General features: G+C 52.0%; 57 protein-coding genes, 1 pseudogene and 2 other annotated features (2 of these 60 only partly in view). Of the genes and pseudogenes, 19 read left to right on the forward strand and 39 right to left on the reverse strand.

What is annotated here, in order from left to right; all coding sequences use genetic code 11:
* The 5 genes and pseudogenes from KNP72_RS01785 to tpx all read right to left on the reverse strand — a co-directional run.
* A pseudogene (locus tag KNP72_RS01785) lies at positions 1–386 on the reverse strand (serine hydrolase domain-containing protein) (it extends 664 nt beyond the left edge of the window).
* Between the two features lie 129 nt (positions 387–515).
* The gene (locus KNP72_RS01790; protein ID WP_214717535.1) at positions 516–1,124 is read right to left on the reverse strand and encodes a 3D domain-containing protein; all 609 of its coding nucleotides are present in this window, start codon (positions 1,122–1,124) and stop codon (positions 516–518) included.
* A 432-nt stretch (positions 1,125–1,556) separates the two neighbouring features.
* Complete coding sequence (locus tag KNP72_RS01795; RefSeq protein WP_214717537.1) at positions 1,557–2,768, reverse strand: acetate kinase; 1,212 nt, start codon at positions 2,766–2,768, stop codon at positions 1,557–1,559.
* A 126-nt stretch (positions 2,769–2,894) separates the two neighbouring features.
* Complete coding sequence (locus KNP72_RS01800; protein ID WP_058764001.1) at positions 2,895–3,782, reverse strand: class I SAM-dependent methyltransferase; 888 nt, start codon at positions 3,780–3,782, stop codon at positions 2,895–2,897.
* Between the two features lie 99 nt (positions 3,783–3,881).
* Positions 3,882–4,370, reverse strand: a complete 489-nt coding sequence (gene tpx / locus KNP72_RS01805) for a thiol peroxidase (protein ID WP_021065603.1) — start codon at positions 4,368–4,370, stop codon at positions 3,882–3,884.
* Positions 4,371–4,525: 155 nt separating this feature from the next.
* Between tpx and KNP72_RS01810 the strand changes: the two genes are divergently transcribed.
* On the forward strand, positions 4,526–5,344 hold the full coding sequence (locus tag KNP72_RS01810) for an NAD kinase (protein ID WP_031199840.1): 819 nt from the start codon (positions 4,526–4,528) through the stop codon (positions 5,342–5,344).
* A gap of 43 nt (positions 5,345–5,387) precedes the next feature.
* Here the strand turns inward: KNP72_RS01810 and KNP72_RS01815 are convergent, their stop codons facing one another.
* Positions 5,388–6,959: an amidohydrolase gene (locus KNP72_RS01815; RefSeq protein ID WP_214831908.1), complete on the reverse strand. Its 1,572-nt coding sequence runs from the start codon at positions 6,957–6,959 to the stop codon at positions 5,388–5,390.
* A gap of 74 nt (positions 6,960–7,033) precedes the next feature.
* Positions 7,034–8,764: a septation ring formation regulator EzrA gene (ezrA, locus tag KNP72_RS01820; RefSeq protein WP_214831909.1), complete on the reverse strand. Its 1,731-nt coding sequence runs from the start codon at positions 8,762–8,764 to the stop codon at positions 7,034–7,036.
* A gap of 236 nt (positions 8,765–9,000) precedes the next feature.
* Between ezrA and KNP72_RS01825 the strand changes: the two genes are divergently transcribed.
* Together KNP72_RS01825 and rpsD are read left to right on the forward strand one after the other, a co-directional pair.
* Complete coding sequence (locus KNP72_RS01825) at positions 9,001–9,483, forward strand: GAF domain-containing protein (protein ID WP_131437138.1); 483 nt, start codon at positions 9,001–9,003, stop codon at positions 9,481–9,483.
* Positions 9,484–9,705: 222 nt separating this feature from the next.
* Positions 9,706–10,305 (forward strand): 30S ribosomal protein S4, encoded by a 600-nt coding sequence (gene rpsD, locus KNP72_RS01830; protein ID WP_029595169.1) that lies wholly within the window; start codon positions 9,706–9,708, stop codon positions 10,303–10,305.
* Between the two features lie 43 nt (positions 10,306–10,348).
* Here rpsD and KNP72_RS01835 read toward each other — a convergent pair whose 3' ends face one another.
* Together KNP72_RS01835 and tyrS are read right to left on the reverse strand one after the other, a co-directional pair.
* Positions 10,349–10,975 (reverse strand): GTP pyrophosphokinase, encoded by a 627-nt coding sequence (locus KNP72_RS01835; RefSeq protein ID WP_214831912.1) that lies wholly within the window; start codon positions 10,973–10,975, stop codon positions 10,349–10,351.
* A 107-nt stretch (positions 10,976–11,082) separates the two neighbouring features.
* Complete coding sequence (gene tyrS / locus KNP72_RS01840; RefSeq protein ID WP_214831913.1) at positions 11,083–12,330, reverse strand: tyrosine--tRNA ligase; 1,248 nt, start codon at positions 12,328–12,330, stop codon at positions 11,083–11,085.
* A gap of 47 nt (positions 12,331–12,377) precedes the next feature.
* Positions 12,378–12,575: a binding site (T-box leader), on the reverse strand.
* Positions 12,576–12,742: 167 nt separating this feature from the next.
* On the opposite strand from tyrS, the gene KNP72_RS01845 reads away from it, so the two are divergent.
* Positions 12,743–15,265 carry a transglycosylase domain-containing protein gene (locus KNP72_RS01845; RefSeq protein WP_214831914.1) on the forward strand — a complete coding sequence of 841 codons (2,523 nt, stop codon included), beginning with the start codon at positions 12,743–12,745 and terminating at the stop codon, positions 15,263–15,265.
* Between the two features lie 44 nt (positions 15,266–15,309).
* Here KNP72_RS01845 and acsA read toward each other — a convergent pair whose 3' ends face one another.
* Complete coding sequence (gene acsA / locus KNP72_RS01850) at positions 15,310–17,016, reverse strand: acetate--CoA ligase (protein WP_214717554.1); 1,707 nt, start codon at positions 17,014–17,016, stop codon at positions 15,310–15,312.
* 155 nt (positions 17,017–17,171) lie between these two features.
* On the opposite strand from acsA, the gene KNP72_RS01855 reads away from it, so the two are divergent.
* Genes KNP72_RS01855 through KNP72_RS01865 form a run of 3 tightly spaced genes read left to right on the forward strand, consistent with a single transcriptional unit; the run spans position 17,172 to position 19,612 of the window.
* Positions 17,172–17,801 (forward strand): GNAT family N-acetyltransferase, encoded by a 630-nt coding sequence (locus KNP72_RS01855; protein ID WP_029595165.1) that lies wholly within the window; start codon positions 17,172–17,174, stop codon positions 17,799–17,801.
* A 12-nt stretch (positions 17,802–17,813) separates the two neighbouring features.
* Positions 17,814–18,446: an acetoin utilization AcuB family protein gene (locus KNP72_RS01860; protein ID WP_214831915.1), complete on the forward strand. Its 633-nt coding sequence runs from the start codon at positions 17,814–17,816 to the stop codon at positions 18,444–18,446.
* Positions 18,443–19,612 carry an acetoin utilization protein AcuC gene (locus KNP72_RS01865; RefSeq protein WP_214831916.1) on the forward strand — a complete coding sequence of 390 codons (1,170 nt, stop codon included), beginning with the start codon at positions 18,443–18,445 and terminating at the stop codon, positions 19,610–19,612. Before KNP72_RS01860 ends, KNP72_RS01865 begins: the two co-directional genes overlap by 4 nt.
* 50 nt (positions 19,613–19,662) lie before the next feature.
* Here KNP72_RS01865 and ccpA read toward each other — a convergent pair whose 3' ends face one another.
* From ccpA to KNP72_RS01885, 4 genes are all read right to left on the reverse strand, one after another.
* Positions 19,663–20,676 (reverse strand): catabolite control protein A, encoded by a 1,014-nt coding sequence (gene ccpA / locus KNP72_RS01870; RefSeq protein WP_021065590.1) that lies wholly within the window; start codon positions 20,674–20,676, stop codon positions 19,663–19,665.
* A 126-nt stretch (positions 20,677–20,802) separates the two neighbouring features.
* On the reverse strand, positions 20,803–21,894 hold the full coding sequence (locus KNP72_RS01875) for a bifunctional 3-deoxy-7-phosphoheptulonate synthase/chorismate mutase (protein ID WP_214717562.1): 1,092 nt from the start codon (positions 21,892–21,894) through the stop codon (positions 20,803–20,805).
* Positions 21,895–22,031: 137 nt separating this feature from the next.
* On the reverse strand, positions 22,032–22,748 hold the full coding sequence (locus tag KNP72_RS01880) for a YtxH domain-containing protein (protein WP_214831917.1): 717 nt from the start codon (positions 22,746–22,748) through the stop codon (positions 22,032–22,034).
* A 22-nt stretch (positions 22,749–22,770) separates the two neighbouring features.
* Positions 22,771–23,289: a DUF948 domain-containing protein gene (locus tag KNP72_RS01885; RefSeq protein ID WP_021065587.1), complete on the reverse strand. Its 519-nt coding sequence runs from the start codon at positions 23,287–23,289 to the stop codon at positions 22,771–22,773.
* A 173-nt stretch (positions 23,290–23,462) separates the two neighbouring features.
* Between KNP72_RS01885 and KNP72_RS01890 the strand changes: the two genes are divergently transcribed.
* The gene (locus KNP72_RS01890; protein WP_214831918.1) at positions 23,463–24,575 is read left to right on the forward strand and encodes an aminopeptidase; all 1,113 of its coding nucleotides are present in this window, start codon (positions 23,463–23,465) and stop codon (positions 24,573–24,575) included.
* Positions 24,576–24,615: 40 nt separating this feature from the next.
* On the opposite strand, the gene KNP72_RS01895 is transcribed toward KNP72_RS01890, so the two are convergent.
* The 6 genes from KNP72_RS01895 to KNP72_RS01920 all read right to left on the reverse strand — a co-directional run bounded on the left by KNP72_RS01895 (position 24,616) and on the right by KNP72_RS01920 (position 29,368).
* Positions 24,616–25,068: a Dps family protein gene (locus tag KNP72_RS01895; RefSeq protein WP_021065585.1), complete on the reverse strand. Its 453-nt coding sequence runs from the start codon at positions 25,066–25,068 to the stop codon at positions 24,616–24,618.
* 101 nt (positions 25,069–25,169) lie between these two features.
* Positions 25,170–26,477, reverse strand: coding sequence for a UDP-N-acetylmuramate--L-alanine ligase (gene murC / locus KNP72_RS01900; protein WP_214717568.1), 1,308 nt, complete (start codon positions 26,475–26,477; stop codon positions 25,170–25,172).
* Positions 26,478–26,565: 88 nt separating this feature from the next.
* Complete coding sequence (locus tag KNP72_RS01905) at positions 26,566–27,537, reverse strand: hypothetical protein (protein WP_214831920.1); 972 nt, start codon at positions 27,535–27,537, stop codon at positions 26,566–26,568.
* Positions 27,538–27,590: 53 nt separating this feature from the next.
* A complete protein-coding gene (gene ytpR, locus KNP72_RS01910; protein ID WP_214717573.1) occupies positions 27,591–28,211 on the reverse strand; it encodes a YtpR family tRNA-binding protein in 621 nt (206 codons plus the stop codon).
* 48 nt (positions 28,212–28,259) lie between these two features.
* Positions 28,260–29,051 (reverse strand): DUF1444 family protein, encoded by a 792-nt coding sequence (locus KNP72_RS01915; RefSeq protein ID WP_214717575.1) that lies wholly within the window; start codon positions 29,049–29,051, stop codon positions 28,260–28,262.
* A 5-nt stretch (positions 29,052–29,056) separates the two neighbouring features.
* Entirely contained in the window at positions 29,057–29,368 is a 312-nt protein-coding gene (locus tag KNP72_RS01920) for a thioredoxin family protein (protein ID WP_021065580.1), read from the reverse strand.
* A 114-nt stretch (positions 29,369–29,482) separates the two neighbouring features.
* On the opposite strand from KNP72_RS01920, the gene KNP72_RS01925 reads away from it, so the two are divergent.
* Positions 29,483–29,815, forward strand: a complete 333-nt coding sequence (locus KNP72_RS01925) for a hypothetical protein (protein ID WP_021065579.1) — start codon at positions 29,483–29,485, stop codon at positions 29,813–29,815.
* Between the two features lie 49 nt (positions 29,816–29,864).
* On the opposite strand, the gene KNP72_RS01930 is transcribed toward KNP72_RS01925, so the two are convergent.
* Together KNP72_RS01930 and KNP72_RS01935 are read right to left on the reverse strand one after the other, a co-directional pair.
* Positions 29,865–30,881 (reverse strand): PTS sugar transporter subunit IIC, encoded by a 1,017-nt coding sequence (locus KNP72_RS01930; RefSeq protein WP_021065578.1) that lies wholly within the window; start codon positions 30,879–30,881, stop codon positions 29,865–29,867.
* Between the two features lie 127 nt (positions 30,882–31,008).
* On the reverse strand, positions 31,009–32,082 hold the full coding sequence (locus tag KNP72_RS01935; RefSeq protein ID WP_214717579.1) for a M42 family metallopeptidase: 1,074 nt from the start codon (positions 32,080–32,082) through the stop codon (positions 31,009–31,011).
* A gap of 136 nt (positions 32,083–32,218) precedes the next feature.
* Between KNP72_RS01935 and KNP72_RS01940 the strand changes: the two genes are divergently transcribed.
* From KNP72_RS01940 to dhaM, 4 genes are all read left to right on the forward strand, one after another.
* Positions 32,219–32,521, forward strand: a complete 303-nt coding sequence (locus KNP72_RS01940; protein WP_021065576.1) for a PepSY domain-containing protein — start codon at positions 32,219–32,221, stop codon at positions 32,519–32,521.
* A gap of 104 nt (positions 32,522–32,625) precedes the next feature.
* Positions 32,626–33,603, forward strand: a complete 978-nt coding sequence (gene dhaK, locus KNP72_RS01945) for a dihydroxyacetone kinase subunit DhaK (RefSeq protein ID WP_131471307.1) — start codon at positions 32,626–32,628, stop codon at positions 33,601–33,603.
* A 23-nt stretch (positions 33,604–33,626) separates the two neighbouring features.
* The gene (gene dhaL / locus KNP72_RS01950) at positions 33,627–34,217 is read left to right on the forward strand and encodes a dihydroxyacetone kinase subunit DhaL (protein ID WP_214717581.1); all 591 of its coding nucleotides are present in this window, start codon (positions 33,627–33,629) and stop codon (positions 34,215–34,217) included.
* On the forward strand, positions 34,210–34,578 hold the full coding sequence (dhaM, locus tag KNP72_RS01955) for a dihydroxyacetone kinase phosphoryl donor subunit DhaM (RefSeq protein ID WP_251128809.1): 369 nt from the start codon (positions 34,210–34,212) through the stop codon (positions 34,576–34,578). The genes dhaL and dhaM overlap by 8 nt, the downstream gene beginning before the upstream one ends.
* 24 nt (positions 34,579–34,602) lie before the next feature.
* Here dhaM and KNP72_RS01960 read toward each other — a convergent pair whose 3' ends face one another.
* Complete coding sequence (locus tag KNP72_RS01960; RefSeq protein ID WP_251128810.1) at positions 34,603–35,112, reverse strand: hypothetical protein; 510 nt, start codon at positions 35,110–35,112, stop codon at positions 34,603–34,605.
* A 105-nt stretch (positions 35,113–35,217) separates the two neighbouring features.
* Positions 35,218–35,865, reverse strand: a complete 648-nt coding sequence (trmB, locus tag KNP72_RS01965; protein ID WP_214717585.1) for a tRNA (guanosine(46)-N7)-methyltransferase TrmB — start codon at positions 35,863–35,865, stop codon at positions 35,218–35,220.
* Between the two features lie 135 nt (positions 35,866–36,000).
* Between trmB and cydS the strand changes: the two genes are divergently transcribed.
* Positions 36,001–36,111, forward strand: coding sequence for a cytochrome bd oxidase small subunit CydS family protein (gene cydS / locus KNP72_RS16095; RefSeq protein ID WP_021065570.1), 111 nt, complete (start codon positions 36,001–36,003; stop codon positions 36,109–36,111).
* Positions 36,112–36,156: 45 nt separating this feature from the next.
* On the opposite strand, the gene KNP72_RS01970 is transcribed toward cydS, so the two are convergent.
* Genes KNP72_RS01970 through pepV form a run of 6 tightly spaced genes read right to left on the reverse strand, consistent with a single transcriptional unit; the run spans position 36,157 to position 43,175 of the window.
* Complete coding sequence (locus KNP72_RS01970; RefSeq protein WP_029595153.1) at positions 36,157–36,951, reverse strand: phosphotransferase family protein; 795 nt, start codon at positions 36,949–36,951, stop codon at positions 36,157–36,159.
* Between the two features lie 50 nt (positions 36,952–37,001).
* Positions 37,002–39,167, reverse strand: coding sequence for a type I pullulanase (pulA, locus tag KNP72_RS01975; RefSeq protein WP_214831922.1), 2,166 nt, complete (start codon positions 39,165–39,167; stop codon positions 37,002–37,004).
* A 21-nt stretch (positions 39,168–39,188) separates the two neighbouring features.
* On the reverse strand, positions 39,189–40,028 hold the full coding sequence (locus tag KNP72_RS01980; RefSeq protein ID WP_058764022.1) for an NERD domain-containing protein: 840 nt from the start codon (positions 40,026–40,028) through the stop codon (positions 39,189–39,191).
* Positions 39,998–40,573 (reverse strand): RNA 2',3'-cyclic phosphodiesterase, encoded by a 576-nt coding sequence (gene thpR, locus KNP72_RS01985; RefSeq protein WP_029595150.1) that lies wholly within the window; start codon positions 40,571–40,573, stop codon positions 39,998–40,000. Before thpR ends, KNP72_RS01980 begins: the two co-directional genes overlap by 31 nt.
* A gap of 5 nt (positions 40,574–40,578) precedes the next feature.
* Entirely contained in the window at positions 40,579–41,730 is a 1,152-nt protein-coding gene (locus tag KNP72_RS01990) for an MFS transporter (RefSeq protein WP_214831924.1), read from the reverse strand.
* A gap of 59 nt (positions 41,731–41,789) precedes the next feature.
* Positions 41,790–43,175 (reverse strand): dipeptidase PepV, encoded by a 1,386-nt coding sequence (gene pepV / locus KNP72_RS01995; RefSeq protein ID WP_214831925.1) that lies wholly within the window; start codon positions 43,173–43,175, stop codon positions 41,790–41,792.
* A gap of 306 nt (positions 43,176–43,481) precedes the next feature.
* On the opposite strand from pepV, the gene KNP72_RS02000 reads away from it, so the two are divergent.
* Entirely contained in the window at positions 43,482–43,703 is a 222-nt protein-coding gene (locus KNP72_RS02000; protein ID WP_081637897.1) for a DeoR family transcriptional regulator, read from the forward strand.
* An 85-nt stretch (positions 43,704–43,788) separates the two neighbouring features.
* Here KNP72_RS02000 and KNP72_RS02005 read toward each other — a convergent pair whose 3' ends face one another.
* Positions 43,789–44,499, reverse strand: a complete 711-nt coding sequence (locus KNP72_RS02005) for a pseudouridine synthase (protein ID WP_214831926.1) — start codon at positions 44,497–44,499, stop codon at positions 43,789–43,791.
* Entirely contained in the window at positions 44,499–46,196 is a 1,698-nt protein-coding gene (locus tag KNP72_RS02010; protein WP_214717592.1) for a putative polysaccharide biosynthesis protein, read from the reverse strand. Before KNP72_RS02010 ends, KNP72_RS02005 begins: the two co-directional genes overlap by 1 nt.
* 128 nt (positions 46,197–46,324) lie before the next feature.
* On the opposite strand from KNP72_RS02010, the gene KNP72_RS02015 reads away from it, so the two are divergent.
* The gene (locus KNP72_RS02015) at positions 46,325–47,599 is read left to right on the forward strand and encodes a BaiN/RdsA family NAD(P)/FAD-dependent oxidoreductase (RefSeq protein WP_418508281.1); all 1,275 of its coding nucleotides are present in this window, start codon (positions 46,325–46,327) and stop codon (positions 47,597–47,599) included.
* Positions 47,600–47,643: 44 nt separating this feature from the next.
* Here KNP72_RS02015 and KNP72_RS02020 read toward each other — a convergent pair whose 3' ends face one another.
* The 4 genes from KNP72_RS02020 to KNP72_RS02035 form a co-directional block, all read right to left on the reverse strand.
* A complete protein-coding gene (locus KNP72_RS02020) occupies positions 47,644–48,156 on the reverse strand; it encodes a pyrophosphohydrolase domain-containing protein (RefSeq protein ID WP_214831927.1) in 513 nt (170 codons plus the stop codon).
* Positions 48,157–48,170: 14 nt separating this feature from the next.
* Positions 48,171–49,211, reverse strand: a complete 1,041-nt coding sequence (locus KNP72_RS02025) for a hypothetical protein (protein WP_214831928.1) — start codon at positions 49,209–49,211, stop codon at positions 48,171–48,173.
* A 117-nt stretch (positions 49,212–49,328) separates the two neighbouring features.
* Positions 49,329–51,734 carry a leucine--tRNA ligase gene (gene leuS / locus KNP72_RS02030; RefSeq protein WP_029595145.1) on the reverse strand — a complete coding sequence of 802 codons (2,406 nt, stop codon included), beginning with the start codon at positions 51,732–51,734 and terminating at the stop codon, positions 49,329–49,331.
* 38 nt (positions 51,735–51,772) lie between these two features.
* Positions 51,773–51,990: a binding site (T-box leader), on the reverse strand.
* A gap of 42 nt (positions 51,991–52,032) precedes the next feature.
* Positions 52,033–53,223: an MDR family MFS transporter gene (locus KNP72_RS02035; RefSeq protein WP_214831929.1), complete on the reverse strand. Its 1,191-nt coding sequence runs from the start codon at positions 53,221–53,223 to the stop codon at positions 52,033–52,035.
* 176 nt (positions 53,224–53,399) lie between these two features.
* On the opposite strand from KNP72_RS02035, the gene mnmL reads away from it, so the two are divergent.
* Positions 53,400–54,377: a TIGR01212 family radical SAM protein gene (gene mnmL, locus KNP72_RS02040; protein ID WP_214717598.1), complete on the forward strand. Its 978-nt coding sequence runs from the start codon at positions 53,400–53,402 to the stop codon at positions 54,375–54,377.
* Positions 54,331–54,903: a tRNA 5-(aminomethyl)-2-thiouridylate-methyltransferase MnmM gene (gene mnmM, locus KNP72_RS02045; RefSeq protein WP_214831932.1), complete on the forward strand. Its 573-nt coding sequence runs from the start codon at positions 54,331–54,333 to the stop codon at positions 54,901–54,903. The genes mnmL and mnmM overlap by 47 nt, the downstream gene beginning before the upstream one ends.
* A 32-nt stretch (positions 54,904–54,935) precedes the next feature.
* On the opposite strand, the gene KNP72_RS02050 is transcribed toward mnmM, so the two are convergent.
* Positions 54,936–55,652: an alpha/beta fold hydrolase gene (locus tag KNP72_RS02050; RefSeq protein WP_214831934.1), complete on the reverse strand. Its 717-nt coding sequence runs from the start codon at positions 55,650–55,652 to the stop codon at positions 54,936–54,938.
* A gap of 89 nt (positions 55,653–55,741) precedes the next feature.
* On the reverse strand, positions 55,742–56,212 hold the full coding sequence (locus KNP72_RS02055; protein ID WP_029595141.1) for a GNAT family N-acetyltransferase: 471 nt from the start codon (positions 56,210–56,212) through the stop codon (positions 55,742–55,744).
* Positions 56,213–56,376: 164 nt separating this feature from the next.
* Here KNP72_RS02055 and KNP72_RS02060 point away from each other — a divergent pair, with 164 nt between their 5' ends.
* Positions 56,377–56,874: a hypothetical protein gene (locus KNP72_RS02060; RefSeq protein WP_029595140.1), complete on the forward strand. Its 498-nt coding sequence runs from the start codon at positions 56,377–56,379 to the stop codon at positions 56,872–56,874.
* Positions 56,875–56,912: 38 nt separating this feature from the next.
* On the opposite strand, the gene metK is transcribed toward KNP72_RS02060, so the two are convergent.
* Positions 56,913–57,025: the 3' portion of a methionine adenosyltransferase gene (metK, locus tag KNP72_RS02065; RefSeq protein ID WP_214831935.1), read on the reverse strand. It continues 1,096 nt past the right edge of the window; 113 of the gene's 1,209 nt are visible here — the last part of the coding sequence; the start codon falls outside the window, past its right edge — the gene reads right to left on this strand; its stop codon occupies positions 56,913–56,915.

Below are 57,025 nucleotides of genomic sequence, written 5' to 3' on the forward strand. Positions count from 1 at the left end.
CCCGTCTCATCCTAGTTCAATCCGTGCGAGTGCGTGACCAAATGCCGAATCGTCGTCCCTCGAAACGTGCCCACGTCATACTCGTCAAAATAATCAGAGACCAAATCATCGAGATGCCGAATCTTTCCTTCATACAACGCATAGGCAATCGCCAGTCCCAAATAGCTTTTACGGGCCGAAGCGACGTTGAACATCGAATTGACGTCAACCACTTTTGAATCATGATTCGAATGGAAGCCGTCATAATGTTCGAACACGATGCGATCGTCTTGCAGGACTAGCAGCGCGGCGGCACTGCTTTGATTGAGGTGCTGAATATCTTTTACATATGAGATCAATGCACTGTAAGTCGTCTCCACGTCACCTTCCCCCCTTTCAACCTGCATACGGTCTTCTCGACAACCATTCAATTTCCTTCTACTCAAGTTGCCACACCTCGATCTTCATCCGGTGCAATCCGTTTCAGCGAATCAAAAAAAGGGCCACCGCAAATGCGATAGCCCCTCGTTCACGTATTATAACACTTTGACAGTCACTGTTTTGCGACCGAATTTAAGAGCCGCACTTTGCGAGTACATCAAGATGTCGATTTTGTTACCTTTGATGGCGCCGCCTGCATCAGCCGCTGTATATGTGCCCATCAACTTTCCTGCGACATATACTTGTACTTTCTTACCAAGCGGGATGACGCGCGGATCGACAGCGATGACGTTACGTTTTTGCGCACGTACGTTCCAGCCTAGCGCCGTAACGCCTGAACATCCTTTGCAATATGGTGTGTAAGCTGAAGCATTCATTTTATACGTTTTAGACTTCATACTGGTTTTTGCTACCGACTTCGCAGATTTCTTTACTGCTTTTAAGTATTTAGCAGAGACCCAACCCGTTTTCCCTTTATAGTTGACGCGAATCCAAGCTCCTTTTGAGCCAGTACGCTGAAGTTGTTGTCCTTTATTGATCTTCCCAATCACTTTACCGCTGAGCGTCCCTGCCGAGCGGACGTTCAATCCGTTGACTTGGCTTTGTACGTATACTTTTGAAGACGCCTCAACTTGTTGTTGGGGTAAGAGCATAGCGAGTGTCATGACCGTCAGTAGTAAGACCGTTCCAATTTTTTTGAGCATGTGGTTTGTCCTCTCCTAGTCGGTTTGTTCGTAGTAAGTTCGTGTTGTCGAATCTGTGGTGCTGTTCCAGTTGAAACATGTCGTATCGATTACGGAATGTTTCGTCCAGATAACTATATGACGAATCGCATGACCGTGCGTTTACAACTAAAATTCATTTGAGTGTCAGCTAAGTTACGATTACATTACAAAACCGTCATCCTTTAAGCCTGGATGACGGTTTAAATAAAATTCTTTAGGTTTCGTCATATCAATTCCCAATTAAAGGAATAAATATATCTGCTTTGTTACGGAAACCATGTTTTCTTACGCCAAATGTTACAAACAATCACTTTCGATTCGGTCCATCGTCACAAAACCATCTCGTGCCGTATGCCAAAAGCACTAAAAAACGCCCGTGCCGGATGAATCCGGCACGGACGCTGTAACAGCTTAAACGTGTGATTCGACGAGGTTGGCGATGCGAACAGTATCGCGTGCGATGACCAATTCTTCGTTCGTCGGGATAATGATGACTTTGACCGGTGAGTGCGGGTAGTTGATGAACAACTCTTTGCCACGTGCTCCGTTGTTGAGTGATGGATCCCAGTAGACGCCCATGAACTCAAGGCCACGAAGGATGCGCTCACGGATGACGTCAGAGTTTTCTCCGACACCAGCTGTGAAGATGATCGCATCGACACCGTTCATCTCTGCCGCATATTGACCGATATAACCGTGGATGCGGTTCGAGAAGATTTTGAGCGAGACTTCGGCACGGTGGTTGCCTTCAGCCGCTGCTTGCTCGATGTCACGCAAGTCACTCGAGATACCCGAGAGACCGTAGACACCTGACTCTTTGTTCATGACGTTCAATACGTCTTCAGCCGACTTGCCAGTCTTCTGCATCAAGAACGGGATGAGGGCCGGGTCAAGTGATCCCGAGCGTGTTCCCATCGTGATTCCTTCGAGTGGCGTGAAGCCCATCGTCGTGTCGATCGAACGACCACCGGCAACCGCTGCGATTGAAGCACCGCTACCGAGGTGGCACGAGATTAAACGAAGGTCTTCAAGCGGACGACCGAGAAGCTCTGCCGCACGTTGCGTGACGTACTTGTGGCTCGTTCCGTGGAAACCGTACTTCCGGACGCCGTGCTCCGTGTAGTACTCATACGGAAGGCTGTACAAGAAGTTCTCTTCTGGCATCGACTGGTGGAACGCCGTGTCGAAGACCGCGACTTGCGGTACGTTCGGTAAAATCGTTTGAAACGCACGAATCCCCGTCAAGTTTGGCGGGATGTGGAGCGGTCCGAGTTCGACGAACGATTCGATGTTCTTCATGACTTCATCGTCGATAACGACCGAATCCGCGTACAACTCTTTTCCATGAAGGACACGGTGACCGACGCCTGCGATTTCGTCGAACGACTGAATAACATCAAGGTCAATCAATTTTTCGAGCGAGAGCTCGACCGCTTCTTTATGTGAATGAAGCGGTGTGACGATATGGAACTTTTGTCCTTCGCCATATTTAATCGTGAAGATCGCATCTTCTTTTCCGACACGCTCGACGAGCCCGACGGCGAGCATCTTCTCAGATGGCATTTCGAGAAGTTGGAACTTTAATGACGAACTACCTGCGTTGACTGCCATAATTTTTGTCATGTCATACACCTCTTACCTTTCGATTTAAACACGAGTCTTTATCTGTTCTCTTAAAAACCGATAACTGTATCATAATGAAGATACTTGATATGGCATATGTTTTTCAAGTCTTTTGCCCAATAAAAATTATGTTGTTTTAAACCAATCATCAATCTGTTTCACAATATTGGCAACAGCACGTACATCCGTGAACGATGGCAACTCGACGAGGAGTGCTTGTTTCGGGCGTTTGACGCCTTCCCCAAGCTTTTGTAACATCAATAGGCTTTTCGCATACCGCTCATCTTTGAACATCGTCGTCGGCAATTGAAGAACACCTTTGACGACGGCCTCACGGTCCATCCACTGTTTTAATTTCCCTTCGTCATCCTGTTCAAACAAATTGTTCGGGATGACAAAGATCCCGTGACCGCCTGGTTTCAAGTGACGCATCGCCTGCTCGATCAACAAGAAGTGCGAGTAAGAATGGCCTTCATCCCGTTTCAAGGCGTAGCCGGATGCCATGTCGTCGTTCGGATAATAGCCGATCGGCAAATCGACGAGCGCTAAGTCGCTCGGCTCGACGAATAGCGGTGCGAGTGCGTCTTGATGGAAGTACGAAACCGGCTTACCGAGCAAGTTGCTGATTGCGTACGACAGGCGAAGCATCGTCTCGTCGACTTCAACCGCCTGCGCGGTGGCATCTTTCAATTGTGTCAACACGGCGTGGACGAGCGTGCCCGTTCCGCTGCCGAGTTCCAGCACGTTCGCCCCGTCCTTGACGAGCTTCGTCGCCAAGTACCCGATGAACAGGCTGACGGCGTCCGGTGTCGGTTGATGGTTCGGCGGGAGTGTCGTCGTCTCCTCGAGGACGAGCAGACTGACGGCTTTGCGGACATCATCCGTTTTCTCCTGTTCGACATTGACTCGCTCAAACACTTCAATCAATGCCTCGAGCGGCAATAAGTCAAGGTCTGTCGTCAGCTTCTTCGCTTCTTTCTTCCAATCCCGATACAGTTGTTCAAATCGTTCCATCTTCGATCATCCTTTCCATACAAAACCGGCCCTCTTGTGGAGAGCCGGTCGGTTCACTTCTATTAGTGTAAGCGATTCGTGGTCGTTTCGCCAAGCGAATCAGTTCGCAGCGTCAAACGCCTCGAGCGCCGCATCGAAATCAACTTCCTCTGTCATCTCATCCATGTACTGGACATACTGGACCGTACCGGCCGAGTCGATGACGAATACCGAACGTGCGAGAAGACGGAGTTCTTCCATCAATACGCCGTACGATTTCGCGAACGATTGGTCGCGGTGATCCGATAACATGACGACATTATCAAGTCCTGACGCCGCACACCAGCGACGCTGTGCGAACGGTAAGTCGTTTGACACCGTCAAGACGGTACCGCCGAGCGATGACGCCTTCTCGTTGAATGCGCGTGTTTGCGTGTCACAGACACCTGTGTCGATCGATGGAACGACACTAATCAATTTCTTGCCTGGGTATGACGCGAGCGTCACCTCTTCAAGTGCCGTCGTGAGCGCTGTAAAGTCCGGTGCAGTATCTCCGACTTTGACCGGGTTCCCTTGCAGTGTAACGGTATTGCCTTTAAATGTTGGCATCGTTTCATCCCCTTTTGCATGATTTATACTTCTTCATCATAGCGATGGCGCCGTCTCGATGACAAGCATCCTGCCTCAGACGGCCTGATTGTGATTTTCCCTATATCGAGCGTCTAAAACGCTGTATAATGAAAGAGACTCAATTGACAAAGGGGATGACTAGGATGAGAAACAACGTTTTTTTGTACCATCGTAACGTCAACGACTTTACAAAAGAAGTAAAAAAATTAATCGAAATCGGTGAGAAATACGGCTTCAACGTCGTCAATCGCCCTGAAGACGCCAACATCATCGTCGCCATCGGGGGAGATGGCGCGTTCTTGCAGGCTGTCCGCTATACGGGATTCCGTCAAGATGCCATTTACGTCGGGTTTGGCCGCGGCTTGAACGAGTTTTATTGCGATTTCGATATACATAAACTCGACGAAGTCGATCGCTTGTTCTCGGACAACAGCGCCCGTATCGAAGCCGGTCTCGAGGTGCGGAAATACCCGCTCTTGTCGGCATCCATCAATGAATCGACTCCGATGCTTTGTTTGAACGAAGCCTCAATCAAGTCGAGTATCATCAAATCGCTCGCCATCGAAGTGTACATCGACGATCTCCATTTCGAGACGTTCCGCGGCGACGGCATGGTCGTCTCGACACCGACCGGCTCGACAGCGTACAACAAATCACTCGACGGCGCTATCGTCGATCCGCTCATCCCATGTATGCAAGTGAGCGAGATCGCCTCGGTGAACAACAATCGTTACCGCACGCTCGGCTCTTCGTTCATCGTGCACGACTCGCGCAAACTCTCGCTCCGCATCGTTGAGGATGGGAACGACTATCCGATTATCGGCATGGACAACGAGGCGCTCAGCTTGAAATATACAGACCGCATCGATATCGAACTTTCTGATCAGGTCATTAAGACCGTCAAACTGAAAAACAACTCGTTCTGGCACAAAGTCCAGCGTTCATTTTTCTAAACGACAAAAGGCTAGCCGTCCCTCGTGGATGGCTAGCCTTTCCTTATGCGTTGACGACATTGGCCTCGTATACCGGCGTCCCCTCGACGACCGTCATGACGAGTCGATTGTCGAGGATGTCGCGTCCACGCAGGTCGAAGAAGTCCTCTTCCCACACCGTGAACGTCGCGTTATAGCTCTGAATCAACAAGCCGTCGCGTCCGTGTGTGCCTGTCGCGACACGCGGTGCATACGTGAAGCTGCGGAGCGCCTCATACATCGATAGGCGTTCCGGCGGGTTGAGCGCCCCCGACTCCTCAAATGACTGACGGGTGACCGCCGCATATAAACCTTTCCGTACATCGACGGTAGAAATCGGGGCGTCACTGCCTCCGAGGACGAGCGCTCCGGTATCGAGCATCGATTTGAAGCGGTAGGCGTCATCGACGCGCTCGTTGCCGAGCCGGTCGAACAACAAGTTCATGTCGTCCGACAAGAAGATCGGTTGGGCATCAATCAACACCGGCAGCGCTTGAATCCGTTTTAAGAGCGCGTCGTTCAAGAGTGAGGCGTGAATGATTCGGTCTCGCGTCCCACGCTTGGCCGGATATTTCTCGAGCAGCGTGATGAACTGTTCGGCGGCGGCGTCCCCAATCACGTGGGCCGCTACGTTCATCCCGTAGGACCGCGCCTTTTTGACAAGCGCCTCGAGATGATCCGGACGATGAACCTCGATTCCCCGCTGTGCCGGATCATCCGTGTACGGTTCCGACAAGAGTGCCGTCCGTCCCCCGAACGATCCGTCGACGAATAATTTCATCGCCCCGAAATCAAAACGCGGGCGCTTGGCGAGCGCGTCGTGACGAATCAACGTATCAACGACTTGTTCATGGACGAGCAGATGCGCGTGGAACGGGAGGTCCGCCAAAACGTCTTCATACGCTTGAATCGTCTCGAGCGGATCACCGTGATAGAACAAGTCTTCCGTATGGGCATTGACGATGCCGTGGGCGAACAGAGAGTCGATGGCCCGGTGGAGCGAGGCGACATTTTTCTCGCGATTTCCGCCCAGCTCTTTGTGGAGCAGGTCGAGCGCCGCATCGTACAGCACCCCGTTCAACTTGCCATCCGCATCGCGTCCGAGCTTCCCGCCTTCGATGACAGTATGATGAATCAAGCCGAGCCGCTCCAATCCTTTCGAGTTGACGACGGCAACGTGACGACAGACCCGTTTCAAGACGACGGGCCGGTCCGGAATGACGGCATCAATCATCTCACGCGTCGGCATCTCGCCAAGCAGACGGTCATTGAACCCTTCCGCGACAATCCAATCGTCGTTACCATTCTTTTGCTTCATCGATTCGAGCAGAGCTTGCAAGTCCGTCGTCTCGGTCGCATCGATCCGGTCGAGCGCTTCCCCGTACCCGATCAAGTGGATGTGTGAGTCGGTGAACGCCGGATAGACGCTCTTCCCTTCAAGATTCACAATCTGCTTGATTCTTCCGGCGTATGTACGACGAAGGTGGCCTTCTTCCCCCATCTTCAAGATCCGGCCGTGCTCCACGTACATGGCACGAGCATGTTCATGCTCTTTGTTCATCGTATAAATCTTTCCGTTAACCCATAGCGTTCCCATCACAAAATTCCTCCTCGATTCAAAAAAGATTGACGTACACGTTAATTCCCGTTTACGTCAATCTTCATGCATCATTATTTTCGTAATAGCTCTTGCTGTTCCAATCCTTTTTCGACGCGTTGGCGAATCTCACGGGCCGCTCCTTCATCGAAACGTCCGAGGACACGCTCGCCAATCTCGACGGCCGTCCCATATTCCCCATGCAAGAACTTGTTCTCGGCGAGCGTCAAAGCGATATGCACCTCGTTGTCGCGACGGCGATAGCGGTTCGCATACTGCAGAAGTTGTTCGGCGTACGTGACTTGGCGCAAGAGTGCTTTGACCCGGTCCCGGAAGTTGTCCATCGTCTCTTCGACGTCGTGGCTGAGGCCGACGATATACGTCATATTAAACGGTGCTTTCTCGAACTGTTCATCCAACGATTGCACGCCTTTTTGCAACTGGCGCATATCGCTCGTCAAATCAGTCGGAACGACCGGCATGGCGCTCTTCGCGAGCAAACGGCGATGGGCCGACAGTTCGCGCTTCCATGACTCGAGTTTGTTGCGGACTTCGAGTTCTTCTTTGCGAAGGGAGTTCGTGTTCTCGATGAACCGTTCATGCATCGCACTGAACTGATCGAGCGAACGTTTCGCTTCTTGTACTTTTGATTTAATCATGCTGAACGGAATCATCTGGGCGACGAGCGCCTGTTCGATGTCGAGTACGTTCGCCGTGAGCGTCGCACGCTCCCGTTCGAGCTGTTCAAACTCTTCGCCGACACGGGCATTAATCTCGTAATTGCTGACGAGGCGGGTCATCTCTTGATGGAGACGAGCCATGACTTCACTCGTCTGGCGGTCACGTTCTTTCACGGTCGCGAATTCTTTTTTCACGTATTGGCGTGCATCGACTTCGGTCCGGAACGCTTCGAACAGCTGATCGATGTCCGAGCTGAGCTGTTGCATGTCCATCTCGAAATGAGCGAAGTCGAGTTGTTCAATCCGGTCCATGAGCGCGGCCCGGCGATCTTCCGCTTGCTCGATCTCTTCCATTAAACCGAGCGGCTCAAGCGCGTAGCCGTCCATTTGCATCTCTTTATGACCCGAGCGCAACTGGTTGAGCTGTTGTTTCAAATCGATTTGCACCGTGCGCACGAACTGCGGGATGACGCCGACGAGTTCACGAATCTTCGTCACTTTCTCAGACAAGACTTGGCCGGCGATATACGCCTCAGATACTTGTCCTTCTTGCTTCAACGTGATCATCTCGGTCCGCTTCGCTTCCGCTGCCGCGATTTCAGACTCGACGAGCTCGTATGTCGGGCCAAACGCACTGTTTTGGGCGACGAGTGTCTTCCGGAATTGATACAACTCTTTCTCGTCTTTTTTGACGATATCGAGAAGCGACGAATGGTGTTGATTGAACTCATCCATCTCATCGAGCATGGCGTGTACCATCGACTCGAGCTCTTCAATCAACTGTTCCGTCGCGTTCAAATCGGATTTCACTTTAAGGAAGCGATATTTGTCCAAATCTTCTTCGGCATGATAGAGCGCCTCATCGATTTGTCCCGTATGTACGCTGACGAGTTCGTCCCACGACTGATGCCATCGTTCGAACTTTTCTTTCGTCTCGCCTTCCATCGGCCATTGTTTGAACTTCTGCAGTTCAGCCGGCACACTGGCGCTGAGCACACTTTGTTTGCGCATGTCTAAATCATCAATTTTCTGGTAAAAATTCCTTCGTACGAGCATGCTTCCCAGCATGGCCCCTAATGCGATGACAATGATTCCAATTAAAATTCCGTAGATTCCGTAATCCATCTCTGTCACAACCTCCAAGCCGCTTTCATGGACTTATGTATCTAAATGAATAAATGAAGTATTTTATGAGTATAGATAATACTAATCATATTATAGAACCAATGATTTGCATAGGTTTTCCAACGGTTTAGGGAGAGAATGTTGTTTTTCACGCGAATCTTTTAAGAAGACAAACCGAAAAAATGCGTGTACCATAATGCTAATTCATCATGCATTCATTCATAGGAGGGAATCAAATGTTTCAAACAACGACTTACACTGGCGACTTGGCCGCCGGGTACGACCTACTCAATAAACAGCTGGCAGCACTTTTAGAAGGCGAGACGAACCGTGTCGCCAACCTATCGAACGCGAGCGCATTGCTTAACCAGTTCCTCGACCGCATCAACTGGGTCGGCTTCTATTTAACAGAGGGAGAAGATGCCCTCATCCTCGGACCGTTCCAAGGCCTTCCGGCTTGTGTCCATATCGCGTTCGGTAAAGGAGTTTGCGGCACTGCGGCCTCGACGCAAGAGACGCAACTCATTGCAGACGTTCATCAATTCCCTGGCCATATCGCTTGTGATGCGGCTTCTAACTCAGAAATCGTCGTCCCGCTCGTTCGCGACGGCAAGACGATCGGTGTCCTCGATATCGACAGCCCCGAGTTCGACCGCTTCTCAGATGTCGACCGCCAAGGGCTCGAGCAATTTTGCCAGACATTACTTCGCTTCATCTGATTGACAAGCGAATCGTTTCGTCGTATACTGATTTTTGTGCATGAAATGACGATAGCAGTCATTGACAGACGTATCCACCTTTCGGGCCTCGACTGAGTCGGAGGAGCATCTCGTAGCTTCGCTATCAAGTGAAGGTGCTTGAACCTAGAAAGGGGCGTCACCCGTCTTTGACATCGTTGTTCTTTTGTGCAAAATACATGAACAACAAGGAGGAGTCCAAACATGGCTCGTTACACAGGTCCAGCTTGGAAACTCTCGCGTCGCTTAGGCATCTCGCTTAGCGAAACGGGTAAAGAATTAGCAAAACGTCCTTACGCACCAGGTCAACACGGAAATGGTCGTCGTAAAATCTCTGAATACGGTCTTCAGCTTCAAGCGAAGCAAGCACTCCGTCACATGTACGGAATCAACGAGAAGCAATTCCGTCGCATCTTCAACGATGCTGGGAAAATGCAAGGTATCCACGGTGAGAACTTCATGTTCTTGCTCGAGTCACGCCTTGACAACCTCGTTTACCGTATGGGTCTCGCTCGCACACGTCGCGGAGCGCGCCAACTCGTCAACCACGGTCACATCCAAGTTGACGGTTCACGTGTAGACATCGCGTCTTACCGTGTAAAACCAGGTCAAGTCATCTCAGTTCGCGAGAAGTCTAAAAACTTCAAAGCGATCGCTGAAGCTCTCGAAGTAGCACCAGCTACAAAAGACTACGTCACATTCGATGCTGAGAAGCTCGAAGGTACATTCGTACGTCTTCCTGAGCGCGCTGAATTGAACGACCAAATCAAAGAGCAACTCATCGTTGAGTACTACTCACGTTAATGCTTTTATCTCCTTTCCTGCCTCGGCAGGAAAGGGGATTTTTTTATTTCTTTAAAATCTGTTCACGAATCCGGCCCATCTGGGTATCGAGGGCATCCGCCATCTTCGCCGCTTCAATCAACTCGAGTTTCGACGCCTCCGGGACAACGTTCTGGTATTTATAATGAAGCTTATGCTCCGTCGCCGCCCAAAAGTCCATGGCGAGCGTGCGAATTTGAATCTCGGCTGGCACCCAGATGACGCGTTCCGCCAAATACACTTTCGTTCGGACGATGAGATGCAAGCTCCGATAGCCGCTCGGTTTCGGATGTTGGATGTAATCCTTAATCTCATCAATTTCTAAATCGTCCCGTTTTTTCAAATGATCGAGGATGGCATAGATGTCATCACGAAAACTCGTGACGATCCGCACTCCGGCGACGTCAGATATATTCTCCCACAGCGCTTCCACTTCTAGGGGAAGTCCTTTTTGATTCATCTTCCGAATGATGGACGGCAGCGTCTTCATCCTCGTCTTCACGTGTTCAATCGGCGAATAGCCAAGCCGCGTCTGCCAATCGAGGTCGATGATGCCGAGATCGCTCTCGAGTTCAGTGATCGCCATCTCGTAGTACCGGAACCGCTCGCGCCATTGATGGAACTGCTCGCCAAAAAATTCTTCAATATCCATAATAAAGCCTCCTTGTCGTCTATACTTGCTATCGTAGCAGACCGAATCGATGTTGAGTCAGAAAAAAACGTCCATGTTCGCAACATTGGCGGACATGGACGCATGCATCAGACGTGACGGATCACGAAGTATTTTTTCTTACCGCGACGGATGATGGTGAACTCACCTAGCGTATCGGCGCGTGTCACCATTTTATCGAGCGACTGTTCCCGCTCCCCGTTCAAGTAAATCGCCCCGTTTTGAACGTCTTCACGGGCTTGACGTTTCGATGGTGCAATCTTCGCTTCGACGAGAATGTCGACAAGGTTGCGCTCGCCGTCGAGCTCGAACTGTGGCATGCCCTTGAATGCGGCATCCATGTCTTCTGGTTTGAGCGTTTTCAAGTCGCCACTAAAGAAGGCAGTCGTGATACGTTGCGCTTGATCAAGACCCGCTTCTCCATGGACGAGCTTCGTCATCTCTTCGGCGAGGCGACGTTGGGCGGCACGCTTCTCAGGTGCAGCGGCCACTTCTGCTTCGAGCGCCAAGATGTCTTCGTGCGACATGAACGTGAAGTATTTGATGAACTTGATGACGTCAGCGTCGTCGACGTTAATCCAGAACTGGTAAAACTCGTACGGTGTCGTCTTGTCGGCATCGAGCCAGACTGCACCACCCGCCGTCTTCCCGAACTTTTGACCGTCCGACTTCGTCACGAGTGGCACCGTCAACCCGAACGCCTTCTCCGAGTGACCGAAGCGGCGGATGAGTTCGAGACCGGCCGTGATGTTGCCCCACTGGTCGCTGCCCCCGACTTGAAGGCGGCAGTTCTCGTTTTCGTACAACTTCAAGAAGTCGAACGATTGTAACAGCATGTATGAGAATTCCGTGTACGAGATTCCGTTCTCCAAACGCGAGTCGACCGAATCTTTGGCGAGCATGTAGCTGATCGGGAAGTGTTTCCCGATATCACGCAAGAAGTCGATAATCGACAACTCTTCCGTCCACTCGTAGTTGTTGCGGATTGAGATCGGATTTTCACCTTCAAGCGGGAGGAAACGGCTCAATTGGTCTTTAATGCGATCCGAAAATTCTTTGACCGTGTCGAGCGTGTTGAGCGAACGCTCGTCCGAACGACCGGACGGGTCACCGATCATGCCGGTCGCCCCACCGACGAGAGCGATGACGTGATGTCCCGCCTCTTGGAAACGTTTGAGCGTCAAAATCGGGAGCAAGTGCCCGATATGGAGCGAGTCCGCCGTCGGGTCGAATCCCGTGTATAATGCCGTCGGTTTTTTTAGTTGTTCAGCTAACCCTGCTTCGTCCGTCAATTGGTTGACGAGACCTCGAAATTCTAAATCCTTCAATAATTCCATCTGTTCCACTCCTTCGATTGACATAAAAAAACGTCCCTTCTCATATGAGAAGGGACGGAGATTCCGCGGTACCACCCTAATTGCCACAGTTGTGGCCACTTGTAGCGAGAGATAACGGTCTCGACCCGGCCGAACGGCACGCTCCAAAAGTGTAATTCATCGATTGACATTGGCTAGTTCACAGCACCCACTAGCTTTCTGGACAAGCGGTCAGTCGACTACTTCGCTTTCTTCATAGCGTCTTTGTTTATGGACTATGCTTTACATTTTATAAGTTCCATTTCCAAATTGTCAACTGGAAGATGGAAACTTGCATCCGACAGTGGATTGGGAGGAAGGTCGGCAACGAGTTGTGCTATAATCGTATATATTACTGTCCAAAATAGTTTTACACCATATTAAGGAGGCTGTCATGCTGCAAAAGATTCGAGACATATGGAACCAACCTAAGTCCTTGAAAGCCCGCCGTTATGCCAATGTATTTTACGATGTGTCGTGGAACGTCCTGCTCCTAACGATTATATCGGTCGTTCTCATTGGATTTTTAGGCGCCGGGATCGGAGCGGGGTATTTCGCTTCTCTCGTCAAGGATATGCCGGCACCTGCATATAAGACGATGACGTCACAAATCAACACCTACTCATCGACTTCTGACATTTATTTTGGAAGCGGTGAACGAATCGGAAACTATACGACGGATGAAGTACGGGTTCCGGTTGCCGTCGATAAAGTCTCTCCGTTCGTCGTCGACGCGTTGCTCGCCACAGAGGACGTCGAGTTTTACGAACACGTTGGTGTCGTCCCGAAAGCGACGCTCCGCGCCATCTTACAAGAAGCGACCGGGTCTGAAGACCGGACCGGTGGCTCAACGCTCACCCAACAGCTCATCAAGAACCAAATGCTGACGAACGAGGTGTCGTTCGAACGAAAAGCGAAAGAGATTTTACTCGCCCTTCGCCTCGAGAAAGCAATGAACAAAGATGAGATCTTGAACGCGTACTTGAACGTCGTCTCATTCGGGCGAAACTCGATGGGACGCAACATCTCAGGGATTGAAGCGGCCGCTCGCGGTGTCTTCAACACATCGGCTGAGAAGTTGACGTTGCCACAAGCTGCTTTCCTCGCCGGGATTCCGAAAAACCCGTTCTTGTACACACCGTACTACCAAGGCGGTGTCATTAAAGAGGACGTGGCACCGGCTATCAATCGTATGAAGACGGTACTCAACCGGATGTATGTGGCCAAGAAAATCACAAAAGAAGAATATGATGCCGCATACAACTACGACATCACAAAAGACTTCATGAAGACGCAATCGAAGCCGCGTGACCGCTATCCATATGTCGTGCAATGGGCTGAAGAAGATGCCCTCATTATCGTTCGGGACCACATGCTTAAACAAGACGGCGTGAACGTGAACGAATTGAGCGCAGAAGAGCGCAAAGAAATTACGAGCACGTACGGACGTCGCGCTCACAACGCACTCCGCCAAGGTGGATACAAGATTCATTTGTCGCTTGATAAACAAGTCCACGAATCGATGCAACAGCCGGCCCGAAACGTCAATAACTTCGGACCTAACAACTCACCGAAAGTCGACCCTGACCAAGGTCCGGAGCAAACGGCAGCCATTATGCTCGAGAACAAGACCGGTCGCATCCTCGGATTTGTCGGTGGTCGCTACGTAAACGGCAAGGCCGATGACTTTAATCGCGCCCGTCAAATGGAACGTCAAATTGGATCGACGGCGAAACCGCTACTCGTTTATGCGAATGCAATCGAGAAAGGATTCATCACGACGGACACCGTCATCATTGATGAAAAGTACAAATATCAAAATGGTTCAAATCCGAACACCGTTGAAATTAACAATGAAGACTTGACGTTCCGAGGACCGATGACAGCTCGTGATGCGCTGAAACAATCTCGAAACGTTCCTGCCGTTAAAATTTACGAAGAACAAGGCGATTTCAGAGGGGCCACGGAGAAACTGCTCCAAATGGGCATGAATGTTCCTGAAGATACGCGTGATGCCCCATCAATGGCACTCGGTGTTAGTTCAGTTAAGTTAGCCTCCCTTGCTTCGGGTTATGCGATGCTCGCCAACGGCGGTGAACACGTCGAACCGTATATCATCGACCGTGTCGAGTACCAAGGCGAAGTCATTTACGAGAAAAATCCGAAGAAGACACGCATCTATTCGGATCGTACAGCCTACTTGATTGTCGATATGCTCCGTGACGTCTACACGTCAGGAACAGCGACGTATGCCAACTCGCTCTTGAACGTCCCAGGTGACTGGATGGGCAAAACCGGAACCACCCAAGATCGTCGCGACTCCTACTTGGTCGGTTCGACGCCAGGTGTCACTCTTGCCGTCTGGACCGGTTATGATAAAGAAAATGGTTTGACAGACGGAGGTGTCTATGGCCGTTACTACCAACGGACACAAGGTATGTGGTCTAAGATTGCCAACAACGTCTATCTCGATCGTCCAGAAGTGTTCAATTCGAACGCTCGCTTCGTACAACCGGCTAGCGTAAGAGCTGGCGACTTCGGTGACTCTGGTTCATTCTCTGAGAAGAAAAAAGTCGAAGAGAAGAAGAAGAAGGAAGAGGAAGCGAAGAAGAAAGCCGAAGAAGAGGCGAAGAAGAAGGAAGAGGAAGCGAAGAAGAAAGCCGAAGAAGAGGCGAAGAAGAAAGAAGAAGCCGAAGAGAAGAAACAAGAGGCTGAAGAACAGAAACAGGAAGCTGACGCTGCTGCGAAGGAAAAGGCAGCGGCTGACGCAAAAGCGAAAGCAGAAGCCGACGCAAAGAAAAAAGCGGAAGCTGATAAGAAGAAAGCTGAAGAAGAAGCAAAGAAGAAAGCCGAAGCTGAGAAAAAGGCTGAGGAAGACAAGAAGAAAGAAGACGCCGAAGCTGCAGACGGCGCCTAATCCGACAAGAAAGGTCGACACGTCGCGTGTCGACCTTTTGTCGATCAATCTTCCATTGTCGATAAGTCACCCGTCTCGAGGTTCAACTCCCATGCTTTCAAGACGCGACGCATGATTTTCCCGCTTCGCGTTTTCGGCAATTTGTCTTTGAACTCGATCTCACGCGGAGCCGCGTGAGCCGCGAGACCTTCTTTGACGAATTTTTGAATCTCCGCCTTCAACTCGTCCGACGGCTCATAGCCTTTACGGAGCGCGATGAACGCCTTGATGATCTCCCCGCGTACCGGGTCCGGTTTCCCGATGACACCGGCCTCGGCGACAGCTGGGTGCTCGACGAGACGGCTCTCGACTTCGAACGGACCGACCCGCTCCCCTGCCGTCATGATGACGTCATCGACGCGGCCTTGGAACCAGAAGTAACCGTCCTCGTCCATATACGCCGAGTCACCCGAGACGTACCAGTCACCCCAGAAGTAGCTCTCATACTTGGCGTCATTCTTCCAAATTTTCCGCATCATCGACGGCCATGGCGTCTTGAGTGCCAAGTTGCCCATCCGGTGCGGCGGGAGTGGTTGACCTCGGTCGTCTAAGATGGCCGCTTCACAACCCGGGATAGCTTTGCCCATCGACCCCGGTTTGATATCCATCGTCGGATAATTGCAAATCATCATCGCACCGGTCTCTGTCATCCACCACGTGTCATGAATCCGCAATCCGAACGATTCGTTCCCCCAACGAATGACTTCCGGATTGAGCGGTTCTCCGACCGACAGGATATGGCGGAGTGACGACAAATCATATTTTTCAAACGCCTCTTCTCCGGCACCCATGAGCATCCGGAACGCTGTCGGCGCGCTGTACCAGACCGTGACACCGAACCGTTCGATGACCGAATACCAGAACTCAGGATTGAATCGTCCCCCGACGATCACGTTCGTCGCCCCGTTTAAGAAAGGTGCGAAAATCCCGTAGCTCGTACCCGTCACCCAACCTGGATCGGCTGTGCACCAGTAAATGTCATCCGGTTGCAAGTCGAGCACCCATTTGCCGGTCATCAAATGCTGCACCATGGCGTTATGGACATGCAAGACACCTTTCGGTTTCCCGGTCGACCCTGACGTATAATGCAAAATCATACCGTCTTCGCGGTCGACCCACGTGATGTCGAGATCGGTCGAGGCATCACCCGCCAATTTGCGGTAGTCGATGATTTTCCCTGCCTCTTTTACCTCGTCACCGACGATTAAAATCGTCTCCAAGTGCGGGAGTTGATCGACCGGGATACGCGGTAGGAGCGCCTCGGTCGTGACGATGACTTTCGCTTCCGAGTCGAGCAGACGGTCGTGGACGGCTTGCTCCATGAACGCCTCAAACAACGGACCGACGATCGCCCCGAGCTTGAGTGTACCGAGCAAAATAAAATAAAGTTCTGGACTCCGTGGCATGAAGATGAAGACGCGGTCGCCTTTCTCCACTCCAACCGATTTCAGAACGTTTCCGGCCCGATTGCTTTCTCGTTTCATGTCCTCATACGTGTAGCGCTCTTCTCGTTCCCCATCGAAATAGAGCAACGCCAGCTTCGTGGCGAGTTCACCTTCTGCGTGACGGTCGATTGCTTCGTACGCCGTGTTGACGTTCCCCGTCAAATCCCAAGAAAATAATGCTTCTGCTTGTGTCCACTCGAACGACTGACAAGCATCTTCATACGACGCCAATTGATGTTCCCCTGATAACGCTTTCAATTTTTCCATCACTAAAGATTCGCCTCCCCTGTAATGAATGGTATAACCACTTTCAGTATAGTGTTAATATTATGACAAATCAATGAATTTCCAAAATCTCCAAAAGAGTGTGAAACAAGCTAAATGAAAGCGCTATAATAGAAGGTGGAAAAGGTGGTGACTCCATGGAAAAACAATATCATTCAAAGGTGTGGGAAACCTCACTCGGAGCCGTAATCATCGATGGACCGATCGAGAGCGACGTGTTGGCCACGTATAGGCTCGATGAGGGATTGACCGCATTTCGTGAACCTGAGGACCAACACAAGGCGCTCGTCGAAATCGCTGACTTGAAAGAAGGCCGCATCATCGTGGCCCGCGTCGATGACCTCGTCATCGGTTATGTCACGTATTTATATCCGGACCCATATGAACGTTGGAGCGAAGGGAACGACCCCTATATCCTCGAGCTCGGCGCGATCGAAGTGAGCCCGCGCTTCCGTGGCCAACGGATTGGCAAGCAACTGCTCGAAGTGTCGATGATGGACGCGCATATGGATGACTTCTTGATTTTGACGACCGAATATTATTGGCACTGGGACTTGAAAGGGAGCGGGCTCTCTATCTGGGACTATCGGAAAGTGATGGAAAAGATGATGAACCACGGCGGACTCGTCTTCTTCCCGACCGATGACCCCGAGATTGCCTCGCATCCGGCCAACTGTCTCATGGCACGGATTGGCAAGAACGTCCGGCAAGAAACGATCGACCATTTCGATTCGCTCCGGCTGCGGCGCCGGTTCATGTATGACTAAGGAGGGAACTGGATGTTGATTGAACAAATGATGAACCGTCATGTCGTGACGATTCAACCGACCAACACGATCGCCCATGCGGCCAAGCTCATGCGTGATCATCAAGTGCGCCATCTCATCGTCACCAACCCGGCCCGACAAGTCGTCGGAATCGTCGGCCAGTTCGAGATGAGCGGAGCGACGAGCGTGTTCCATCCGGAGAGTGAGAGCGCCGACTTCAAAAACCCCGTTTCGAGCATCATGCGTCAAGATGTGACGACGGCACATCCGTACGACTTCTTCGAAGATGCGGCCGCTCTGTTTTATGAGTATCGCCTGACCTGCCTGCCGATCGTCGAACAAGGCAAACTCGTCGGCGTCTTGACCGAGACAGACTTATTGCGTTACTTCGTCCAATTGACGGGCGCGCTCGAGCCGAGCTCTCAGATTGAGCTCTTGGTCGAGAACACGACGGGGACGCTCGAGAAAGTGACCCGGCTCCTCGCCAAGACGAACGTCAACATCATCAACGTGTTCGTTCACCCGACGCCCGACCCATATAAACGCATCATCTCGTTCCGCGTCCAGACGATGAATCCGCTCCGCATCATCGAACGGTTGAAACGCGAGGGTTATGACGTGCTCGGTCCGGAGATGTCCCAATGAGACCGGCCTACATATTCGGGGAGAACGAGAACTCGTACCGCTTCCATGCGGATCATCCGTTCAATCCGGTCCGCCTGGAGCTGACGACGTCCCTGCTCATCGCCTCAGGTAAACTTCAGGCTTCCGAGTGTATCGCCCCGCCCCTCGCCTCGGTCGAGTCGCTCGCGCTCGTCCATGACCTTGATTATATCGAAGCGGTTCAAGCGGCGGCGGCCGGTGAGCTGTCGACATTGAAAGCGAACAAGTTCGGCCTCGGCACTGAAGACACGCCGATTTTCCCAACCATCCATGAAGGAGCGGCCCGGCTCGTCGGGGGCACCGTTCACGCGCTTGATTTGGTCGCGAGCGGTAAACTGGAGCGCGCCTTTCACGTCGGGGGCGGCCTCCATCACGGGATGAGGCGGAAAGCGTCTGGATTTTGCGTGTATAACGACGCGGCGGTCGCCATCGCCCACGTCCGTAAAGCGTACGGCAGCCGGGTCCTCTATGTCGATACTGACGCCCACCACGGAGACGGCGTCCAATGGCTGTTTTATGACGATGACGATGTGATGACGTTATCTATCCACGAGACCGGCCGCTACCTGTTCCCGGGGACAGGAGCCGTCACAGAGCGCGGCAACGGGAATGGGTACGGCTATAGCTGGAACGTCCCGGTCGATGCGTTCACCCAAGACGAGTCGTTCTTGCGCTGTTACGAGACAGTGTTCCGGGAAGCGTGCGAATGGTTCAAGCCGGATATCATCGTGACGCAGAACGGTGCCGACGCCCATGCCTTTGATCCGTTGACACACCTTGCCTCGACGATTCGGACGTTCGAACAGATTCCTCAAATAGCCTCTCGACTTGCCGACGAGTATACGGAAGGAAGACTCGTCGCCCTCGGCGGCGGCGGCTATGATTGGTATCGGACCGTACCCCGGGCTTGGGCGCAAGTGTGGGCCGGACTGACGCGCGAGGCGCCGTACAGCGGCGACATTCCGCCCGAATGGATCGAGCAGTGGCAGGACAAAGCGGATTTAGCCTTGCCGACACGCTGGGATGACCATCCGTACACGTTCCAACATATTCCCCGACGCCAACAAATTGAGGAGAAAAATTGGGAAGTGACGAAACGGGCGTTCTGGCCGTTCATTTCGAACGATCGCAAATCACTATATGTCTAAAAAAATCCCCTCGTCCGCGGAGTGACTCCGGCAGGCGAGGGGATTTTTATTCAGTCTTGACGTACCGAATCGCGACGTTCGATGCGGTGCGGCAAGACAACGTTCTTCTCTTCGACTTCTTCCGCATTCAAGATTTTCGTCAAGAGACGCATGGCAACGGCACCGATGTCATACATCGGTTGGACGACCGTCGTCAATTTCGGACGAATCATCGTAGCGAGACGCGTGTTATCATGGCCGACGACTTCAAAATCGTTCGGGACCGAGAAACCGGCGTCTTGAATCGCGTGAATGACACCGAGTGCCATCTCATCCGTACCGGCGAAAATCGCTTTCGGGCAATCGTCACGTTCGAGCATCTTCTGCATCGCCTCAAGGCCTGATGCGTACGTGTAATTCCCAAGGACGACGTCACTCTCACGGAACGGGAGTCCGGCGTCGTCAAGGGCACGGCGGTAACCAGAGAATTTCTTCTCGCCATTGATTTGTTGCTCGAGTGGACCTGTGATGAAGCCGACTTGTTTATGGCCGTGGCCAATCAACATTTCGGTCGCATCGTATGCCGCTTGCTCATAATCGATGTTGACCGCAGGGAGGTCATACCCTTGGTTGAGTGTCGCCGCGAGGACGATTGGGACCGGTGACTTTTTAAACTCGTTGACGAGGTCTTCGTGCAGACGACCGCCCATGAAAATGATGCCGTCGACTTGTTTCCCGAGCAATGTGTTCAACAAATGGATCTCTTTGTCACGGTTCGAGTCCGAGTTCCCGAGGATGATGTTGTACTTGTACATCGTCGCGACGTCCTCGATTCCGCGAGCAAGGTCTGCGAAGAAGATGTTCGAGATGTCTGGGACGATGACGCCGACCGTCGTCGTCTTCTTACTGGCCAGTCCACGTGCGACAGCGTTCGGACGATAGCCGAGACGGTCAATCGCATCCTGGACTTTCTTGCGGGTCGTCGGTTTGACGTTCGGGTTTCCGTTGACGACGCGTGAGACGGTTGCCATCGACACCCCGGCTTCTCGTGCGACATCATAGATGGTTACATTGTTACTATTCATTAAAACTCCTCCTACAAGCAATGATTTTCAAACGATTTTCAAAAAACGTGTCAAAAAAGGAAGACAGGTATCTGTCATCATTTTACCCTGTCTTCACGCTATATAAAACGTTTCCAATTGGAAAGTTTACTTTTTCACCAAATCAAGTTGAGGGAACTGGGCCGTTAGCCCGTCCACGAATTGATCGAACTGATCGAAATCGAGTTGTTGCTGGGCATCCGATAAGGCGATGGCCGGGTTCGGGTGTACTTCCACCATGACCCCGTCCGCCCCGACTGCAAGCGCCGCTTTGGCCGCTGGCAGTAACAAGTCGCGTCGTCCTGTCGAGTGAGTCACGTCGACCATGACCGGCAAATGCGTCTCTTGTTTCAAAATCGGGACCGCGGTGATGTCGAGCGTGTTGCGTGTCGCCCGTTCATATGTCCGGATGCCGCGCTCGCACAAGATGACTTGGCTGTTGCCGCTCGCCATGATGTACTCGGCCGCATAGATGAACTCTTCAATCGTAGCCGATAAGCCACGCTTCAAGAGCACCGGTTTATCCGTCTTCCCGACTTCTTTCAGCAAGTCGAAGTTTTGCATATTGCGCGCACCGACTTGGATGATGTCCACGTATGGAAGTGCCGATTCGACCGCACCAGGCGTCATGATTTCAGAGATGACCCGTAAGTCATGACGATCTGCCGCTTGCTTCAGCATTTTCAATCCCTCGAAGCCGAGACCTTGGAAGTCGTATGGTGAAGTACGTGGCTTGTACGCCCCGCCCCGCAAGATTTTCACTCCGGACAGCGCCAATTTCTCAGCGACGGCGTTCACTTGCTCAAACGATTCGACCGCACATGGTCCCGCAATCAGTTGCGGACGTCCATTGCCGATTTTGACATCATCGAGCGTGACGATCGTGTCTTCGGCTTGGCGTTTCCGTGAAACGAGCAACGTCTTGTCACGGTCTTCGCCTTGCAGTTCGGCCGAAGCTTTAAACATCTCTTTGAACAGATGTTGCAAGCGAGCCGTCTCGAAAGGACCCGGATTCTCTGCCGCGATGAAGTCGAGCATCTCACGTTCACGTACCGGATCGTATCGCTCCACACCTTGCAGACGTTTTACTTTTCCAATCTCAACAGCGAGTGTGCCGCGGCGGCTGAGCAAGTCGAGCATCTCACGATTCAACTCATCCATCTCGCGACGTAATCGATTCAACTGATCTTGTGGACTCATAATTACCCTCTCATTTCTAAGCCGTTCTTTCCAGATTCCTAATTATAACGAACTTTAATCGCTTTGTCATAGGGAAATGGGCTGACGACACAAAATCAACAAAAAAAGCGCCCGGATGGTCCCGGACGCATCATCACTTATTTGTTGCCGTTTTTAAGGTCTTGCTTCAAGTTGTTCAATTCTTGTTTCGACTCATCGTCGAGCAAGTCTTTCACAGGTGCCTCGAAGTCTGACTCATAGTCTTCCGACTGGTCACGGCTGCTCGTTGTGTTTTGTTTGTTTGCAGCCGATTTCGTCGCGTTCGATTTGTTCGCGTTCGGCTTACTGTCTGATTGTTTCGGTTTGTCTGTCGACGCTTCTGACTTCGACGACTCGTTTGACTCATTTGAGGCTTTCGCTTCGTTCGAAGCTTTTGCTTCGTTCGACTGCTCTTCTGAAGCCTTATCGAGTTGCTCTTTCACTTCGGCTTCCGCCTCCGCTACGAGTTGGTCAGCTTTCTCCATCGCTTCTTCGATTGACAATTCGTCTTCATAGACTTGTTGTTTCAATTCAGCCGCTTCACGGGCCTTGTCTTTGACGAGGTTTAAGACCGGAGCCGCTTTATCGCTCGCTACTTTAATCCATTCGCCGACGACCGGTTCTGCTTTTTCACGAACTTCTTTCGACTTGACGGTCAATCGCTCACGCGACGTCGCCGTTTTCTCGTCGAGGTATGTCCGTACTTCACGTCCGCTCTTCGGTGATGTGAGGAGTGCTACTGCTGCACCAATCACGCCGCCGAGGACGACACCTGCTAAAAACCCACCGCTTGATTGCTGTTCAGTCGTATATGTCTTGTTTTTGTCGTATGTCATCGTTACTTCCTCCTTGTGATAGTTATGATTTGATTGTATCGTCTGTCGCAATCAACCCTGGTGAAACCGTAGTCGGTTCTTGTTTACGGTCCCGACGGCCGCGACGACGTGATGGTCGTTCGTCTGAAGACGTTTCTGTTTTGTTTTTCTTAAATAATTCTACAGCGACCGATCCCCAACGTACCGCTTGGGCAATCTGCTCTTTATTCTCGTCTGCTGCTACGTGAACAGAAGAAGAAACCGTCCGTACCGACTCTGTCACTTCGTTGAGTGACGTGCCGAGCTCATCAAGGGCGTGTGCCACCGGTGCGAGCAATTCCGTTTTCTCTTCGACGTTATCCACGAGACGGTTCGTCTTATGTAAGAGCGCCGTCACTTCCATTGTAATTCCGTCTAATTGACGTTCTAAGTTTTCAGTCGTGTTGGCGACGCTGCCGAGTGTCCGATTGACGTTCGACAAGACACGTGCCAAGAAAAATACGAGTACGACAAATGCGAGTGCTGCGACGAGCCCTGCAATGCCTCCTAATGTGATTTCCATGCATCCATTCCTCCTATTCGATAATGTGGTGGTTTCATTATAGCACCATTATGACTCAAAAGATTTGTCACAACCGTTTTCGCCATCCGGTCTGATTATTCCTTTACCCGTTTTTATGTTTTCGATTACACTAAAATAGAAATAAATTTAAAAAAGTTAAAAGGGGTGTTCGTATGAGAGATCCAAGAATCACGCAACTCGCTGATGGATTAATCAATTATTCAGTCGAATTGAAACCGGGGGAACGCGTTCTCATTGAAAATTTCGGCGTCGAGGAATCGCTTGTCGAAGCGCTCGTCGAAAAGGCGTATGAGGCTGGGGGGCATCCGTTCGTCTTATTGAAAGAGAGCCGCATCTTGCGCAAACTTTATACGGGAGCGAGCCGGGAACAGCTCGAACTCATGGCCGATATCGAACGCAAACAGATGCAAGCGATGGACGCTTACATCGGCCTTCGTGCCGGTGACAACATCAACGAACTGTCAGACGTTCCGGCCGAGCAACAAAAACTCGTCGGGGCCACTATCGGTAAAATGCATACCGAGGACCGCGTCAAAGGAACGAGATGGGTCGTGCTCCGTTATCCATCGCCGTCGATGGCACAACTCGCTGGTAAATCGACTGAGGCGTTCGAAGACTTCTACTTCAACGTCTGCACACTCGACTACGGTAAGATGGACCGGGCCATGGACGCGCTCGTCAGCCTCATGAATGCGACCGACCGTGTCACAATCAAAGGACCAGGGACGGACCTCACGTTCTCAATTAAAGACATTCCGGCCATCAAGTGTTCTGGCCAAATGAACATTCCGGACGGTGAAGTGTTCACAGCGCCGGTCAAAGATTCGATCAACGGTGTCATCACGTACAACACGCCGTCACCGTATCACGGCTTCACGTTCGAGAACGTGTCGTTGACGTTCAAAGATGGAAAGATTGTCGATGCGACAGCGAACGACACAGACCGAATCAATGAAGTGTTCAATACGGACGAAGGGGCACGTTTCGTCGGCGAGTTCGCCATCGGCGTCAACCCGTACATCCAACATCCGATGAAGGATATCTTGTTCGATGAGAAAATCGACGGCAGTTTCCACTTTACACCGGGTCAGGCGTATGACGACGCTTATAACGGCAACAACTCGTCAATCCATTGGGACCTTGTCAATATCCAACGCCCTGATTACGGCGGCGGTGAGATTTGGTTCGATGACGTCTTGATTCGTAAGGACGGTCGTTTCGTCGTCGACTCGCTCTTGCCACTCAACCCAGAGAACTTGAAATAACAAAAACAAGCGTGCCGATGGCGGCACGCTTGTTTTTTCGTTACAGCTTCGTCTTTTTGCCGAGTGCAGCCGACATCATCCAAATCTCTTTCTCGAGTCGTTCGATATGAGACACGAATGTGTCCTCGATGGCTTCGTCCCCGTCTTCGAAGTTCTCCATCGCGTCTTGCATCTCTTGGCGAATCTGTTTGAAGTCGCTGATGACATCTTTGATCATCTGCTCGGTATCCGCGTGGCGGTCCCCTTCTTGCAGCGTCGAATGTTCGAGATACTCCTTCATCGTCGCATACGGTTCGCCATCGTTCATCAATAGACGTTCCGCCACGTCATCGTACAGTTCGGCGACCAGATTATACAGTTCCTCTAATTTTTCATGATACGTGAAGAAGTGAGGGCCGCTAATGTACCAATGGTAGTTGTGCAGTTTGACGAATAAGAGGCCATAGTTGGCTACCTCTTTGTTCAATGTGTTTAGTGCGCCTTGACTTGCCATCCTTAACATCTCCTTTTCCAAATTCAGTCGCTAGTATTATTACCGTCTTAGCTCGATGTTAAACACAAAAAAACGAACGGCATCAGCCGTTCGCTCTCGATTCACGCTTCAAGTTGGACGTGTTTCTCATATTCGCGTTGATAGGTCTGGATGTCCCCAGCCCCCATGAACAGGAGGACGGCATTGCCATGTGCCTGGAGCACTTGCGTTCCGCCGCGCTTCAACACGTTCGCGCCTTCGATACGCGATTGCAGGTCTTCAATCGTGACCGTACCTTCTTGTTCGCGAGCCGAACCGAAGATGTCACACAAGTAAACGGCATCCGCTTCGGCTAATGCCGCAGCGAAATCATCCATGAATGATTTAAGACGCGTGTACGTGTGCGGTTGGAAGATAGCTACAACTTCACGGCCGACGTATTTTTTACGCGCCGCTTCCACTGTCGCACTGATTTCCCGTGGATGGTGGGCATAATCATCCACTAACACTTGGCTTCCGAGCGTCGATTCGCTGAAACGACGTTTCACGCCGTTGAACGTCTCGAGGCGGTCTTTGACCAACTCTTTCGGTAAGTTCTCGTAGTCACATGTCGCGATGACGGCAAGTGCGTTCAAGACGCTATGGTTCCCGTATCCTGGAATCCGGAACGTCCCATAGAAGTCGTCACGCAAATACACGTCAAACGTCGTCCCGTTATCCGTCGAGTTCACGTTCTCGGCGCGGAAGTCGTTATGAGCGCCAAAACCGTAATAGACGATTGGCACGTTCGCTTGAATGTGTTGAAGATTTTCGTCATCCCCGCAAGCGATGATGCCTTTCTTCACTTGCTTGGCCATCTCTTGGAATGCGTCGATGACATCATCGAGTCCTGAGAAGTAATCAGAATGATCAAAGTCGATGTTCGTCATGATGGCATAGTCCGGACGATAGTATAAGAAGTGACGCTTATACTCACAAGCCTCGAAGACGAAGTTTTTCGAGTCTTCGACACCTTCACCCGTACCATCGCCGATCAAGAATGATGTCGGCTCGATGCCACGCATGACGTGGGCCAACAGACCTGTCGTCGATGTTTTCCCGTGAGATCCAGTGATGGCGACACTAGTATAGTGGTCAGCCAACTCGCCTAGAAACTCATAGTACTTGTATATCGTCAATCCGAGTTCACGTGCCCGAACAACTTCAGGGTGATCGTCTGTGAAGGCGTTACCTTGGACGACGATTTGCCCTTCAGTAATATTTTCAGGGTCAAACGGAAGGATTTCAATTCCTTTACGGTTCAATGCTTCTTCAGTAAAAAATGCTTTGTCAACGTCCGAACCTCGGACCTCATTATTCATGTCATTTAAAATTTGAGCTAAAGGACTCATGCCCGTTCCTTTAATTCCGACGAAGTGATAACGGTTCATCTGTAAATAGCCCCCCTAATTCATTGCGGTCTGTTTCAAAAATGCGACAAACCTTTGTCATTATAGCAAAACTACCGGAGTCATGCTATTACAGGTTATTGTTTTTTTTAGCCAATCGGCGACTCTTGTACATCGCCATCCGGTCTTGCGGTGTCATCATGACGTTGAGCGGAGGGCCATCCGCTTTGTATGACACGCCCATGGCGGGCGTCAATGTTTCTTCATCAGGCACATCGACCGGTTCGTCCGACTGTAATGTTTTCGCAACATCCTCAACAATCGGTGCCACCGTCTCGACCGATGCTTCAGTCGGCAACGATGGTTCGGTCACATCTTGTTTTTCTTCACGAACGGCAATCTTTGACGATTTCAAATCGGTCGACCCCATGAAGACCGAAGCAAATCCGCTCTCTACAATCGAGACTTCCCCGAGGAGCGGTTTTGTGTCTGATTCATCCTGCTCATCTTCCAAGTCGGTCGGACTCTCATCAATCGGTTCCGACGTTTCTGTGGAAATAATCGACGCTTCGATTGGTGACTCTGTTTGCTCGGCCACCATTTCCTCAAGCGTCTCTGCTACTGGCAGTTCGTCCGCTGTGACATCAAAGTCGGACTGTGGCGTCGTCGCTTCGTCCGTGTCCGGCGCCGATTCATCTACTGATTCGTCCACTGATTCGTCCACTGATTCGTCTACTGATTCAACAACGGATTCGTCTACTGACTCCATCACCGACTCATCTACAGAATCAATTACCGGTTCGTTCTCAGGCTCAGGCGCTACGCTTGGCGGCACCGCCTCTGACATTTCCTCGTCTGGGACGGCCACTCGCTTCGCTTGACGCATCGCTGAATCGTCTCGCGTCTCCGGAGAATGTTCAGTCGGCAGGATGATTTTCGGTTTCGGTCGGGCGTATCCATAAATCGGAGACGGTACATCCGACGGCACAAATTCATCCTTCGGCTCGGGCTTCGGTGCAGGCGCACCTTTCTTCCCTTCTTGGGATAGTTCGCGTCGAATTCGGTCTGCTTGCTGTTTTAATGAACGTTCATATGCATCCATACTTGATTCCTCGCTTTTTCACTCAATCCTATTTAGCAAAAAATCGGTCGAGTTTAGCGACCGATTTCAAATGCTTTACCTACTTCATATTCGTCATCTAATACGAGAATCCCTTTTTCTTGCGGTGCATCAGGCAAGTTCAATTCACGCGCCGAACAGATCATCCCGTGTGAGCTCTCACCACGTAATGTAGACGGGCGAATAATCAAACCTGATGGCATGACTGCCCCCGGTTTCGCGACGACGACTTTTTGGCCGGCCGCGACGTTCGGTGCGCCACAGACGATTTGGACCATACCTTGGTCAGTCTCGACCTGACAAATCGACAATTTATCGGCATCCGGGTGTTTCTCAGCTTCTTTGACATAGCCGACGACGAATTTAGGGGTGAAGTCCACGCCCGACAACTCGGCTTCGATATTTTGTTTGCGCAAGATGACACCGAGCGTCTCAATCAATTCGGCCGTCAATTCGACCGGTCCATGCCAATCGCTGACATCAAAATAGTTGCTCGCGTTGAACACGTTGTAGCCATTGACTTTCCCTGTCGTCGACTTAACGATGGCGACATCGTCTTTCCGTTCAACAACTTGATGATGGCGATCGCCTTCTCTTAACAGGACCATGAGGACATCGCCGATTCCTTCACGGTTATAAAAAGCATTGATTTGCATACGTAAAAACGCCCCTTCTTTCAAACTAGACACAAATAGTTTAGCAGATTATGCGTCGGTTGGTGGGTTCTTTTTTCCGACAATGAAAATTGGCTCGAGTACGCCAGCCTCATAATGGAAAGAAAGAGCCGTCACCGGAATCCGACCGTTCGTGAAAAAGTCGAACATGAGCTGTTGCATCGCATCATAACCCTGATCGTTGCGGATGTCCGCGATAATCATGACGTCTTGGTGCGGCACTCCGACGAGCATATCGCCTTCGATGCGGCGTTCCATAACTCGTAAAAAGTCATCGTTCAAGATACGTGACGCCTCGTAGCCGTCCCGTGCCGCCAGGAAATAGAACGTGTTGCCGGCAACGGTATCTTCTTTTAAATCGGTCGGTAATTTTTTGACGTTATTCCGCGCCAACTCATCAAGGCGTTCGAGCGTCATTCCGCCCAAATGTCGCTCTTCAATCAATCGATAGCCGTTACCCAAATCTAGGGCGTAAAAGACGGCGGTCTCAGCTGTATGCGGCGTCATCGCCAATGTCTCGCCCCGTTTCGTCTCGGTCGAGAACGAAGCAGAACGGATGACAGGATAAAGATTAGCCTCATTACCCGCTAATGTAATGTCATCGTCCGCGGTGAGCGCTGTCTTGATGTAGTCTACGACCTCATCGACAGCGATTTCCCCTCGAACTTTTGTTTTCGCTACGAGCGGGGCGAGACGGATGTTGACGCCGAATCGATCGGTCGCCCGTTCGATGCGCAACACCTCATTCTCGCGGTCGTACGAGGTCCGGTATCCGTCAGTGAACTTACTTTCGAGATGACGACGTAATTCATTCCGCTCCATTTGAATCACCCTAACCCATGAAGGAAGGCTTCGACTTGCTCCGGCGTCTTCCGTTCGCGTCCGACATAGCGGTCGACTTCTTGTCCGCCGTTGAAAGCGACGAAACTTGGAATTCCGAAAATGTCGAGTTCTTGCGCAAGCTCCATCCATTCATCACGATCGACGTAATAAAATGACCAGTCTGAGAACTTCGCTTCAATGTCCGGCATGAATGGGTCGAGGAAACGGCAATCGCCGCACCACGTTGCTGAAAACATGAGGACGCTCTTCCCTTGTTTCGCTGCTGTATATTCGTTCATCGTTGTCAGTTGTTTCATCTTCACCACTCCTGTTCTTTTTTCCTCATTCATGATAGCATAAGTCCGTTGTCACATTCCGCTCTCGTGTTTTATGATAGTCGGGAGTGAAGACTACGTGAAAAAGGTGAAGTCATGACAAAATGGACACGCGAACAGTTGAATCCAGAAATGAAGCATCCACTTGAACAACTCGTCGGCGTCATCGGCATGTTGGCGATTCTACGCTACGGTTATTTGTTCATCGATACGGACAAATCACGAGGCGAGATTTTCATTTGGCTCGTCGTCGGATTCGCCGTGATTTACATACTTGAACGCGTCGGCAAGCGTCTTGTGCGCAGGCTGCCCATCATTCGAAAACGTTTTTTACTCCCCGTCTATGCCGTCTTGCTCGTACTATTCCTCGCGAGCTTCCGCGTCCCGCGGGAAACGGTCGAAATCGTCCGGAATTTTTTCGGGTGGTGAACGAAAGAGAGCGTCCCGCTTATTTGCCGGGACGCTCTCTTTCGTATGTTCAATATTCGATTTTCATGTCGTTCGGTCGAATCCGGTTCATCCGGACCAACACTTGATAGACGGCGTAGCTGAGCACCGCTGGCCCGACGATTAAAAAGCCGAAGACGACGATGAACGTATACCAACTGAAGCCCATCGTTTCGAGCATGACGATCGGTCCGACGAGTCCACTTGTTCCCATGCCAGCGCCTGCCGCGACGCTCTCGAGTTCAAACAACAGAATCGCAATCGGCGCGAGCACGGCGCCGGCCACGGTCGGCGGCAACAGAATCCATGGGTTTTTGACAATATTCCCGACTTGGAGCATAGATGTACCGATGCCTTGGGCGATGGCGCCTCCGATGCCATTGTCCCGATAGCTCGTGATGGCAAACCCGACCATTTGGGCAGCACACCCGACCGTCGCCGCACCGGCGGCAATCCCGCTCAAACCGAGCATGAGGGCGATGGCCGCGCTCGAGATCGGAGCCGTGAGCGCGAGCCCCATCAACGTCGCGACGACGACGCCCATGAACAGTGGCTGCTGTTCCGTTCCCCATTCGATCCATGTGCCGAGCTGTGTCATGAACAACCCGACGTATTTACCGATATAGGTCGCACTTAAATAACCGATGCCGATCGTCGTGAACGGCGTGACCAAAATATCGAGTTTCGTCGACTTCGAGACGAGCTTGGCGACTTCGACGGCGAGCAACGTCGCCACATAACTGCCGGCAGGTCCGAACTCATAGCCGAACGCCCCGACGACGAGTGCCGAGAACAAGATGAGCGGTGGTGCCTGGAGTGCATAGGCGATGGCGATCCCGATGGCAGGCCCGGTCAAGCCGATGGCCACGTCACCAATCTCGATGAGTGTCGAACCAAATCCGGACAGGCTCGTCTCAAGCAACTGTCCTCCGGCCGTCTTCATAATCAAGCCAATAATGAGCGTACTGAATAATCCGAGTGCCATATAACTGAGAGCCGTCACGAAATAGAGCGACGGACTGAGCGTAATCCCTTTTTTCTTAAGCATAGAAATTCCTCTTTTCTGTCTTGTCAGTCGTAAAGTTTCTGTCTTCACACTTTTATCAGTATAAGCGTTTCTCGTGAAATTTCAATATGAAAAAAACGCCACTCCCCGAGTGACGTTCTTCGTTCAATTAGCGTGAAGCCCGGAGCGTCTCCATCGTCGAGCGATCGAGTCGTTTGACGAGTGCCTTCAGGAGCGCTTTCGCCGCGTCGTAGTCGTCCGTATGCAAAATCGAGGCATGCGTGTGGATATAACGCGCCGCTACACCGATGACGGCCGTCGGCACCCCTTCCCCGCTCATGTGGATGCGACCCGCATCCGTGCCACCTGGCGAGACGAAATACTGGGTCTTAATGTTTTCATCAGATGCCGTATCGAGCAGGAAGTCACGCATCTCAGGAGACATGACCATGACCCGATCGAGGATACGAATGAGTGCCCCTTCCCCGAGCTGTCCGAACTCTGTCTTATTGCCTGATGCATCGTTGGCCGGTGATGCGTCGAGGACGAGCGCGACATCCGGACGAATCATTTCGGCTGCTGTTTGGGCACCACGGAGACCGACTTCTTCTTGTACGGTCGCCCCGGCGAACAAGATGTTCGGGTGATCGGCTTTTGTCGTCTCTTCGAGCAACTCGACGGCGAGCCCAACGCCGTAGCGGTTGTCCCATGCCTTGGCCATAATTTTTTTCGGATGTTTGAGCGGCGTGAATTCGCTCGTCGGCACAGCCGGTAGACCCGGACGTACGCCCCACGATTCGGCCTCTTCTTTCGTATCGGCCCCGATATCGATAAACATTTGCTTCATGTCCATCGGCTTGTTCATCGCCTCCGGTCCAAGCAAGTGCGGCGGCGTCGATGCGACGACCCCTGGAATCAATCCATCGGCCGTCACGATGTCAAATCGTTGTGCCATGAGCACTTGGCTCCACCATCCGCCGAGCGGTTGTATGTACAGCATCCCGTTTTCTGTGATTCGGGTGACCATGAATGCGACTTCGTCCATATGACCAGCGATCATGATGCGTGGTCCCGCCTCATCGCCGACTCGTTTCCCAAAGATCGAGCCGATGCCATCCGTCATGACTTCATCGACGTGCGGTGTGATTCGGTCGCGAACAAACCGGCGGACCTCTGATTCAAACCCGGGCGCGCCCGGAAGCTCTGTTAACGTCTTGAATAAGTCTCTCGTTTTTTGTTCCATTTCCATCCATCCCTTCAACCGTTCTTGTTTCATTATATACAGAACTTTTCGACAGATGCGAATGGTTTTCGTTCCAATGGGGTACAGGTTTTGGTACGATGTACATGATAGCCATAGTTCAAGGGGAGGTAGTCATATGAAGAAAAGATATTGGTTAGTTGGAATCGGGGTTGCCATCGCAGCCGCACTTATGACGAAAAAAGTGTTAGATGAACGAAGCTTATCGGCCGAGGATGCGCTTGAGTACACGAAGCGTGCATTTTCAGCCAAAGGTCACGTCCAAGGGGCATGGATCTCGGCATCACCTGAGATTTATACGTATGATGGACGCGAGTACGACGTCTTCAAAGGCGGCATCTCGGTTCTCGAGAACGATGAAGAGAAGACGTACCAATTCACAGTCGATTCAGAGACTGGCGCTCTACTTGAATATGCATGAGATGAGGTCGGCGAATATTTTCGCCGACTTTTTTTGTTTAATTCACCCAAAAGAGTGGAAAATTGAATATGGTACTTTTCAAACTCAAAAAGGAGTGATCCCACGTGAAGAAACTGATCGGTGAAGCAAACGAGCTCGTGTCACAAATGGTCGAAGGTATGGTCCACGCCCACCCTGAACTGTACGGTCGTGTGGAAGGATTCAATGTCATCTGTCGTGCCGACGGGGCCAAGTCCGGGAAAGTCGGACTCGTCTCAGGTGGAGGGAGCGGTCACGAACCAGCGCACGCCGGTTATGTAGGCGATGGGATGCTCGATGCCGCCGTATGCGGTGAAGTGTTCACGTCCCCGACGCCGGACATGGTGCTCGAAGGGATCAAAGCGGCCGATGGCGGCAACGGCGTATTGCTCGTCGTCAAAAATTACGCAGGTGACGTCATGAACTTCGAACTCGCCGCCGAACTCGCGGACGCCGAAGGGATTAAAGTCGATCACGTCGTCGTCGCCGACGATGTCGCTATCACGAATAAAGAAGACCGCCGTGGTGTCGCCGGTACCGTGTTCGTCCACAAGATTGCCGGTGCAGCCGCAGCGAGCGGGAAATCACTCGACGAAGTGAAAGCGCTTGCGGAGAAAGTCGCGGCCAATGTCCGCTCAATGGGGATGGCCGTCGAACCTTGCTATATGCCAGTGAGCGGTAAACCTGGATTCGATTTGAACGAAGAAGAAATGGAAATCGGAATCGGGATTCACGGCGAACGCGGCGTCGAACGGAAACCGACGACGAACGTCGATGCGATTGTCGATGACTTGCTCGATCATTTGAAAAAAGAAGTCAGCCCCGGCGAGGTCGCCGTCATGGTCAACGGTATGGGCGGAACGCCTCTATCTGAACTGTACGTGACGTATCACTTCGTCGCGAAAAAATTGGAAGATGCCGGCTATTCATTGAAACGAAAATACGTCGGCAACTATATGACATCACTCGAGATGCATGGCTTCTCGATCACACTCTTGCCGCTCGATGAAGAGTTGACGGGCTATCTCGATGCACCATCGGCGGCACTCGGTTTCAAACTCTAATCTACGAATGAGGTGTTCATGCAATGTTGACGATTGAAGGATTCAAGCAAGCATTACGGCACGCCCAATCAGAGATTGAGGCGAACAAGGATACATTGACCGATCTCGATCGCGCCATCGGCGACGGAGATCACGGCATCAATATGTCGCGTGGCTTTGAAGCGGTCGTCGCTGTCCTCGATGATGACTACGCAACTCTCGGCGACTTGAGTAAGAAAGTCGGGATGACGCTCATGTCGAAAGTCGGTGGCGCAGCCGGTCCACTTTACGGTTCCGCCTTCGTCAAGGCAGCGCCTAAATTTGGTGACGCGACCGAAGCCGATTTCAATCTCGTCAAAGAAGCGCTCGTCGAAGCAGCGACAGCGATCAAGGCGCGCGGGAAATCGGAAGTTGGCCAAAAGACGATGGTCGATGTGTGGGATCCGTTCTTGAATGACTTGAACGAGTCCGACGACTTTGACGCGAAACTTGATCAACTCGTCGGTGCGACTGAGGATATGGTCGCCACGAAAGGACGGGCGTCTTATTTCGGTGAGAACTCTCGCGGCACCGTCGACCCGGGGGCCCTCTCGAGTTCAATCGTCTTAAAAGCGATTATGAAGGAGGTTGAGTGATATCGTAGAGATCATCATCGTATCCCATAGCGCCAAAATCGCTGAAGGGATTCAAGACTTGATGAAAGAGATGGCTCCGTCCGTTCCGATTCATTTAGCGAGCGGGCTTGAAGACGGCAGCATCGGGACTGATGTGACCCGAATCCTTGAGGCCATTGAAGCCGTCGACAAAGAGGCACTCATCTTATCGGATATCGGTTCGGCCACGATGAACGCCGAACTGGCCGTCGATATGTATGAAGGCGAGAAAACCGTCCAGTTTTATGACGGTCCAATCGTCGAGAGTGCCTTCGTCGCTTCCGTCTCAGCCGGTAACGGCATGGACGTTGCTCAAATCGTCGAACAGTTAAAGATGGCATAAAAAAAGAGCCTCGCGGCTCTTTTTTTAACGTGGGTTATCGTTTTTCTCGTAGATCGGGTTCATGTATTCAGTCGTCGAGTAGAAACGTGGCACGACAACGAACAAGATGACAGCCGGAATCGCGATCATAAGTAACAAGATCAAGACAGGCAACCAATAGACGATTTGTTGTCCGAGCATGTCGATGTTTGCGTCTGCAAATTCAGTCGCGCCTTCGACTTCTGCAAGGTCAGCTGTTGCGAGGATTTTGTTGTCCGTCGCATCATAGTAATGGAACTCCGTCTTACGTGTGATGAAGATGCCGTCACGGACCGTATCAATTTCAACGACCGCCGCGATGACTTCGTTGCCATTCGAGTGACGGAGCGTCTCTTCTTTTACGATTTCAGCCGTTCCTTCTTTGTAATCATAGTGCGTGGCCTTCAAATCCTCTTCAAGGGCGTCCAAGAACGCCTCATTTGCCGAGGTATTAAGTGGTGCGATTGTTAGAATGAAGATTAGTGCAAGCAGGCTTGCCCATGCTTTTTTCAACATCCCCATGTTCCCCCTTCTCTAATTCCAGTTTAGCGTCATTCCTATTGTACCAAGAAGAAAGAAAAAAGTGTGAAGAAAATGCTATTAAAATAAGAAAAAAGCGTGTCAAATTTTCGGGCGGAACGCGGCCTCCATCCGATAAATCGGTTGTCCCATGGCGCTGAAGCGCTCTTCGTACTCGGTACGGACGTTATCTGCCGGTTCGTTCGCGTGAAGATCAAGTGAAATATCTGTGAAGTACATGCCGTATTGACTCATGCTTTCGAGTGAATATTCGAACAGTCCGCGGTTATCCGTCTTGAAGTGAATCTCGCCTCCGCGTGGCAACACAGCCTCGTACGTGGCGAGGAATGTCTTATACGTCAAACGACGTTTCGCATGTCGGGTCTTCGGCCATGGATCTGAGAAGTTCAAATAGACGCGGTCGACTTCGCCGGCTTCGAAATAGTCGACGAGTTGCTTGGCATCCACAGTCAAGACGCGGACGTTCGGCATCGGCATTTCGACGAGCTTTTGCACGATCGACACGGCGACGCTCTCGAACAACTCGATGGCGATGAAGTTGACGTCCGGGAACTGCTGGGCCATCCCTAAAATGAATTGCCCTTTCCCCGACCCGACTTCGATGAAGAGCGGATTGTCGTTCTTAAATTCTGATGTCCAGTTCCCTTTTAACGTTTCGGGATGAGTGATAAAGACGTGTTCTTGAGCTTCCATGTATTCTTTAGCCCAAGGCTTGTGACGTAAACGCATGTTTTTCCAACCTTTCGTTCAAGAAATGTTCAAGTTTCAGCTGACTAGCCGCTTCGCGCGAGCAGTCCCCTTGCGATTATACACGAAATCATTGTTTAATGAACATGAATCATCCTTCACAAGGAGGTTATATCGATGAGCACGTTAGATCAATTTCTTATTTTTTACGCGGCTCCGTTGACGTTCTTCGGCGCCGTCATCGCGACGTTCGTATGGGCGTATTTCATGAAACCTGATGATGTCTGATGCATATGGAAAGGGATGGCTCACACTCGTGATCCATCCCTTTTTTCATTGTGTCCGTTCCTCTGCTTCATCGAGCAATTCCCGGAGCACGGTCAATCCTTCTGCTCGGGCGATGCCGTTCTGTTCCCCATATAAGGTCAGAACCGTCTGGGCAATCGCATACCAGTGCATTCGATAGTGTAACTCGGAGGTGAAACGGATGCCGTAATGGCTGAACCACGTCTCCCAGTCTACCTCGTCGACGTAGCTGTAGACGACCATGGCCAAATCAAAGGCACGGTCGGCGATGATGGCGTCATCCCAGTCGGTCAAATATAACAGACCGGTCTCATCCTCAATCCAATTGTTATGGTTCAAGTCTGAATGGCAGACGACGAGTTCACGTTCGTCATCAATCGGCTGATGGACCGACAACCAACGGATTGCCTCATCAATCGTCACGTCCGCCTCGTCTTGCTCGTAAGCGGCACATTGCCGAAGCAACAGTGAGGACGTGACCGGTGTATGATTCAACTGCTGCAACATGAATAATAGCTCTTTCGAATGATGAATCTTCCCAAGCTGTGCCGCCACATCAGCCCGTTTCATATCGGCTGGCGAGAGCTCACGACCTTCGATGAACTGTTGGGCACTGAGGACGTCACCGTTAAACATCCGTTTCGTCCACAGCAATTTGGGGACGATGCCTTCGGCGGAAAGAATGGCTAAAAACGGGGACGAGTTTCGTTTGACAAAGATTTTTTGTTGGCGCGTCGTCGCTACGTACGCTTCGCCTGTAATGCCGCCTGCGGAAGCCACCGTCCACTCTTCACCGAGCGCACCGATTATATCTGAATACATATTCATCACGCTCAAATCTCATTAAGAATTACAAAGATACAATCACCATATTAACACGCGATAATCGTCATTGACAACGACTCGACTTGAATCTGGCTCGGATTTCGTTCAATCGGGACGAGGCTCGCCGTTTCCCCTTGGACGTAGACGTTCCAGTCCCCCTCCGCTTGGAATGTCACATCGTGGAACGTTCCGTTCAGATAGACGCGGACGCGCTGCCAGGCATCATAAGAATGGCTCGCCGTCAGCTCATATGCAATCACGCCCGGGGGCGACGGTAGGAACTTGAACTGTTCGATAACTTTTTGCCGGGTATCGTAGCGGAAACACGTGTGACGGCGCCGTAACTTGAGTAGTGTCTTCACGAACTCGACCTCGCTTTGCCGCTCGTCACGTAAGTCCCAATCGAAGTGATTGATTCGGTCCGGTGCATTATAGCTGTTCTCAACCCCTTGTTTTGTCCGACCAAACTCTTGGCCGGCGTGAAGGAACGGGACGCCTTGCGACGTGATGACGATGGCTGTGGCGAACCGTTGCATCCGCAACCGCATCGTCTCGTCCATATCTTCACACGACAAGAGCAATTTATCGTACGTCGTATAATTGTCATGCGCTTCGACGTAGTTGATCGTATACTGCGGGCTTGGGAAACGCCCGACGGTGACGTTCGGGATCTGTACCGCTCCGGTGAGGCATTCACGAAGCTCCCACTCCCGCCACTCGTTCCCGGAGACGAACCCGCGCTCCCGGTCATTGAACGTCGACCCTTTCAAGGCGTCCCGCATCATGTCATTGAAATGACCGATTCGGGGCATGAAAGCCGCGTTATGCGACGAGGCTTTCAATGACGGGCTGAGCGGTGTTGCCAAATCCCATCCTTCCCCGTAAATCAAAATCGAGCGATCGATTTTATCGAGTGCGGCCCGTATTTGATTCATCGTCTCGACGTCATGAATGCCCATCAAGTCGAATCGGAAACCGTCGACGTGATACGTCTCGGCAAAGTACGTCACACAATCGACAATCATTCGTCGCATCATATACCGTTCTGAGGCCGTGTCGTTTCCGACGCCGGTCCCGTTCGCGACCGCCCCGTCATGTTCATAACGGAAATAATAGTACGGGACGAGTGCTTCGAGCGACGATTGCTCACGGATGAAGATATGGTTCATGACGACATCGACGACGACGCGCATGTCATGCCGATGCAAGGCATCGACCATTTCGGCATACTCTAGAATGCGTGATAGCGGCTCGTCAGGTTTCGAGGCGTAACTGCCTTCCAACCCGAACCAATGGATCGGATCATAACCCCAGTTGTAGGGCATCCGGGTCGCTTCGTCGACGCTTCCAAAATCATGGACCGGCAATAACTGCAGGTGCGTAACCCCAAGTTCTTTCAAATAATCGAAACCGGCACTGTTCCCCGCCCGGGTTTTAAGCCCAGTCTCGACGATGCTGGCGTACAGCCCTTGCCGTCGACTCGTCGACGCAGGGTGGCTCGTGAAGTCACGGATATGCAGTTCATAGATGACGGCATCTGTCGCTTTGCGGAGAGGCGGGCGTTCTGCCGGCTCCACGTGCTCAGCGACGGCTGTCTCAACATCGATCAATACGCCAAATTCGCCATTTAGGCTGACGGCTTTGGCGTAAGGATCGACGACCTCGTTCGTTTCGACAGGTGTCTTGACGTACAGTCGATAAAAATAGCCTTCGTACAGTCTAGGAACATCGGCATGCCAGACGCCTCGACCGCTCCGAGACATGCGAAATCGTTCAATCTCACGATGCGTTTCGGGATCATGGATGACGAACCAAATCGAAAACGCGACGGGCGACCAGACATATGCCTCAATTGATTGCCCGGAAAATGAAAGGCCGAGCGGTCCGTCATAGGCATAGCGACGTTCAAACTCGTCCGTATGCACAATTTCGCGGGGCACGACGACAATCGTCTTATGTCCAGGGTGAAACACGGTATAGACCGCTTCGAGCGTAACCGGGCGCGTCAATTGGATATCTCGTTCAATCGTGCCCGCCTCTGTCGTCCATTCGTTGAGCACCACATAATCGACCGGTCGACCGTTTTGTTCGATTTGTACCGGTACGGATTCATATTCGGCAATGACCTCGAGTCGAATCGTCTTGAATGAGAGCAAGGAAGCCTGTTCAATCGTCACATGAGACGTCGTTTGCTGATTTGGTGTGTAATGCATACGCGTTCCATCCTCTCCTACCTACTGGTCCAAAAATTGTCGAAACGGCATCTGGGCTGTCGCATCTAGTAGTTTCGCCACATCTCGAATTTGTTGGGCTTTGACGATCGGCGCCCTCGTGTTCACTTGTTTCATCCACGGCTCATAATCCGCGCGTGAGATGAACTGAGTCGACCGAATTTCAGGCACATGATCGAAATAGCCTTGTGGGGCCACCGTCACTTTTTGGATGACCCCGTCATAGGACGGAAGAAACTGTCGAACGATTTCTTCGGTGCGCGTCAACGCGATGAGCGGGTTGACTACACGTTTATTTTCCCCTTTGAGCGGTTGATGAATCCACGTCTTCTGCTTCGATATGTGATAGATGCTGCGGTCGCCGTCGAGCCATTCGACCAGGTAAATATGCGATGGTCCGATGATGAGATGGCTCAGTTCGACCGTCGCCCCGTTCCATTCGACGACCGGACGATACATGAAGAAGTGTTGGTCGTTCCATTCGGATACCATCTTGCGATATCCGTATTCTCGCAAAAACGGCAACAACGGGACGTCCGCCTCGGTCGCCCCTTCACAGGCGTATTGCAGTTTTTGGATATGACGGCGGTTCGTGAGCAACGTCTGGAACTGCGACTCCGAGAGCGGTGTCGGTTCGAGCTCGATGCGTTCCGTACGGCGCCAAAATTTCCACCACGGGTTCTCAAACTCCATGATTTCGGGAGGATTCAACCGATTGGAATCGTGAAGACGACGCATGCGAGCGACATCGGACTCGACATACTCTTGAAAGCGATTGAACTGGTCGAGCATGTTTCGTTCATATTTAGATGTTACGTCAAAAATTTTAATCGGGATCGCCATGTGTCCTCCTCTGACCGCTGTAACGGAAATACTTCGACTGCCTCATAGGCAGGGGTATGGTTTGGATTGATTCGATAAAGTACGACCGTTTCAATCGGCTCCTCGATGGTAAACGTCGGGGCGATGTACGGGATTCGTGTGCCTGTGTCCCACTTCTTCGCGAGTGTGACGTGGGGGACGAACGGTTTACGGTCGAGTGCTGGAATCTCTTCGGATAACTTTCGTCGAAGCGTCCCGGTAAGCGCCGTCAAGTCCACGGACGGTTCCGGGACGATCGTCAAGACACGCGGACGATCCGGTCTACCGAAGTGGTCGATTTGCTGGAACGTCAGCGCGAACGGAGCCGTCGACGTTGTCACTTCACGTGTGAGTTCTTTCACTGCCTCGACTTCATCATCGTCCAATGAACCGAGAAACTGAAGTGTCAAATGAAATTCCTCCGGACGATACGTTCGACGATACGAATAAAACGGCAAGATGTCCCGCTGTACATGTTCGAACTTTTCGTCCTCGATGGGTAGTGCCAAAAAATAATGTGTCGACATGACCATCATCCTTTCACTCGAAAACGTCTCAGTCCAAAGAAGAGGACCGCTCCTAGGATGCTGACCACCGTGTACATCCAAAATACACCGATGATGCTGTTATATTCAATGATAAATCCACTGAGGAGGTTGAATCCGGCCGTCGCTAGTCCTGACGTGATGGCCATATAGACGCCAATCGCCGTCGAGACGACGTTGCGGCTGACAAGGCTGCGGACAAATTGAAGTGCGACCGGAATCAATAATCCGACGACCAGTCCTTGAACGATGGCAAGAATCCAAACGACCCAAATCGGGGGCTCAAGTGCTAACCAGCCGTTGCGAAGCGCCGAAATCAAGGCGGCTCCCGCCAGCACGTTGACCGTACCTAGACGTGAGACGATTTGGTAAGCCACTTTCATGAATGGAATTTCGCATAATACCGCGACAAGGAACAGTGTCCCGACGAGCGTCGTTGAGCCTCCGATGCTCGTCACATAAATTCCGAAGTAATAGTTATTCGCGTAAATAGGGCCGAAGACGAGCATGCCCCCAATCAAAAAGGCGATGAACGGCCCATTCCAGACGGCCGACCATTGGAACGGTGCCGTCGTGTGCACTTGCTTCGGTTCCTGTTCAGATACGCTCCGCACGAACAGCGTACCGATTGCCAGCATGACGGCGCTGAGTAAAAACGTACTCGCGAGTCCCCATGTCGTGTCCGAGATGCGACCCATGACGAACACCGCAATCGCAAATCCGGCCGATCCAAACAGACGGATGGCCCCGTAGTCGATTTTGGCGCGTGACGTATACTCGAGTGTCATCATATCGACGAGCGGGATGTGTGCACATTGGAAGATGGACCAGGCGATCATCAACATAATAATCCATACGTAAGACGTCGCGAACAAGAACGTGAGCGATAAGGCAGCCGCCCCGAGCATTGCGATAATCAGCCAAGCCCGAACCCGCCCCGTTCGGTCGGCAAGCATGCCCCATAGCGGTTGGACACCGATTGAGAGGATCGGCATGATGGCGACGATTGTCCCGACCTGACCCGGAGACAAATCAAAACGTGACTGGGAGAAGAAAAGCGTCATGTAAGGAATGAGGGCTCCTTGGGCAAAGAAAATGGCGACGTAAATCGATTGAAACGATATTTTTTGTTGGTTCAAAGTAAACTTCCTTCCTAACAGACAGAGAGCCGACCGAATCAGTCAGCTCTCACGGGTTATTATTTAGCGAGCTCATAAATCGCTTCCGCATAGATGGCGGCGGCGCGAAGTAAATCTTCAATTTCCATGTATTCATCGACTTGGTGGGCGACGTCTTTCGCTCCAGGGAACAGCGCCCCAAAAGCGACACCAGCCTCGAGCGAGCGCGCATACGTCCCTCCGCCAATGGCCATCAAGTGCGCTGACTCGCCGGTCTGACGTTCATAAACGTCTGCCAACGTTTTCACGAGCGGATGGTCTTCGGCCACATGGTGCGGCGGCATATGATGACGCGTCGACAGCTCAAACCCGAACGACAAGGCGACCTCTTTCAAGTTTTGCAACCGTTCCTCGAATTTCGCGGTGTATGGATAACGGATATTCACCGTCGCCGTCCGTTCGTCCCCTTGATAGCGGAACACGCCACCGTTAATCGTCAAATCGCCCGTCTCATCACTTGCTTCGATACCGAGTGAAATCCCGCGTGAATCGGCGAACACGTGACGAATGAACTCGATGTAGCGCTCTCCTTGAATGTCGAGCGGGAGCGTCAACAAGAAGCCAGCGAGGACGTAGGCCGCGTTGACTCCGTTATCTGGTTCCATGGCGTGGGCGGCCACACCTTTCATCGTGAACGTATACGTCCCTTGGTCCCATGTGCACGTGCCGTCCGCTTCATATTTTTCGAGATACGCTTCAAACTTTTCTTCGAGAACGTCTTCTGTCTCAAGTACCGCTGTCGCAAAGTCCGGGACCATGTTCGGCCGTTCTCCACTCACGAACGAGACCAAGTGATGTTTCGAGCCTGGCACCCGTTGAATTGGGAGCTGCTTCAAGACGCCATCGTATAGCCCCTTTTCAGCATTGATAATTGGAAAGTCAGCGTCCGGTGCGAAGCCATATGTCGGCATCGCCTCTTGTTTGAAGTATTCGCGGACACAACGCCATTCGCTCTCCTCATCGCAACCTGCAATCAGGCGGACGCGTTTCGATAGCGGCAATCCAAGTTCCTTCACGATGCGCAGTCCGTAATAAGCAGCCATCGTCGGTCCTTTATCGTCATTGCTGCCACGGGCGTATATTTTCCCGTCTGCGATGGTAGGATTGAACGCCCCATACGTCCATCCCTCCCCAGCCGGCACCACGTCTAAGTGACAGAGGATGCCAACGATTTCTTCCCCTGAGCCGTATTCTAAATGCCCCGCGTATCCGGCGACGTCTTTCGTAGCGAACCCGTCTCGCTCTCCGAGTGCAAACATATAATCGAGAGCTCGGCGGACTTCAGGTCCAAACGGTTCGTTCGGGCCAGTCTTCGTCTCATCAAGCACGCTTGGGATTTGCAATAACCCTGTTAAATCTTCTAAAAATGTGTCTTTTCGTGCGTCGATTTCTTGTCTCCAATTCATATGGACCTCTCCTTTGCGAATGTTCTCTCCCTTATTAGTATATCCAAATGTTAGAAAGACGAACATTCATTTCGAAAATATTTTTTCGTTCGTCTTTTAGCCTTTTGTTCACGTCTTTACATATCCTTCATTCGATATTTACGTTCATAATCGTTTCTTTACATTTTGATTGTTCGTTCTTTTCCCTTGCAATTCTATGTAGGAGCGGTATACTAAAGATGTAATTTTAGAAAATAACAATTTCATATTTCATTTGTCGTCCGTAGGTTTTGTCTTTCATCATTCTACGCATTGGGAGGTCATCCAATGAAAGGTTCAACAGATCGTATGCTAACCCGCATCAAGTCCATTTATTTGTTCATTAACGAAAGGGAATGCGTCACCACTTCTGAACTAGTAGAGGAGTTCGGGATCACATCGCGCACCGTACAGCGTGATTTGAACGTGCTTGAATACAACAATCTGGTTGAAAGTCCGAGTCGCGGAACGTGGACGTCGTCAAAACGTTCGCTCAAGACGGCAAATTAAATAACAAGTTACGAGGGATTCCGACAACGGGTCCCCTTTTTTTTGCAATGAAAAAGGCACGTGTCGGCTGACACGTGCCTTCATTTCATGTAAAAAACAAGTCGACTTCCTCTTCGCTCAACTCCCGATACGCACCGGGTTCGAGCGTCGGGTCGAGCTCGAGCGCACCGATTTGGACCCGTTCGAGCCGCTCGACGTGTTTCCCGACCGCGGCAATCATCCGTTTTACTTGATGGTACTTCCCTTCCGAGAGCGTCAGACGGACCGTCGAACGACGTCCGGATTTGCTGATGAGCTCAAGGTGGGCCGGTTTCGTCGTATAGCCGTCCTCAAGCTCGACACCCTCTGCGAAGTGACGGACATCGTCTGTCGTCATCTCCCCGTCAACTTCGGCGACATACACTTTGTCGACATGTTTACGCGGTGACATGAGCGCATGATTGAACGCCCCATCGTTTGTGAGGAGCAACAGACCGGTCGTGTCCTTGTCGAGACGTCCGACCGGGAACAACTCGTAATGGGCGTAGGACGGGTCAATCAAATCGACAACCGTCGATTCGACCTTGTCCTCGGTCGCACTGATGACACCTGCTGGCTTGTTCATCATCAAGTAGACGAACGGTTTGTACTCGACGACCTCGCCTTGCACGGTCACCCGTTCCGTTTCAAGGTTGACTTGGCGTTTCGCGTCTTTGACAGGTTGGTCATCGACACGGACGACCCCTTGTTTCAGTAAAATCTTGACGTCTTTGCGCGAACCGTATCCCATGTTCGCCAATAATTTATCAATTCGCATTAAGCTTTCCTCCGATACTGGAATCGTTTCCCTAATAGTTTTCCGGCCAAGTGGCTTCTCCACCCGAGATAGCCGTACACGACGAGACCGATTCCGAAACCGACAATTGTGGCAACGATATCATTGCCCCAACTCGGTTCATTCCTGAGCGTGACGAATAGTGAGCCATACACGGCAATAAACATCGCGCCACCCATGGCAAACATGAGCATCGTCCGACGCAACAGTTGCTTATAAGGGAACTGGAGCGCCCGTTGGATTTTCCAAACCATGAGGATAATCGCGACGATATAACCGACAATCGTCGCATAACCAGCGCCGATCCCGCCGAGTGCATACACGAACGGTACGTTGAGCACAGCTTTCGTGATGAGACCCATCGCCGTCGCGAAGATTGTGAAATATTGACGGTTAATTCCTTGCAGGATGGCCGCCGCTACCGAGTAATAAGCGAGGAAGAACGCACTCGGCGCGTAGTGAAGCAGGTAGACCCACCCTTCGCGGTCACCTGGGAACAGCGTCCCGAACAACGGCTCCGCGAGCGCGACCAATCCGATGACGGCCGGGATGGTGACAAAGAACGATACTTGGAAAATATGGTTCACTTGATTGCGGACTTTGTTCATATCGCCGTGCGTGAACGATTTTGTCACGAGCGGAATGGTCGCCATCGACACACTCGCCGCGATCGACACCGGAATCAACACGATTTTATGGGCGTTCCCGGTCAGGAATCCGAACGCGGACGTCGCTTCGGCGACCGACTTCCCAGAGTTGAGCAACGTATTGACCATCGTCAACTGGTCGACGAACTGATAGAGCGGCGTCGACAGACCGACCATGACGATTGGAATCGAGTAGCTGAGCAACTCGAGCAAAAGTGACTTCATCGAGCGGACCGGTGTGCCGGCCGGATTATCGGTTTGACGATGGATGTCTTTCCGTTTTCGCCAGTACATGGCGAGCACGACGATACTCCCGATCGCACCGATAAAGGCACTGAACGTCGCAATCGTGACGGCGAGCACTTTCAAGCCGTTCAACTCCGTCGTTGCCACTGCCGCGGTCCCACCGAGTGAATCGGCGAGCGGACGAATGAGTGCCGAGTCCGAGAAGACGAACAAGACGAGCATCGTCCCGCTGAGTAGGAACATGATGCGGACGATCTGTTCGATGACTTGGGAGATGGCCGTCGGGGCCATATCCTGATGTCCTTGGAAATAGCCGCGCACCATACTCATCGCCGGAATGAGCAAGAGTGCGAAACTGACGCTACGCGTCACGAGCGTCAACGAGTCGATATATTGCTGATTGTTCTCCGAGTTTCGGACCATGAGTTCCGATAACCACGGTGCTGAGAAGAACAGTAATAAAAAAGCGACGACTCCGGTCACGAGCATCAGCTTCATCCCTTGGCGGAACAAGCGCTGACTCGTGCCATATTCGCCGAGCGCATTATACTTGGCGATGAATTTCGATACGGCCACGGGAATCCCCGCCGTCGAAATGGCAATCATGAGCGCATAATAGGTGTACGCCGCCTGATAGAGCGTGACACCGGCAATCCCGACCATCGCTTGGAACGGGAACGTATAGAGCAGTCCGAGTGCACGTGAAATCAAATTTCCGGCTGACAGCAGCAGCGTGCCTTTGACGAAGGACTCTCGTCCTGAATCTTGTTTGACGCTTGATGACATGAGATACCTCCATCTATTGTTTCACAACTAATGTACCTAATTTTACAAAACGACCGTTTCTCATTATACTCTTACTGTTGCAGATAATAAAGTTACGAATTTGATTTGAAAGAGAAACGAGGGATACCATGATGAAAGATGTAATCGTCATCGGAGGAGGCCCAAGCGGTCTGATGGCGACCTATGCCGCCGCCAAAGCCGGAGCGAACACGCTCCTAATTGATAAAGGTTCGAAGCTCGGACGCAAGCTCGCCATTTCTGGCGGAGGACGCTGTAACGTGACGAACCGTAAGCCCGTCGACGAGTTGATTCAATTCATCCCGGGGAACGGACGCTTCTTATATAGCGCCCTCGCCCAGTTCGACAACCAGTCGATTATCGACTTGTTCACCGGGTTCGGCATCCCTTTAAAAGAGGAAGATAACGGCCGGATGTTCCCGGTGACGGATAAAGCGCAAGACGTCGTCAACACGCTCCTCGGGGCCATCGACCAACTCGGTGTCGAGATTCGCAAAAATGCGAAAGTGAAGACGCTCCATTTTAATGAAGCAAATGAGTTCGAAGCGGTCGAACTCGAGGACGGAGAGCGGATTGAGGCCGGTGCTTGCGTCATCGCTGTCGGTGGACAATCCGTCCCTCACACTGGCTCGACCGGGGACGGCTATCCATGGGCCGAGAAAGCCGGCCATACGATCACCGAGCTGTTCCCGACCGAAGTACCGATTTTGTTGAACGATGCGTTCATCGGCACGAAACAGCTTCAAGGGTTGTCGCTCCGTGACGTCGCCCTCACCGTTCACGGCAAGAAAGGCAAGCCGATTAAGACACACCGCGGCGACATGATTTTCACGCATTTCGGCATTTCGGGTCCGATTGCCCTCCGGTGCAGTCAATATACGATTAAAGAACGCAAACGTAGCAAAGAGCGCGTCGTCGCCCTCTCGCTCGACTTGTTCCCGGACATGACACGTGACGAGCTGTATCAAGAGCTTTGGAACCAAGTACAAGACCAACCGAAGCGGGCCGTCAAGAACGTCTGGAAAGGATTCATCCCGGAACGGATGCTCGACTTGTTGTTGGCCGACCTCGCGTTCGGCGAAGAGGACGCGAGCCAACTGAAGAAACAATCGGTCATCGATTTCGCGACCCGATTGAAGACGTTCGAGTTGCACGCCACCGGAACGCTCGATTTCGATAAAGCGTTCGTCACGGGCGGCGGCGTTTCCGTCAAAGAAATCGCCCCACAAACGATGATGTCGAAGAAAGCAGACGGCTTGTTTTTCGCCGGCGAAGTGCTCGATATTCACGGCTATACGGGTGGTTATAACATCACGGCCGCCTTCACGACCGGACACTGTGCCGGTTCACACGCGGCACAGTTCGCGGTACGCACGACCGTATAAAAAAAGAGAGTCGATCGCACGTGCGATCGGCTCTCTTTTTAGTGTCACTGTTTTGCTTCAAGTTGACGTCTTACTTCCGCCTCGAGCTCTGGCTCGGGTGGCAACCAGCCTTCCGGCTTCATGACTTTATTGTCTGACTCACGGAGGATCGGCTTGACGTCTGGTCCGAGCTTCGCCATATTGGCACGCTGCACGATTTCAAACAACGGAACCGGGTCGAGCCCGAGTTCGACGAAACTGCCCATCACGAAATAGAGGGCGTCCGTGAGCGCATCACCTTGTCCGACGAGGCGAGCGACGTCGTCCGTCGGCGGTGCGTCTTGGAGCGATTTTTGAACCGCCTGTTCGAATCCTTGTTGGAACGTGGCGACAGCAGCAAGGAACTCTTCTTCATTCCGTGCCGATTGATGTAAAAATTCGACGACAGCTTCTTCTGCCGTCCAGACCGAACGTTTGACGGCACGGTCTAAGCCGAGCGGTTGCGGTGCACTCGCCTCCGGGTGTCCGAATGTCTTGTGGAACTGGCGAACCTCTTCATAAAAGTAACGTTTGCTCATCTCATTCTCTCCTATCAGTCGACCGAGACGAAATCGTCAAGGTCGAACACATCTGGTCGCACGATGGCGAATATCTCATTGTCTTGCAGGAACATGCCGGTCGAGCCGTAGACGCGGGGTGTCACCATCTGTCCGTTCATCGTCCCTTCGTCCGGGTTGACCGTATAGAGGACGAGTTCTTCCGAATCAAGGACGTAAATGCGCCCTTGGCGTTCGACGAGGCCGACACCGCGGAAGTTCTCGAACTTCTGTTGAATCGAGGCGCTCATTCCTTCGGTCGTGAGCGGTTTTCTCGACTCGACAGCCCATTCCGTCTTCGGTTCCGGTGCTGCTTCAGCATCTGCTTCATCTGTCGTCGATGTCGAATCGTCGTCTGAATCGGTTTCCGACGATGTATCCGTTTCCGCCTCACTGTCGTCGACTGTCTCTTCCTCGAGCGTCCGTTCTTGGACGTACAACAGTTCTACATCCGGCGTGTCCTCCAAACGGCTCATGATAATCAATCGTTTCGTCTCTTCATCGTAACCGAGGCCGAACAACCGATCTGTCGAGGCGATTCCTTTAATCAATTTGCGTCGTTGTTCCGTCCAACGGCCTTCTACCCGCTCGATTGTCACAAGAACCCCGTTCGCCGTGACGGCATATATCTTGTCTTCGGAAATCATGCGCATGCCGATGAACTCGCCGAACCGATAGGGTTGCGCTTCGTTCTCCAATATGAGCGACGAATTTACGCGATTGGCGTTCCCGCTCACTTCGAAGAACTCTTTATTTTTCGTCAAGACGAGATACGATCCGATCGTGTCACTATAGTACACTTCATCAATCTCTTGAATCTGTTCGAGGGCATCGGTCGTATCGATGTCCTCCTCGTCCGGCGAGGCTTCGACGGGAGGTACCGAAGTCGATTGATGGCTCGTTTGAATATCGATTTTCTCAAACGTCGAGGCGATTTGGCTTTGGATGTCCTCGTCCGAAAAGACGAACACATAGCATAAAATCACTCCGACGACGACGGCAAATAGCGTCGTATATAGTACGTATGAACGTTTCATGGACGTTTCGTCCCCTTTATATGCAGTATCGCCCTTTAGTGTAACAAACCCGACCCGAAAAGAAAACGACATGACGAAAAAGAAAGGAACGTGTGACAATGTCACACATTCCTTTGCTTATCCAACGACGATATTGACAAGTTTTCCTGGAACAACAATCACTTTGCGGACCGTCTTTCCTTCCGTGAACTCTTGAACGCGTTCGTTCGCAAGCGCATCGGCCTCGAGCGCTTCTTTCGAAGCGTCGCGGGCCACGTGCATCTTCGCACGAAGCTTCCCGTTCACTTGGATGACGACCTCAATCGTGTCGCTGACTAGTTTCGACTCATCGAACGTCGGCCATGCCGCGTACGTCAAGTCTTCTGTCATGCCGAGACGTTCCCATAACTCTTCGGCCAAGTGTGGCGCGACTGGGGAGAGCATCTTGATGAAGTTAACCATCTCTTGTTTTGGAAGCGTGTCTTGTTTGTACGCCTCGTTGATGAAGACCATGAGTTGCGAGATTGCCGTGTTGAAACGGAGCGCCTCGTAGTCTTCTGTCACTTTCTTCACAGTCTGATGGTACGTCCGTTCGAAGTCGGCCGTCGGAGCGCCGTCCGTGAGCTCCGTCTGGTCGAACAAGCGCCAGACACGGTCAAGGAAGCGACGAGCGCCGTCAAGGCCGTTCGTCGACCAGGCGATGGCTGCGTCGAGCGGTCCCATGAACATCTCGTAAAGGCGAAGCGTGTCAGCACCGTGCGATTTGATGATATCGTCCGGGTTGACGACGTTCCCTTTTGACTTCGACATCTTCTCGTTGTTCTCACCGAGAATCATCCCTTGGTTATAAAGCTTTTGGAACGGCTCGTTCGTTGGAACAATGCCGATATCATAGAGCACTTTATGCCAGAAGCGAGCGTAGAGCAAGTGAAGGACCGCGTGCTCCGTACCGCCGATATATAAGTCGACCGGAAGCCAGCGCTTCAACTTCTCTGGGTCCGCGATCATGTCTTCATTGTGCGGATCGATGAAGCGAATGTAGTACCAACAGCTACCGGCCCATTGTGGCATCGTGTTCGTCTCGCGACGCCCCTTCTCACCGGTAACCGGATCCGTGTACGTCAACCACTCGTCGGCGTTCGCAAGCGGTGATTCTCCCGTACCCGACGGCTTGATTTCATCGATAATCGGGAGTTCGAGCGGAAGCTCTTCAATCGCAACGGTCTTGAGCGTACCGTCTTCCATATGAATGATTGGAATCGGCTCGCCCCAATAGCGTTGACGGCTGAACAACCAATCGCGGAGACGATACGTCGTCTTCGCACGGCCAGTGCCGGCGAGTTCGAGTTCTTCGATGATTTTGGCGATCGCGTCGGCTTTATTGAGGCCGTCCAAGCTGCCTGAGTTGACGTGGACGCCGTCCTCGACGTAAGCCGCCTCATCCAAGTTGCCGCCTGTGACGACTTCACGGATCGGAAGGTCGAACGTCTTCGCGAACTCATAGTCGCGCTCATCATGTCCAGGTACGGCCATGACCGCGCCCGTGCCGTATGTCGACAACACGTAGTCAGCGATCCAAATCGGAAGCTTCTCCCCGTTGACCGGGTTGATGGCGTAAGCGCCGGTAAATACACCCGTCTTCTCTTTGGCGAGATCGGTCCGTTCGAGGTCTGTCTTTTTCGAGACTTCTTCGACGTATGCTTCGATGGCGACGACTTGTTCCGGTGTCGCGATCGCTTTCACGAACGGGTGCTCCGGTGCGAGCGTGACGTATGTCGCGCCGTAAAGTGTGTCCGGACGTGTTGTGAACACCGTCACGACTTTATCGTGACCGTCGACTTTGAAATCGACTTCGGCCCCGACCGACTTGCCGATCCAGTTGCGTTGCATCTCTTTAACGCTGTCTGGCCAGTCAAGCCCTTCTAAATCATCGAGCAACCGCTCGGCGTATTCTGTGATACGAAGCACCCACTGCTTCATCGGCACACGGTAAACCGGGTGGCTTCCCCGCTCCGACAATCCGTCGATGACTTCTTCGTTGGCGAGTACCGTCCCGAGGGCCGGGCACCAGTTGACGGCGACTTCGTCGACATAGGCGAGTCCGCGGTCATGAAGTTGTGTGAAGATCCATTGCGTCCACTTGTAGTATTTCGGGTCGGTCGTGCTGATTTCACGGTCCCAATCGTACGAGAAACCGAGCTCTTTCAATTGGCGGCGGAATGTGCCGATGTTGCGCTCTGTGAACTCGCGCGGGTCGTTCCCTGTGTCGAGGGCATATTGCTCGGCCGGAAGACCGAACGCGTCCCAACCCATTGGATGGAGGACATTGAAGCCTTGCATCCGTTTCATGCGGGCGATGATGTCCGTCGCCGTGTAACCTTCCGGGTGACCGACGTGAAGTCCGGCTCCTGACGGATAAGGGAACATATCAAGTACGTAGAAACACTCCTTGTCCGGGTCCTCCGTCGTCCGGAATGCGTCTTTCTCGTCCCAACGCTTTTGCCATTTCGGCTCGATGTCTTGATGTTTAAAATAGTCCAACATTCATCCTCCTCTGCATAATAAAAAGCCTTCCGCCCCGGTAATGGGACGAAAGGCTTGAAAGCTCTCCGCGGTACCACCCATGTTGCATTTCTGCCACTTGAGACGCCGGTAACGAGGCGTAACTTCGGTTCACCCTACTCTAGTTCAGGCGAACTGCTCCAAGGCGAGTTCTCGCGGTCCATATACCGGTTTCCACCAACCACCGGCTCTCTATACATATAGACGTCACGATACTATTCCTCTTCAACACATGTGTTTTATCTCACTCGTTCATTTTAGCCCAATCCGTTTTAGAGCGTCAACTTGATTTTTCTGGCATCCGGATGTCCTTCATGAAAATAAAGAACGCGAGTGCGATCGCCGTAAGCAAGAAGAGCATCGTAAAGACAGCGCCAATCCCGAATACGTCATAGACGAGACCCGATAAGGTCGGACCGATCATCCGACCGACCGAGGCCGCGATATTGACGAGACCTTGGAACTGACCAGCTTTCCCGGGCGGTGCGAGTTTCGCCGCAATCGTCGGGACGGCCGGCCAAATGAACATCTCCCCGATCGTCATGACGACCATCGCGACCATGAACATCGTAAAGCCGCCCGCGAACGGGACCACCGCGAAAGCGGCGAGAAAGATGATGGCGCCGACGATGAGTTGCTTCTTCAAATCATCTTTAAAGTAACGAAGCGCCCGGTTGAGGAGCGGCTGGGCGAATACGATTAAGGCTCCGTTCACCGTCCAAAGGAGCGAATACTGACTGATCGTCACGCCGAGGTCTTTCGAATGAACGGCAATCGTGCCTTGCCACTGCACGTAGACGAACCAGAGGGCGGCATAGCCGATGGCGACGAACCACATCGATTTCATCGTTGCGGCAGAGAGCGTCGTCGCCGCAGCTTCGAGCTGCGATTGAACGACCGGACGGACCGGGTCTTTCAAGTAACGAAGTCCGAACAAGAGCACGACGACGAACAAGACCGACAAGAAGAAGTTCGCATAGAAAATCAACTCGATATCGATGCGCGCAATCTGTCCGCTCATCGCTGTCCCGAGGGCGACCCCGACGTTTTGGGCGACGTAAATCGCGTTGAATGAGCGACGTCCCCCTTCCGGCCAAATCAAGCCGGCAAAGGCGTATACCGTCGGGAAGACGAGACCACCGGAGAAGCCGATTAATCCGAGCCAACCTAAGTAGCCGAGGAACGTGGCATGGAACAACAAGAACCCGAGCGAGCTCACGAGCAACAATCCGACCGAGAGGATGAGCGTCCGCTTCCCGCCGATGCGGTCGAACAGCGTGCCCCCGATATAGTTCCCGGCGATGGCGAGCGCCGAGTTGACGAGGAGTGCCACCCCTGCGAGCGTCATCGACTCGCCTAAATATCCATTTATATAAAGTGTGTTAAATGGCCATAAAAAAGACGCCGCCGTCGTATTGAGCGCCATCGCGATGACCAAAATCCATACCGAAATCGGCATTTTGTTGTTCATACCAGTTACTCCTTTCACTCCCGTTAAACGATAAAAATTCGGCACGACGGCCGAATCAAAAATAAGTCCTCCTCCAAGCTAACGGAACACTCCATAAGTGTCAAGAAAAATTACTTATTATGAAATAACGGTGCCTCGTCTTTGTGATAGCATGAGCAAAGAAGGAGAGGATATTCATGCAACATCCGTTTGGCGAAGCCAGATATCACAAATTAAATGAAGCATATCGCCGCGAGTTCGGCCGGAAAGTGTTCAAAGTACCGCTCGACGGCGGCTTCACTTGTCCGAACCGGGACGGACTCGTCTCGAAGGGCGGGTGTACGTTCTGCTCGGATGACGGAAGTGGCGACTTCGCTGGCAATGCCTGTGATCCGATTTCGGTCCAATTCGCCGAAGTGAAGGCGCGGCTGCACCGAAAATGGAAACACGCCAGTTACATCGCCTACTTCCAAGCGTTCAGCAACACGTATGCCCCCGTCGCCCGGCTCCGGGAATTATTCGAACCCGCCCTTGAGGAGGACGGTGTCGTCGGTCTATCGATTGCGACCCGACCGGACTGTCTGCCGGACGACGTCGTCGACTATCTCGCCGAGTTGAATGAACGGACGTCACTCACGGTCGAACTCGGCCTGCAGACGATTCACGATGTGACGGCGAGGAAAATCAATCGTGGTCACGACTACAGGACGTTCTTGGAAGGACTCGACAAACTCCGGCGACGCCAGATCAGCGTCGTTGTCCATATCATCAACGGCCTGCCAGGCGAGACGACGGACATGATGCTCGACACAGCGCGAGAAGTTGCTAAAATGGACGTACAAGGAATCAAGATCCATTTGCTCCACGTCTTGAAACAGACACCGCTCGCCAGACAATACGAAAAAGGATTGCTCGAGCTCATGGACGAGGCGACTTACGTCTCGCTCGTCTGCGATCAATTGGAAGTATTGCCGCCCGAGATTGTCATCCATCGTTTGACCGGTGACGGGCCGCCTGATCTGTTGATTGGTCCGACGTGGAGCCGGCACAAGATGGCCGTCCTGAACGCCATCGATGCCGAATTAATGCGTCGTGATTCTTTCCAAGGAAAAAAGAAGGATGAGAGCCATGGGATTAATGAGAGTTTTACCGTTCGCAAAATACCTACTTCGTGAACATGTCACGCCCGGTGCCATTGCCATCGATATGACGGCCGGCAACGGGCACGATACATTGTTTTTAGCCGAACTCGTCGAGGAGACGGGACACGTTTATGCGTTCGACGTTCAAGCAGCAGCGGTCGAGGCGACACGCACTCGTATCGAGGAAGCAGCATTGACGGACCGCGTCACTGTTATCCACGACAGCCACGACACGGTCCAAAAAATTGTGGCGGACGAGACACGTCCGATCACGGCGGCCGTGTTCAATCTCGGTTATTTACCAGGGAGCGACAAGACGGTCACGACGTCTGGCAATACGACCATCGACGCCCTCGAGCAACTGCTCGACGTCATGGCCGTCGGCGGCGTCATCGTCGTCGTCATCTACCATGGCCATGAGAGCGGCAAAGTCGAGCGCGACGAGGTGCTCGCCTACGTTGAGGCGCTCGATCAAAAGCGGGCCGGTGTCCTCCGCTACGGTTTCATCAATCAAATCAATCATCCCCCGTTCATCGTGGCGATTGAAAAACGAGCATAAAAAAACAGGCGACTCATGCGAGTCGCCTGTTTTCATTCTCGAATCAATTCATAAAACGTGATGAGCGTCTCCGCGAACTTCGTATTCAATCGTTCATAGCCGAAGTGCGGGAACCCTTCAAGCCGGCGGATATACACTTGGTCGCCGCCGATTTTCCGGCAGACGTTGAGTGTCAATTTCACATCGGCGAAACGGTCGTCCGGTGCATAGAAACAAGCGAGCGGCAAACGCGGCAAATGTTTCTTCTCTTCTTGATGTTCGACGATTTCTTCTTCGATCTCCCGGTATTGACCGTACGTGATCTCCCCAAAGCGCGACGATTCTTCCCCGCCACCCATGAACGTCATCATGCCGAGCGGGAGATCGGGACGGAAACGGTCGACCGCACTGGCGACGACTTGTTTCAGTCCGCCGATTTGGCGGGACGGATGCCAGTCGAACAGCGGTGAGATGTACGTCAGACTGCCGAGCGGCACGTCATATTCCTGGAGCAAGCGGTTCGTCAACAACGCCCCGAGACTGAACGCGATGACGTGAATCGGCAGCTTGTACTGACTCGCCTCGCGCAACGTGTTCTTGATTAACAATTTATGGTCTTCCGCCGTCAAACCGACCGTCTGGCCGGTCACGACGAGGACTTCATACTCGTCCCGCAACCGTCCTAAAAACGCCTCACTCAAACGCGACGTGAACTGGAGCGGATACACGATCACGATGACCCCTTTTCGTGATTCTTCGTCATAAGCCATACTGTCACCTCATTTTGTTATCACATATCTTTATACTAACAAAAAACATCAGCCGAGACTGATGTTTGGTTGAAAATCCGTCTAGGGTCTTAGCGCGGGTCGTACCGTAAATGAATCAGTTCCATCGGTTGATCGTATACTTCTTCTTGGATTCGATTCAGTTCGATGAACGCCTCATGACTCAAAAAAGCGATGGCTTGCTCGTTCGAGCTTTCGACGTACAGCTCGATCGGTTGGACTTTCCGTTCCCGTAGATGCGACAACAGTGCCGTCCCTAGGCCTTGGCGGTGATGAGCCGGATGAAGATAGAGACGGAGTACTTCCCATGTGTCCCCGCGGTCGATGGCGTGATAGAAGCCGATGACGTCGCCTTCGGCCTCACCGACAATGAACAACTGCTCTTTCGCTTCCTCGCTTGAACTGATGGCGCGGACGATCTCTTCTTGTTGATAGGCGCGTTCCATTACTTTCGAACGAACCTCGTCTCGTTCACTGACCGTCGCGAGCGCAATGTCGCGGATGGTGGCGGCATCTTCTGGCACGGCTTCTCGAATCTTCATAACGGCATCCCCCTTTTGGCCAATCTAGTAGTAACATTCCCCATCGGCAAAAAAATATCCTGCCCGTTCATTACTTTTTGATGTCGAAATGAAGGAAAACGTTATTTTCCATTTTGTGTCGGGTATAAGAGTATCAATGCCAACTTACAAAAAGGAGTGTTACCATGGAACCGAAACTACAACACGATCCACAAGTCGAGCAAGCCAATCATCCGAACCGTCAGTTTGAACAAACGAACACAGGAGGTCCAAAAATCACAGTCGTGACTGGGATGCTCCTCGGCGCCCTCGTCGGCGGCCTACTCGCCTTACTTAGTACGTCAAACCGTGAGAACACGAAACAATCGTTCTCGAGCGCGAAGTCATCGGTCGGCGGTCTCGTCGATACGGTCAAGCAAGACCCGGCCGGAACGGCGTCACAAGTCATCGGTCAAGTGAAAGCAGCGAGCGAGGTCATTCAAGACGTCGCGACCGACGTGCAAAACGTCTATGAAAAAGTCGCCGGTGAAGTCGACACGGTCAAACAAGACGTGAACAAAGTCGTCGGGACGGCGCAAGAAGCGAAATCGGATTTACAATCGATCGGCGAGAAAGTCGTCGAAGCGAAAGATACAGCACTTGGCAAAGAGAACTCAACAACTGAAGACAAGCCGCAAGCCTAAAAAAACGACCTTTCGAGTGAAAGGTCGTTTTTCTATGCTTATGCGAAACGTTTCGCGCCTTCTTCGAGCACTGCCGCTTTGTCCGTTTGCTCCCATGGGAGTTCAACGTCTGTACGACCGAAGTGGCCGTAAGCTGCTGTCTGCTTGTAGA

The organism is Exiguobacterium sp. s152 (genome assembly GCF_018618335.1).
Classification (GTDB): Bacteria; Bacillota; Bacilli; order Exiguobacteriales; family Exiguobacteriaceae; genus Exiguobacterium; species Exiguobacterium chiriqhucha.

Coding starts and splice junctions, on each gene's coding strand:
- KNP72_RS01845 (WP_214831914.1), top strand. CDS start 12,743: ATGCTGCAAAAGATTCGAGACATATGGAACCAACCTAAGTCCTTGAAA.
- mnmL (WP_214717598.1), top strand. CDS start 53,400: ATGCAACATCCGTTTGGCGAAGCCAGATATCACAAATTAAATGAAGCA.
- murC (WP_214717568.1), bottom strand. CDS start 26,477: ATGAACCGTTATCACTTCGTCGGAATTAAAGGAACGGGCATGAGTCCT.
- KNP72_RS01865 (WP_214831916.1), top strand. CDS start 18,443: ATGAGACCGGCCTACATATTCGGGGAGAACGAGAACTCGTACCGCTTC.
- KNP72_RS01825 (WP_131437138.1), top strand. CDS start 9,001: ATGTTTCAAACAACGACTTACACTGGCGACTTGGCCGCCGGGTACGAC.
- KNP72_RS01960 (WP_251128810.1), bottom strand. CDS start 35,112: ATGTTGAAAAAAGCATGGGCAAGCCTGCTTGCACTAATCTTCATTCTA.
- tyrS (WP_214831913.1), bottom strand. CDS start 12,330: ATGGAATTATTGAAGGATTTAGAATTTCGAGGTCTCGTCAACCAATTG.
- KNP72_RS01935 (WP_214717579.1), bottom strand. CDS start 32,082: ATGGAACAAAAAACGAGAGACTTATTCAAGACGTTAACAGAGCTTCCG.
- KNP72_RS01855 (WP_029595165.1), top strand. CDS start 17,172: ATGGAAAAACAATATCATTCAAAGGTGTGGGAAACCTCACTCGGAGCC.
- KNP72_RS01915 (WP_214717575.1), bottom strand. CDS start 29,051: ATGGAGCGGAATGAATTACGTCGTCATCTCGAAAGTAAGTTCACTGAC.
- KNP72_RS02035 (WP_214831929.1), bottom strand. CDS start 53,223: ATGAACAACAAAATGCCGATTTCGGTATGGATTTTGGTCATCGCGATG.
- KNP72_RS01800 (WP_058764001.1), bottom strand. CDS start 3,782: ATGGAACGATTTGAACAACTGTATCGGGATTGGAAGAAAGAAGCGAAG.
- KNP72_RS01895 (WP_021065585.1), bottom strand. CDS start 25,068: ATGGCAAGTCAAGGCGCACTAAACACATTGAACAAAGAGGTAGCCAAC.
- KNP72_RS01795 (WP_214717537.1), bottom strand. CDS start 2,768: ATGACAAAAATTATGGCAGTCAACGCAGGTAGTTCGTCATTAAAGTTC.
- KNP72_RS01880 (WP_214831917.1), bottom strand. CDS start 22,748: ATGACATACGACAAAAACAAGACATATACGACTGAACAGCAATCAAGC.
- KNP72_RS01875 (WP_214717562.1), bottom strand. CDS start 21,894: ATGAGTCCACAAGATCAGTTGAATCGATTACGTCGCGAGATGGATGAG.
- KNP72_RS01940 (WP_021065576.1), top strand. CDS start 32,219: ATGAAGAAAAGATATTGGTTAGTTGGAATCGGGGTTGCCATCGCAGCC.
- KNP72_RS01925 (WP_021065579.1), top strand. CDS start 29,483: ATGACAAAATGGACACGCGAACAGTTGAATCCAGAAATGAAGCATCCA.
- mnmM (WP_214831932.1), top strand. CDS start 54,331: ATGGGATTAATGAGAGTTTTACCGTTCGCAAAATACCTACTTCGTGAA.
- KNP72_RS02020 (WP_214831927.1), bottom strand. CDS start 48,156: ATGAGCAAACGTTACTTTTATGAAGAGGTTCGCCAGTTCCACAAGACA.
- KNP72_RS02025 (WP_214831928.1), bottom strand. CDS start 49,211: ATGAAACGTTCATACGTACTATATACGACGCTATTTGCCGTCGTCGTC.
- ezrA (WP_214831909.1), bottom strand. CDS start 8,764: ATGGATTACGGAATCTACGGAATTTTAATTGGAATCATTGTCATCGCA.
- ccpA (WP_021065590.1), bottom strand. CDS start 20,676: ATGAATAGTAACAATGTAACCATCTATGATGTCGCACGAGAAGCCGGG.
- KNP72_RS01890 (WP_214831918.1), top strand. CDS start 23,463: ATGAGAGATCCAAGAATCACGCAACTCGCTGATGGATTAATCAATTAT.
- KNP72_RS02050 (WP_214831934.1), bottom strand. CDS start 55,652: ATGGCTTATGACGAAGAATCACGAAAAGGGGTCATCGTGATCGTGTAT.
- KNP72_RS02015 (WP_418508281.1), top strand. CDS start 46,325: ATGATGAAAGATGTAATCGTCATCGGAGGAGGCCCAAGCGGTCTGATG.
- KNP72_RS01885 (WP_021065587.1), bottom strand. CDS start 23,289: ATGGAAATCACATTAGGAGGCATTGCAGGGCTCGTCGCAGCACTCGCA.
- rpsD (WP_029595169.1), top strand. CDS start 9,706: ATGGCTCGTTACACAGGTCCAGCTTGGAAACTCTCGCGTCGCTTAGGC.
- dhaL (WP_214717581.1), top strand. CDS start 33,627: ATGTTGACGATTGAAGGATTCAAGCAAGCATTACGGCACGCCCAATCA.
- KNP72_RS02000 (WP_081637897.1), top strand. CDS start 43,482: ATGAAAGGTTCAACAGATCGTATGCTAACCCGCATCAAGTCCATTTAT.
- tpx (WP_021065603.1), bottom strand. CDS start 4,370: ATGCCAACATTTAAAGGCAATACCGTTACACTGCAAGGGAACCCGGTC.
- KNP72_RS01860 (WP_214831915.1), top strand. CDS start 17,814: ATGTTGATTGAACAAATGATGAACCGTCATGTCGTGACGATTCAACCG.
- cydS (WP_021065570.1), top strand. CDS start 36,001: ATGAGCACGTTAGATCAATTTCTTATTTTTTACGCGGCTCCGTTGACG.
- KNP72_RS01905 (WP_214831920.1), bottom strand. CDS start 27,537: ATGGATGCATATGAACGTTCATTAAAACAGCAAGCAGACCGAATTCGA.
- KNP72_RS02005 (WP_214831926.1), bottom strand. CDS start 44,499: ATGCGAATTGATAAATTATTGGCGAACATGGGATACGGTTCGCGCAAA.
- KNP72_RS01980 (WP_058764022.1), bottom strand. CDS start 40,028: ATGGCGATCCCGATTAAAATTTTTGACGTAACATCTAAATATGAACGA.
- leuS (WP_029595145.1), bottom strand. CDS start 51,734: ATGTTGGACTATTTTAAACATCAAGACATCGAGCCGAAATGGCAAAAG.
- KNP72_RS02060 (WP_029595140.1), top strand. CDS start 56,377: ATGGAACCGAAACTACAACACGATCCACAAGTCGAGCAAGCCAATCAT.
- KNP72_RS02010 (WP_214717592.1), bottom strand. CDS start 46,196: ATGTCATCAAGCGTCAAACAAGATTCAGGACGAGAGTCCTTCGTCAAA.
- KNP72_RS01930 (WP_021065578.1), bottom strand. CDS start 30,881: ATGCTTAAGAAAAAAGGGATTACGCTCAGTCCGTCGCTCTATTTCGTG.
- KNP72_RS01835 (WP_214831912.1), bottom strand. CDS start 10,975: ATGGATATTGAAGAATTTTTTGGCGAGCAGTTCCATCAATGGCGCGAG.
- KNP72_RS01810 (WP_031199840.1), top strand. CDS start 4,526: ATGACTAGGATGAGAAACAACGTTTTTTTGTACCATCGTAACGTCAAC.
- ytpR (WP_214717573.1), bottom strand. CDS start 28,211: ATGCAAATCAATGCTTTTTATAACCGTGAAGGAATCGGCGATGTCCTC.
- KNP72_RS01920 (WP_021065580.1), bottom strand. CDS start 29,368: ATGAAACAACTGACAACGATGAACGAATATACAGCAGCGAAACAAGGG.
- KNP72_RS01815 (WP_214831908.1), bottom strand. CDS start 6,959: ATGGGAACGCTATGGGTTAACGGAAAGATTTATACGATGAACAAAGAG.
- thpR (WP_029595150.1), bottom strand. CDS start 40,573: ATGTCGACACATTATTTTTTGGCACTACCCATCGAGGACGAAAAGTTC.
- KNP72_RS02055 (WP_029595141.1), bottom strand. CDS start 56,212: ATGAAGATTCGAGAAGCCGTGCCAGAAGATGCCGCCACCATCCGCGAC.
- pulA (WP_214831922.1), bottom strand. CDS start 39,167: ATGCATTACACACCAAATCAGCAAACGACGTCTCATGTGACGATTGAA.
- trmB (WP_214717585.1), bottom strand. CDS start 35,865: ATGCGTTTACGTCACAAGCCTTGGGCTAAAGAATACATGGAAGCTCAA.
- acsA (WP_214717554.1), bottom strand. CDS start 17,016: ATGGAAAAATTGAAAGCGTTATCAGGGGAACATCAATTGGCGTCGTAT.
- KNP72_RS01970 (WP_029595153.1), bottom strand. CDS start 36,951: ATGTATTCAGATATAATCGGTGCGCTCGGTGAAGAGTGGACGGTGGCT.
- KNP72_RS01790 (WP_214717535.1), bottom strand. CDS start 1,124: ATGCTCAAAAAAATTGGAACGGTCTTACTACTGACGGTCATGACACTC.
- pepV (WP_214831925.1), bottom strand. CDS start 43,175: ATGAATTGGAGACAAGAAATCGACGCACGAAAAGACACATTTTTAGAA.